Below are 55631 nucleotides of genomic sequence, written 5' to 3' on the forward strand. Positions count from 1 at the left end.
CGCTGCGCAGAATCCAGAAGTTGCCGGAGCTGGTGAGATCGTTTTTCCGCCACCCGGACTGCCGATATACAGCAGCATGACATTACTTTTTAAAAGATTAGTATATCCGTCATTGCGGTTATGGCCGGTCAGGGTGAAACCGCTCTAGCGATGCGCAGGCAGGCTGCGGAAGGTGCATGAAAGAAAAAAGCCGCCTCCCCTGTCGGGAAGCGGCTTCGTGGCCCGGGCGTCAGCGCGATTTAGCGCGCAGCGGCGCGTCTCACAGCGGCTTGCCGCGGTTGCCGTGCTGACTGATGAAATCCTGCACTGCCTTCAGATCGTTCGGCAGCACGGTGCAACGTTCCTCGCGCTGGAACAGGTCGGTCAGGTGCACCGGTAGTTGCGGGGCCTGGTCGATGCCGGCCTTTTCCACCGCCTCCGGAAACTTGACCGGATGCGCGGTACCGAGGATCACCATCGGCAGGGCCAGACTACGGCGACATTCGCGGGCGGCCTTGACGCCGATCGCGGTGTGAGGATCGAGCAGGTAGCCGGTCTCGCCATGCACCTCGGCGATAGTCGAGCAGGTACCCTCGTCGTGCACCGCCAGCGAGTCGAACAGGCGACGTGCCTCGGTCCAACGATCATCCTCCACCGTCAACTTGCCAGTGGCCTTGAAGCTGTCCATCAGCGCGGCGACGACGGGACCATTGCGGCCGTGCAGGTCGAACAGCAGGCGCTCGAAATTGGAGGAAACCATGATATCCATCGACGGTGACAGCGACGAATGCAGGGTGTCCTTGTCGTAGCGGTTGCCGGACATGAAACGGTGCAGGATATCGTTGCGGTTGGTAGCGACGATCAACTGGTTGACCGGCAGGCCCATGTTGCGCGCCAGGTAGCCGGCGAAGATGTCGCCGAAGTTGCCGGTCGGCACCGAGAAGGCCACCGAGCGGTGTGGCGCGCCGAGCTGCAAGGCGGCGTGGAAGTAGTAGACAATCTGGGCCATGATCCGCGCCCAGTTGATCGAGTTGACCGCGACCAGACGGGTACCCTTGAGGAAGCCCTGGTCGGCGAAGCTGGCCTTGACCATCTCCTGGCAATCGTCGAAGTTGCCTTCAATGGCGATGTTATGGATGTTGTCGCCGAGGATGGTGGTCATCTGCCGCCGCTGCACCTCGGACACCCGGTTGTGCGGGTGCATGATGAAGATGTCGACGTTGTCGCAGGCCTTGCAGCCTTCGATGGCGGCCGAGCCGGTATCGCCGGAGGTGGCGCCCATGATCACCACGCGCTCGTTGCGCTTGGCCAGCACGTGGTCGAGCAGGCGGCCGAGCAGTTGCAGGGCGAAGTCCTTGAACGCCAGGGTCGGGCCCTGGAACAGCTCGAGTACCCACTCGTTGGCGTCCAGCTGGGTCAGCGGCGCCACCGCCTTGTGGGCGAACACGCCGTAGGTTTCTTCGAGGATCTTCTTGAAGTCGGCATCGGCGATGCTGCCGGCGACGAACGGACGCATCACACGGAAGGCCAGCTCGTGATAGGGGAGACCGGCCCAGGAGGCGATTTCTTCCACGGTAAAGCGCGGCAGGTTCTCCGGTACGTAGAGGCCGCCGTCGCTAGCGAGGCCCGCCAGCAGCACGTCTTCGAAATTCAGGGCCGGCGCCTGGCCGCGGGTGCTGATGTAGCGCATGTGTGCAAACCTTCGGTTCGGGCCGCAGGCCCCGGGCCGCAGCGACTCGGACACTGGCGGCAGGCGGCAGGCGGCTTGTAGCGGATTAGTTGAGCTGTTCGACGCGGATGCGGACGACCTTGCTGGCCACGCCCTCGAGAGCCTCCATGGCGGCAATGGCCTCGTCGATGCAGCGCTCCCGAACCCTGTGGGTGACCAGAATCATTGGCACCAGACCGTCCTGCTCCTCGGCTTCCTTCTGCATGATGGATTCGATGTTGATGCCGCGCTCGGAAAGGATACTCGCCACCTGGGCCAGCACTCCCGGATGGTCCTGGGCCTGGATGCGCAGGTAGTAGGCGCTCTCGCACTGGCTGATCGCCAGGATCGGATGGGCGGACAGCGCGTCGGGCTGGAAGGCCAGGTGCGGCACGCGGTTCTCCGGATCGGAGGTCATGGCACGGACCACGTCCACCAGGTCGGCCACCACCGCCGAGGCGGTCGGCTCCATGCCGGCGCCGGCACCGCAGAACAGGGTCGAACCCACCGCATCGCCATTGACCATCACCGCGTTCATTACGCCATTGACGTTGGCGATCAGCCGGTCGGCAGGAATCAGCGCCGGATGCACGCGCAGCTCGAAGCCCTCGGCGGTACGCCGCGCGATGCCCAGATGCTTGATGCGGTAGCCCAGCGCCTCAGCATAGTTGACGTCAGCGCTGGTCAGCCTGGAGATGCCTTCGGTATAGGCCTTGTCGAACTGCAGCGGAATGCCGAAGGCGATGGAAGCGAGGATGGTCAGCTTGTGGGCGGCATCGATGCCTTCCACGTCGAAGGTCGGGTCAGCCTCGGCATAGCCTAGCGCTTGGGCCTCCTTGAGGACATCGGCGAAGGCACGGCCCTTCTCGCGCATTTCGCTGAGGATGAAGTTGCCGGTGCCGTTGATGATGCCGGCCACCCAGTTGATGCGGTTGCCGGCCAGCCCCTCGCGGATCGCCTTGATCACTGGGATGCCGCCGGCCACCGCCGCCTCGAAGGCGACGATCACGCCCTTCTCGCGGGCCTTGGCAAAGATCTCGTCGCCATGCACGGCGATCAGCGCCTTGTTCGCGGTGACTACGTGCTTGCCGTTGTCAATGGCCTTGAGCACCAGCTCGCGGGCAAGAGTGCAGCCACCGATCAACTCGACGATGACTTCGATCTCCGGATTGTCGACCAATTCGAAAACGTCGGCGGCGATGGGGATGCCGGCGATATCGCATTTCGGGTTGGAGCTGCGCATGGCGATCAGGGCGACCTCGATTTCACGCCCGGCGCGGCGAGCGATTTCCTCGGCGTTGCGTTTGAGCACATTGAAGGTGCCGCCACCGACGGTACCCAGTCCACAGAGGCCTACTTTGACCGGTTTCACGCTGAAACTCCCCATCTTCACCGCAGAGAACGGCCGGGCATGCCCCGGCCGCAGAGAAAAGAGCCGCACATTACGAAGCACTCGGACTTTAGTCAATTGGCGCGACGCCCGCAGATCGCTGGCGGCTGCCCGGTCAGTTGGTCGCCTGGGCGGCCAGTGCCTGCTTGGCCAGCTGCGACGCCGGCTGGTAGCCGGGGATCATCTGCCCGTTGGCCAGCACCACAGCGGGGGTACCCTGCACGCCGATCATCTGGCCCAGCTCGAACTGCCTGGCCACCGGGTTGTCGCAGGTGGCCGCCGGCACCCTCTCGCGCGCCTTGGCCTTGTTCATCGCCGTCTGGCGGTCCTTGGCGCACCAAACGCTGACCAGATCCCCATAACCCTGGGAACTGATGCCCTGGCGTGGGAAGGCCACGTAGCGCACCTCGACGCCGAGCCGGTTCAGCTCGGGCACCTCGCTGTGCAGCTTCTGGCAGTAGCCGCAGTCGGTATCGGTGAAGACGGTGATATGGGTCTTCGGCTCCTTGGCTGCAAAGACCACCATCTCGCTGGCCGGTAAGCCATTGATCGTCTTCGCCACGGCCTGGCTTTCCGCCCGCTCGGTGAGGTTGAGCGGCTTGCCGTCCTTGAGCTGATACAGATAGCCCTGCATGACGAATTGGCCGTCGGCACTGGCATAGAGCATCCGCCCACCCTTCAGCTGGACCTGGTAGAGCCCCGCCAGCGGACTTTCAGCGATGGACTCGATCGGCAGTCCCGACTGCATCTGCTGCAGGGCCTTGCGAATCGCCTGCTCGGGATCGGCAGCCAGGGCCAGGGTGCTTGCCAGGCCGAGCGCCGCAGCAGCGAAAAGGGAGGAAACACGCATGGATACTCCAGAGGGACGGTACATATGGGCAGAGCCTATCATAGGCGGGGCACGCCGAACGGCCCGTCAGCCGCGCGGATGATGCCGCGCATGCAGATCCTGCAGGCGCGCCCGGGCGATATGGGTATAGATCTGGGTGGTCGACAGGTTACTGTGGCCGAGGAGCATCTGCACCACGCGCAGGTCGGCGCCATGGTTGAGCAAGTGGGTGGCGAAGGCATGCCGCAGGGTGTGTGGCGACAGACTCTTGCCGATCCCCGCCACCCGGGCGTGATGCTTGATGCGGTGCCAGAAGGTTTGTCGGGTCATCTGCTCGCCACGCAGGCTGGGAAAGAGCACGTCGCTCGGCCTGTCTCCCAGCAGCAGCGGCCGGGCCTCGGAGAGATGCCGCTCGAGCCAGACGATGGCCTCCTCGCCCAGCGGCACCAGGCGCTCCTTGCTGCCCTTGCCGAGCACGCGCACTACCCCCTGGCGCAGGTTCAACTGCTCCAGGCGCAGGCCGACCAGCTCGCTGACGCGCAGGCCGCAGGCATAGAGAACCTCAAGCATGGCCCGATCGCGCAGTCCGAGCGGATCGCCGCTTTCCGGCGCCGCCAGCAGCGCCTCGACATCGGCTTCGGAGAGGGATTTAGGCAGGGGACGGCCCAGTTGCGGAAGATCCACCTGCAAGGTCGGATCGCTGGCGATCACGCCCTCGCGCAGCAAATAGCGGAAGAAACCGCGCAGGCCAGAGAGAAAGCGCGCCGTGGAGCGGGCCTTGTAGCCGGCATCGACACGCCAGGCCAGGTGATCGAGGATCAGTTCGCGACCCACTCCGGCCAGCTCCAGACTGCGCTCGTGCAGCCAGCCGTTGAAAAGCTCGAGATCGCTGCGATAGGCCGCACGGGTATGCGCCGAAAGGCCCTTCTCCAGCCAGAGGGCTTCGAGGAAACACTCGATTTGCGGATGTTCGACGGCGGGCATGCTGATCCTTGCCAACATGGACGAAGAAGAGCCACCAGGGGCCTGACGGCCCGCTGGCGGCGGCAGCCCGCTCAGGCCGCCTCGCCCCTTTCCACGGGGAAATCGGGCAGTATCGCCCGCGGCCGCTTTTCCTCGTCGACGGCAACGAAGCTGAAGACGCCGGTGATCGCCTTCTCGCGGGTACCGCAGTACATTCCCTCGACGAAAACTTCCACCTCGACCTTACAACTGGTGTTACCGACTTTCATCACCCGGCCGACCAGCTCAACGATCGAACCGCCCGGAATCGGATGCTTGAAATCGACCCGGTCCGAGGAAACCGTGACGGTCGGCAACCGGCAGAAGCGCGTCGCGGTGATGAACGAGATTTCGTCCATCCAGCCCAGTGCGGTGCCGCCGAACAGGGTATTGTGGTGGTTGGTGGTAAACGGAAAGACCGCTTTGGTGATGCGGGTTTCGGACAATTCGATCCGACGCTGGATTTCTTGCTCTCTAGGGGTCATGCCACTACTTCCTGATGAAAAAATAGGTGGCTGCCACTGGCAGGATATTATTGTTGTGCGCTGCAAGGCAGGACTAATGTGTCTGTCGGCGGCGTGCAAACGAAAAAGCAGCCTTTCGGCTGCTTTTTCGGGGGAAAAGCGCTGATCAGGAGAGTTTTTCCTTGATACGAGCCGCCTTGCCGGACAGATCGCGCAGATAATACAGCTTGGCCTTGCGCACGTCACCGCGGCGTTTGACGGAGATGCTTTCGACCAGCGGGCTGTAGGTCTGGAAGGTACGCTCAACGCCCACGCCGCTGGAGATCTTGCGCACGGTGAAGGCGCTGTTCAGGCCGCGGTTGCGCTTGCCGATGACCACACCCTCGAAAGCCTGCAGACGCTGGCGCTCGCCTTCCTTCACCTTAACCTGCACGATCACGGTGTCGCCCGGGGCGAATGCCGGAATCTCTTTGTTCATCTGCTCGGCTTCGAGCTGCTGAATAATCTTGTTGGTCATCTGAGTGCTCCTAAGACAGACCCCTGGCCTGCCATCGATACGTCAACTATCGTCCCGTTGGCGAAGGTATTCCGCCAACAGCTCTTGCTCTTCTCCAGAAAGCGAGCGGCCATCCAGAAGATCAGCGCGGCGCTCCCAGGTCCGCCCAAGGGACTGCTGCAAGCGCCAGCGCCGGATATGCTCATGATTGCCGCTGAGCAGCACCTCAGGAACACCTTTGCCCTCGTACACCTCCGGTCGGGTGTAGTGCGGGCAGTCGAGCAGGCCGTCGCTGAACGAGTCCTCCTCGGCGGAGTCCGCATGCCCGAGCGCACCGGGCAACAAACGCGTCACCGCGTCGATCAGCACCATCGCCGGCAGTTCTCCACCGGAAAGCACGTAGTCCCCAATCGACCATTCCTCATCGACATGAGCCTCGATGAAGCGCTCGTCGATGCCCTCGTAGCGGCCGGCGATGAGGATCAGCGCTTCCTCGCGAGCCAGCTCGCGCACCGCCTGCTGCCTCAGCGGACGCCCCTGGGGCGACAGGTAGATCACCCTCGCCCGCACTCCGGCGGCCTGCCTGGCGGCTGCCAGGGCCCGCTCCAGAGGCTGGACCTTCATCACCATGCCGGGCCCGCCGCCGAACGGACGATCATCCACCGTCTGGTGGCGATCCTCGGTGAAACTGCGCGGATTCCAGCAATTGAGCCCAAGCCGGCCCTGCTTAACCGCCCGACTGGTAATGCCATAATCACGGATGGCAGCGAACATCTCCGGAAAGATGCTGATGACTTCGACTTGCATGGTCAGAAATCCGCATCCCAGTCCACCCGTATCTCGCCAGCGGCCAGATCCACTTGCAGCACGCACTGCTCCGTGTAGGGCAACAGGCGCTCGCGATCATCCAGACTGCCGGTACAGGGCCGGACCACCAGCACGTCGTTGGCACCGGTCTCCAGCAGATGCTCGACCCTGCCGAGCAACTGGTCCGCCTGATCGATTACCCGCAAGCCTTCCAGCTGATGCCAGTAGTACTCGCCATCGTCCAGCCGAGGCAGTTGAGCGATGGGGATGCAGATTTCGAAGTCCGCCAAGGCACGCGCCTCGTCGCGATCATCGACTCCCTTCAGCTTGGCCACCAAGACCCTGCCCTGCAGACGTCCCCGGACCAGCTCCACCTGCCGCAGCTCTTCGCCGCACTTGAGCGTCCAGCGATGATAGTCGAGCAGGTTGTCGATCGGATCGGTGAAGGAATAGACCTTCACTTCTCCGCGAACGCCATGCACCGAAGTGATCTTGCCGAGAACGATCAGCTCGGCGGATGCAGGCGTAGTGTCCATATCAGACTCAGGCAGTCGCCTTGGCGGCTTCCTTGAGCAGTTGGGCAACGCGCTCGGACGGCTGGGCACCCTGGCTCAGCCAGTAGGCGGCGCGCTCCTGATTCACGGACAGTTTCATTTCGGCACCCGAGGCGACGGGGTTGAAGAAGCCGATACGCTCGACGAAACGACCGTCACGGGCGTTGCGGCTGTTGGTCACGGTCAGGTGGTAGAAGGGGCGCTTCTTGGAGCCGCCACGGGCAAGACGGATGGTTACCATGTGAACATCGTTCCTGTAGTCGGTGCTGCAAAACCAGATTGCACATTGGGCTCATGGCCCGAAAGGCCGCGTATTCTAAAGGTTATGCGGCGCTTTGCAAACGGCTTTTCACCTGCCGCTCGACGAACGCCACCCCGAGCCACCTAATGGTCAACGCCGCTGACGGGCCGATCGAAGCGGCCAAAGCGGCCACTAGATCTTCGGTGCCCGCCCCCCCGGGAACATGCCGCTCATGCCGCGCATCATCTTGGCCATGCCACCTTTGGCGGTGAACTTTTTCATCATCTTCTGCATCTGCTTGTGCTGCTTGATCAGCCGTCCGACATCCTGCACCTGGGTGCCGGAGCCGAGGGCGATACGGCGCTTGCGCGAGCCGCTGATTATGTCCGGATCACGGCGCTCGGCCGGGGTCATGGAGTTGATGATCGCCTCCATCTGCATCAGTTGCTTCTCCGCCACGCCCTGGGCGCTGCCCATCTGCGCGAGGTTGATACCGCCAATGGCCGGCAGCTTGTCCATCAGCCCGCCCAGCCCGCCCATGTTCTTCATCTGCTGCAACTGATCGCGGAAGTCCTCCAGATCGAAGCCCTTGCCCTTCTTCAGCTTGCTGGTGAGCTTTTCGGCCTTCTCGCGATCAAGCTTGTGTTCGGCCTCCTCGATCAGACTGAGCACGTCGCCCATGCCGAGAATGCGCGAAGCCATGCGATCCGGATGGAAGGGCTCCAGCGCCTCGCTCTTCTCACCCATGCCGATGAACTTGATCGGCTTGCCGGTGATGTAGCGGACCGACAGGGCCGCGCCGCCGCGGGCATCGCCATCCACCTTGGTCAGCACAACGCCGGTCAGCGGCAGGGCGTCGCCGAAGGCCTTGGCAGTGTTGGCCGCATCCTGGCCGGTCATGGCGTCGACCACGAACAGGGTCTCGACCGGCTTGACGGCGGCATGCAGAAGCTTGATTTCCTCCATCATTTCGGCGTCGATGTGCAGGCGGCCGGCGGTATCCAGCAGCACCACATCGATGAACTTGAGCCGGGCCTCGCGGATCGCCGCCTGGGCGATATCCACAGGCCTCTGGCTGGCATCGGATGGAAAGAAGGTGACGCCGACCTCCCCGGCCAGGGTTTCCAGCTGCTTGATCGCCGCCGGACGGTATATGTCGGCGGAGACCACCAGGACCGACTTCTTCCGGCGCTCCTTGAGGAAACGCGCCAGCTTGCCCACGGTAGTGGTCTTGCCCGCCCCCTGCAGGCCGGCCATCAGCACCACCGCTGGCGGCGCCGCATTCAGTGCCAGATCCTCGTTGGCCGCCCCCATCAGCTCTTCCAGCTCGGCACGGACGATCTTCACGAAGGCCTGCCCCGGGGTCAGGCTTTTCGAAACCTCGGTGCCGACGGCACGCTCCTTGATCCGATTGACGAACTCCTTGACCACCGGCAGCGCGACATCGGCCTCGAGCAGGGCCATGCGCACCTCGCGCAGGGTGTCCTTGATGTTGTCCTCGGTCAGTTTGGCCTTGCCGGTGACATGGCGAAGGGTCTGGGAAAGGCGATCGGTAAGGTTTTCGAACATGCGCGTTCCTTTCAGGCTCTGAAGAGCCCAGGGTGGGCTTGCAGCGGGCCGGCAATTATAAACGAAGGTGCCTGGGGCCGACACCGCTGGCGGTCTTTCGTGAGAAGCTCGTTGTATGCCACACTCCGGGCTTTAGGACCCGCCAGACACGGACTCATGCACCCACTGCTGCCCAGCCTCGCCGCCGCCGGTCTATACGCCTCCGCCACGCTCTACCAGGGCATGCGCCTGGCCAAACGCAGCCTGCCGGACAAGCGCCTGCTGCTCCTGCTGGGTATCCTGGCCCTGATCGCCCACGGCTTCAGCCTGGTCCCGCAACTGCTGGGACCGAGCGGCCTGACCCTGCACTTCTTCAACGCCTCCAGCCTGATCGCCGCTGCAGTGATCGCCCTGACCCTGCTCGCCAGCTGCTACATGCCGGTGGAGAACCTGCTGCTGCTGCTGCTGCCGCTGAGCGCGCTCACCGTCCTACTGGCCCAGTTCATGCCGGTCGGCACCCTGCAGGGAATCGACGAGGAACCCGGGATTCTCGCCCATATCCTGCTGTCGATCCTCGCCTACGGCATGCTCACCATCGCCATGTTCCAGTCCCTGCTGCTGCTGCTGCAGGATTACCAGTTGAAACACAAGCACCCCTCGGGCCTGACCCGCAACTTCCCGCCGCTGCAGACCATGGAGAGCCTGCTGTTCAGCTTTCTCTGGGCCGGCTGGGGGCTGCTCTCGCTGTCGCTGATCTCCGGCTGGCTGTTCCTCGACGACCTGTTCGCCCAGCATCTGGTGCACAAGACCCTGCTCGCCTGCCTGGCCTGGCTGGTCTTCGCCACCCTGCTGATCGGCCGCCACCGGCTCGGCTGGCGCGGGCACACGGCCATCCGCTGGACCCTGAGCGGCTTCTGCCTGCTCATGCTCGCCTACTTCGGCAGCAAGCTGGTCCGCGAATTCATCATCCATGTCTAGCGCCCACTCGGAAGTTCGCTCGGCAATGGACGGACAGCTCCCTTCATCGGGCAAGGCCGCGGAAACGCATGCTCCGCCCATCCTGAACGCACCATAAACCGCCCATGGAAGACCTGCATCCCAGTTACCTGATTAGCCTGCTGATCTTCCTGCTGCTGTGCTCGGCCTTCTTCTCCAGCTCCGAGACAAGCCTGCTCAGCCTAAACCGCTATCGCCTGCGTCACCGCGCCAGGGAGGGGCATCGCGGCGCCCAGCGCGCCAACGCGCTGCTCGAGCGTCCCGACCGCCTGCTCGGCACCATCCTGATCGGCAACAACTTCGTCAACATCCTCGCCTCCGCCATCGCCACCGTACTGGCCACGCGACTGTGGGGCGAGGCCGGCATCGCCATCGCCACCCTCGGCCTGACCCTTGCCCTGTTGATCTTCGGCGAGATCACCCCCAAGACCCTGGCCGCCATACGCCCGGAAATGGTGGCCTACCCCTTCAGCGTGCCGCTGGCACAGCTGCAGAAGATCCTCTACCCGCTGGTGGTCCTGCTCGGCTGGATCAGCAACGGCCTGCTCCGACTGGTCGGCATCACCCCACACAGCCAGGGCAGCGAGAGCCTGACCAGCGAGGAGCTGCGCAGCGTGGTCCACGAGTCCGGCGAAGCGCTGCCGCTGAACCGGCAGGGCATGTTGCTCGGCATCCTCGACCTGGAGAAGGTCAGCGTCAACGACATCATGATCCCGCGCAACGAGGTCATCGGCATCGACCTGGACGAGACGATGGAGGCCATCGTCGACCAGTTGCGCAGCACCTCGCACACACGCCTGCCGGTGTTCCGCGGAGACATCAACCAGATCGAGGGCGTGGTGCACATGCGCCATATCGCCCGCCTGCTGACCCGGGGCCAGCTGACCCGGGAAAATCTGCGCGCAGCCTGCCAGGAACCCTACTTCGTTCCCGAAAACACGCCGCTGGCCACCCAACTGATCCATTTCCAGCAGCAGAAGCGGCGCATCGCCATAGTGGTCGACGAATACGGCGACGTGCAGGGCATCGTCACCCTCGAGGACATCCTGGAAGAGATCGTCGGCGAGTTCACCAATCGCGACAGCCTGCTCGGCCCGGACATCCAGCCGCAGGAGGACGGCACCCAGATCATCGACGGCACCGCCCACATACGCGAAGTGAACAAGGTGCTCGGCTGGCAGCTGCCGAGCGACGGCCCGCGAACCCTCAACGGGCTGATCACCGAGGTCCTGCAAAGCATTCCCGACCGCGGGGTCTGCCTGACCATCGGCCCCTATCGCCTGGAGATCCTCGAGACGATGGAGAACCGGGTGAAGAGCGTGCGCGCCTGGGAGGCCGAGGTGCAGAGCCCACCGGCACCGACGGCCGAATGAATGGCCAGCCCACGGAGCCGGTCGGAGCCGTTACAGTTGCACCTCGACCGCCAGTGCGGCGCGCGTCGCCTTCTGCCGTGCAGTCTCCACCGAGTCGTCCCGTGCCAGGGCCACGCCCATCCGCCGCTGCCCCACCACCTCCGGCTTGCCGAACAGTCTCAGAGCGGTGTCCGGCTCGGAAAGCGCCCCGCCCAGATTGGCGAAGCTCACCTCACGGGATTGCCCCTCGACCAGGATTACCGCCGAAGCGGCCGGACCGAACTGACGGATCGCCGGAATCGGCAGACCGAGAATGGCCCTCGCGTGCAGGGCGAACTCGGAGAGATCCTGGGAAATCAGCGTCACCAGGCCGGTATCGTGGGGACGCGGCGAAACCTCGCTGAACCAGACTTGGTCGCCCTTGACGAACAGCTCGACGCCGAACAACCCACGCCCACCCAACGCCTCGGTGACCGTTCGGGCGATGCGCTCGGATTCGGCCTGCGCCTTGGGACTCATCGCCTGCGGCTGCCAGGACTCCTGATAGTCGCCCCTCTCCTGACGATGGCCGATGGGCGCGCAGAAGATAGTACCGCCCGCATGGCGCACGGTGAGCAGCGTAATTTCGTAGTCGAAGTTGATGAATCCCTCGACGATCACCCGCCCCTTGCCGGCACGCCCACCCTCCTGGGCATAGTCCCAGGCGGTCTGCAACTGCTCCAGCCCTTTCAGCAGACTCTGCCCCTTGCCCGAGGAGCTCATGATCGGCTTGACCACGCAGGGGAAACCCAGCGCCTCCACTGCCGCGCAGTATTCCTCGAAGCTGTCGGCAAACCGGTAGGGTGAGGTCGGCAGCCCCAGCTCCTCCGCCGCCAGGCGGCGGATGCCCTCGCGGTTCATGGTCAGATGGGCGGCACGCGCGCTAGGAATCACCGTGAACCCCTCGCTCTCCAGTTCGACCAGAATCGCGGTGGCGATGGCCTCGATTTCCGGCACTATGTAATGCGGCTGCTCCTGCTCGATCACCGCGCGCAGAGCGGCGCCATCGAGCATGTTGATGATATGGCTGCGGTGGGCGACCTGCATGGCTGGCGCATCGGCATAGCGATCCACGGCAATCACTTCCACGCCGAAGCGCTGCAATTCGATCACCACCTCCTTGCCCAATTCGCCTGAGCCACACAGCAATACACGGATCGCACTCGGCGATAGCGGAGTTCCAATACGGGACATGGGATTTCCTTCAACATGAGGGGGCACCTGCCCGCAGCAGCGGGCGCGAGCAGGCGCAGCCTAGGAGAGCAGGCCCTTGGCGCGGGCCCGCTCGGCGCACAATGCCAGTATCTGGCGGCGTTCGAAATCGTCCAATCGTCGCCAGCGTCTGATTTCGTCTGCTGTGCGCTGGCAGGCAGAGCAGACATCGTCGTCATCCAGAGCGCACAGCTGCACACAGGGCGAAGGGACGGGCCGTTCGTCGTTCATCGGTCTTCCGGCTCGCAATCCCAGGCAGTCGCCATACACCGAGCGCCCGACAGAGGGTGTTTCATCGCGACATCCTCAGCTCAGCTCGACGAAGCTCGCCGGCTGCCGCCCAATCTCAATTCCCGCGTCGAACAGCAGATTCACCAGTTCGACCACCATCAGCGCCGTCAGCCCCCAGATTTTGTACGGCCCATGGCGGTAACAGGGCACATAGTAACAGCGCCCCTCATGGTCGATACGGTGGGTGGTTTCCCGCGGATCCTCGCAGAAGAACGCCAGAGGCACCGAGAAGACCGCGGCTATCTCGCCGTCGTTGGGCCGGTATTCGACGTAGTCGGGCACCAGCGCCACGTAGGGCGTCACCTGGATGCCGTAACGCGACACCACCGGACTGAGCGGGCCGACCACCTCGACCAGCCCCGGCGGCAGGCCGATCTCCTCCTCCGCCTCGCGCAGGGCGGTGCGGACCAAATCGGGATCTTCCGGATCGCGGCGACCGCCGGGAAAGGCCACTTCGCCACCATGGGTGGACAAGCCGCTGGCTCGCAGGGTCAGCACTAGTTCGGGCTCGCCGCTGCGGGTGATCGGCATCAGCACCGCCGCTTCGGGAAAGCCTCCGCCGGCATTCAGGGGCCGGGGCGAAAAGTTGCGCACACGTCGGAGTAGGTCTTCCTGCATCGTCATTCTCTATCTTTACTCCATCAAAATATCATGACACGAACCACGCAGCCCGCCCAACCCCTGCCCGGCCAGCGGCCGTCGGCGGCGACAGACCGGCAACGACACCCGAGAAAACCCATGAAATTCTGCAGCCAATGCGCCAATCCGGTGAAGTGGCAGACGCCCAGCGGCGACCATCGTCCGCGCTTCGTCTGCCCCGCCTGCCACACCGTGCATTACCAGAACCCCAGGATAGTCGCCGGCTGCCTGCCGCTCTGGGACGGGCGGGTCCTGCTGTGCCGGCGCGCCATCGAACCACGCCGCGGCTTCTGGACCCTGCCCGGCGGGTTCATGGAGAACGACGAAACCATGGAACAAGCGGCAGCCCGGGAAACCCAGGAGGAGGCCTGCGCGCAGGTGGAGGGACTCGAACTGTATACCCTGTTCGATCTGCCACATATCCATCAGGTGCATGTATTCTTCCGCGCCCGCATGGTCGACGCGAACTTTGCCGCCAGTGAGGAGAGCCTAGAGGTAGGACTGTTTCACGAGGCCAGGATACCTTGGCCAGAGCTGGCTTTTCCGACCGTAGGTCATACCCTAGAATATTTTTTCAAGGACCGGGTTCGGCAGCTCTACCCGGTGCGCAACGAGCTGCTCGCGCCCTTACGCGCAATCCACCAACGAATCCCCTGGAACAACCCTGACCGCTGATATGGAACTTTCGATACGCTGGTTGCTTGCATCCCTTTGCCTGTCTCTTGCCGGCCTCTCGCAGGCCAGTGTCCTCCTACCCGGCGACGAACGGATCGTCGACAAGGTGCTGGTGGTGAAATCCGAACGCAAGCTGTTGCTGCTCAGCAAGGGACAGCCCCTCAAGTCCTACAAGGTTTCCCTGGGCAAACAGCCCAGAGGACCCAAGCTGCGCGAAGGCGACCAGCGCACCCCGGAAGGCCTCTACTGGATCGACTGGCGCAAGACCAGTGACAAGTTCAACCTGTCCATGCACATTTCCTACCCCAACATCCGCGACCAGGCCCGCGCCCGCGCCGAGGGCGTGCCGCCCGGCAGCATGATCATGCTCCATGGCACACCACTGGATGAGAACTATCCCGAGTGGTACTTTCACGGACTCGACTGGACCGAAGGCTGCATCGCCATGCGCAACGACGACATGCGCGAGGTCTGGAGCCTGGTCAGGGACGGCACCCTGATCGAAATCCGCCCCTAATCTTACTGCGTCATAAATTAAAGACTCAATTTCCCGTTCGTTTTCAGTCCACATCCGCAGCAGGGGCCTCGATCAAGCCGAGTGGTCAGGCGCTGAGCGATCCACCAGCGCAAGGTCGCGATCAAGTTCAGTTGATGGCGTTGAGGACGCTGGACGTCCCCTCGGTACGTACTCTTCGGATAGGGCGGGTTTCGGGCGGAATGGAATTTTTTAGTGCCCGGATGACGAAGACGCTCGGACACGAGAAACCCGTAGGCGGCGATGCACACGCTGGCGTGGTGATGAAAGCCACGCCAGCCCCGCCCCTCGTAGTGGGCCAGTCCTAGCTCCTGCTTCAGTTCCTGGTAATCGCGCTCGATGCGCCGCGCGCACGCGCACGGCCGCAAAGCGGCCCATCAGGGGCCCATTGCGGCCCTCATGCCAGCCGATCGTCCGGTAGGCGCTCGCCGGCAAACCCAGCGCCAATGCTTTCACGCTCACCGGCTGGTGCTCGGCATCCCGGCGCAGCAACCGGGGTTTGCGACCGGTCCCGCTCCAGGGTTTGGGAGGCAAGGGGGCTTGTCCATCAGGCCAGACGCTGGTCGTTCCCTGAATGCCCACTGCATAGCTCAGACTCAATGCGGTGAGTCCGTCCCGAAACACCGTGTCGTTGCCATAGCCAGCCTCGGCCAGCACGACGCCCTCTACCATCCCGGCAGCGCGCGCGGCCGGTATTTGCTCCAGCGCAATCGCCAGCTGGGTCCGGAATTCAATCGAGTCCGGAACGCCGGCCTGTGCGCGGCGCTCCCGGCCGACCGCCCAGTCCTCCGGCAGATACAGCCGCCAGGCCACGGGCAGACTGGCTTGTGCCGTGGCCAGTGTCAGGCTCACGGCAATCTGGCAGTTGTCCTGCTTGCCCAACTGAGCGCAGTACTGGCGCGCCACTCCGACCGAATGCTTGCCCTTCTTCGGAAAGCCCGTGTCGTCGACGACCCAGTAGCACTCGGCGCCGGCTTTCTTGCGCAACAGCGACGGCTCGACCTACGCACGCACCCGTTCGAGCAGTGCCGCATCCGACCAGGCGGACTTGGCGACGAAGTGATGCAACGCCTGGTGGCGAGCCCGTACCGCATGCGGATCGACCCCGGCCGCCAGAGGCTCCACGCTCTTTCGCGCCAGCGGCAACATCAGTCCCTGGCAATATCCCCCCAGGCCTTCGCAGCGGCCCACATGACCCAAGTCCTCATACAGAGGATCGAGGTAGGCTTCGCAACGACCTTCCATCTGTTCCATCGGGTATGTAACCAACCATCGAGAGGGCAATATTCTCTCTGTTTTTTATGACACAGTAGGATTAGACCCAGGGCTTTCAAGATGTCTTCTTGCAACCTATTGATTTTCCTTGCATGGACTCCTTCTGCAACTGAGCTTTACGTATCGAGATCATGCGTAAGTGTTTGATTTACAATGTTGCTTTTGTACACCTTGAAAGGGGTGGGCTTTGGGCCACACTACAATCCACAACAACAAGCGAAACGGTAGTCTTGCAGGGCAATCGCATGAAGGGGCAGATGCAGCCGTTCACTCCCTCTCCCGCGTGCGGGAGAGGGCTGGGGAGAGGGCAAACAAGCCATCGCTGCTCATTTGCCCTCTCCCCCTGGCCCCTTTCCCATGAATGGGAGAGGGGGAGAAAGTCGTCATGCGATTGCCCTGGGTAGTCTTGGCCGATGCTCGGAGCGCATTTCCACCAGCCGCCCGACCAATCACCTTGCGCGAGGATCGCCCCATGTACCTGACGCCCCAGCACATCCTGCTCGCTGGCGCCACCGGCCTGGCCGGCGAGCACCTGCTCGATCGCCTGCTCACCGAACCGACCATCGCCCGGGTACTGGCTCCCACCCGCCAGGCGCTGGCCGAGTATCCGCGCCTGGAAAACCCTCTGGGCTGCCTGGCCGAGCTGCTGCCGCGACTGACCGGGCCGGTCGACACCGCCTTCTGCTGCCTCGGCAGCACCGCCGAACAAGCCGGTACTCAGGAAGCCTTACGCGCCGTCGACCATGACCTGGTCCTGGCCTTCGGCCGCCGCGCCCGCGAGCTGGGCGCCCGCCACCTGCTGGTGATCAGCGCGCAGTGCGCAGACCCGCGCTCGTCGCGCCTCTACTGTCGGGTCAAGGGGGAGATGGAGAAAGGCCTCAAGGCCCAGGACTGGCCGCAGCTGACCATCACCCGGCCGACGCAGCTGCTTGGCCCGCGCAGCGAACTGCGCCTGCTCGACCAGTTGAGCGACCCGCTGCTGCGCCTGACCCCCAGCCACTACCGCGCCATCGACCCCAGCGCGCTGGCTCGCGCCCTCTGGCGCCTGGCCCTGGAGGAGGAGGACGGGGTGCGCATCGTCGAGTCGGAGGACCTGCACCGGCTGGGGCGTTAATGGCCTGTTTGGTTGGTTCGACTAGTAAATACCGCAGCCAACTCGATCAGGCGGTCGTGTCGTTTTTTTACACGCATAGTGTGGGGCCGGGCTGGTAACCCAGATCGTGGCCCGCTTCCAGCCCACGCCTAGCCGTTTCAACGCCTGGCGGATCGACTCGTGGCTCAGCTGCCGTTCGGTCAGCCCCTGCTCGAAGGCCACCTCGGCGGCCAGGCTCAAAGTCCACAGGCTGGTGGGCTTACCGAAGTCGCGGGGACTGCGGTACAGCAAGGGGCGCAAGCGCTCGGCCTGCGTGCCCGTGAGCAAGGGGCGGACACGCTTGGAGCGATGCGACTTCGCCGTCAGGCACGGCGGCAAAGGCCCGCAGGGTGCTGCGCAGCGTTTGCGAGGCACAACCGAACAGGCTGGCGATTTCATGAGCCATGGCATCGCCCAACATGAAATTGCACTAGCTGCCCTCCTTGAGCAGCTCAAGGCGGATCATGCCGATGGCCCCCATGGGGTTGAGTCCCTTGGGGCAGACCCAGGTGCAGTTGCCGATGCTGCGACAGCGGAACAGGCTGAATGGGTCTTCCAGCCCCCCGAGCCGTTCCGTGCGGGCCTGGTCGCGGCTGTCGACGATAAAACGCCAGGCCTGCAACAGCCCGGCCGGGCCGATGTATTTTTCCGGATTCCACCACCAGGAAGGGCACTGGGATGTACAGCAGCCGCAGAGGATGCACTCGTACAGCCCGTCGAGCCGGGCACGCTCTTCAGGGGACTGCAGACGCTCGATGGCCGGCGCCGGCTCATGATTCACCAACCACGGCTCGATACGCGCGTACTGCCTGAAGAACAGGCTCTGGTCCACCACTAGATCGCGTATCACCGGCATGCCGGGAAGGGGCCGGATCACCAGTGTACCGGCTGTGCCCAGCGCCTCGGAAACAGGTGTGATGCAGGCCAGCCGGTTCTTGCCGTTGATGTTCATACCATCCGAGCCGCACACGCCCTCACGACAGGAGCGCCGGTACACCAGCGTCGGGTCTTCTTCATGCAGATACTCCAGCACATCCAGCACCATCCGCTTGCGAAAGTGCTCGGGCACTTGTAGCGACTGCATGTAAGGTGCCCGATCCCGTTCCGAGTTGTAGCGATAGACCTGTATTTCGATCATTGGCTCGATCTCCACGTAACAGCCGTGGCATCAGCGGATTCCCGAGCTATAAAATCCGATGCAGGACCAAGCCCGCTCGCTCGAAAGAAGCAATGCCTGAATCCAAGAGTAGGTTATGGGGGCTCGCTTGGTTGGTGCGGAAATAGTGGGAAGTGCGGGCCAGGGGTCCCCTGGCGATCAAAAACGTAAGGTCACTAAAAATTAAAGACAAAAACCGTTATCGATAATTTGTTGCGCCGTCGGCTCGGGCCTGATCGCCTAGGGGGTGCTCCTTCGAAGCCCAGCAATGGACGGCCGAGCTGTCGACGAGCCGCCCTACCCGGGCGGCTCATGTGCCTGGCGGGCCTGCCACTCGGCCAGCACCCGGGCATACTCGGCACGGGCCTCGTTGTACGTCTCCCAGACACAGGCCTCGCCGCAGCCGCCCTCGCAGCACTCGCCCTCGAGGGGCGGCTCGGGGGGCAGCGGAACAGGTTCGTTGCGGTCTTGCCAGTCACTCATTGTGGCATCACTCCAGGTAATTCAGCGGGGCCATCCTGCGCTGTCCCAACCAGCTCGGCCAGCTGCTCGGCGTCAAGGGTCTCCTCCTCCAGCAGGCGCCGAGCGCTGCGCTCGAGCAGCGCGCGGCGCTCCTCGAGCAGGGCCACGGTGCGCTGAAAGGCCCGTTCGACGATCGCCTGCACCTCGGCGTCGATGGCGGTCGCCGTGGTTTCGCCGTATTCGTGGCGGGCCGGCAGGCCGTACATCTGCTCGACACCCAGGTAGCTGTGCTGCTCGCGCTCCAGGGTGACGTGGCCGAGGCGTTCCGACATCCCGTAGCGGGTGACCATGGCGCGGGCGATGTCGGTAACCTTGGCCAGGTCGTCGGCGGCGCCGGTGGAGAAGTGGGAAAACACGATCCACTCCGCCGCGCGGCCGCCGAGCAGCACCGCCATCTTGTTCTCCAGCTCCTCGCGGGTCATCAGGAAGCGGTCCTCGGTGGGTCGCTGGATGGTGTAGCCGAGCGCGCCCATGCCGCGCGGGATGATCGATACCTTGTGCACCATGTCCATCCCCGGCAGGGCCATGGCCACCAGCGCGTGGCCCATCTCGTGATGGGCGACGATCTCCCGCTCCTTCGGGTTGAGGAGGCGGTTGCGTTTTTCCAGGCCGGCGACGATGCGCTCGACGGCTGCGGTGAAATCGTCCATCGTCACCGCCTCGGCACGCCGGCGGGTGGCGAGCAGGGCCGCCTCGTTGACCAGGTTGGCCAAGTCGGCGCCGGTGAAGCCGGGGGTCAGCGCGGCGATCTGCTGCGGATCGACGTTGGCCGCCAGCCGCGCTTTCTTCAGATGCACCTCAAGGATCTGCACGCGCCCGGCCTTGTCCGGCCGGTCGACGAGCACCTGGCGGTCGAAGCGGCCGGCGCGCAGCAGCGCCGGGTCGAGGATTTCCGGGCGGTTGGTAGCAGCCAGCAGAACCAGCCCGGAGGAGGTATCGAAGCCATCCAGCTCCACCAGCAGCTGGTTGAGGGTCTGCTCCTTCTCGTCGTGGCCGCCGCCCAGCGGGCCGACGCCGCGGGCGCGGCCGAGGGCGTCCAGCTCATCGATGAAGATGATCGCCGGCGCCTGCGCCCGCGCCTGCTCGAACAGGTCGCGGACCCGCGCCGCGCCGACACCGACGAACATCTCAACGAACTCGGAGCCGGAGATGGAGAAGAACGGCACCTTCGCCTCGCCGGCCACCGCCCGCGCCAGCAGGGTCTTGCCGGTGCCCGGCGGGCCGATCAGCAGCACGCCCTTGGGCATGCGCCCACCGAGGCGGCCGTAGGTCTGCGGGTCCTTGAGGAAGTCGACGATCTCCTTGAGTTCGTCCTTGGCCTCATCGACCCCGGCCACGTCGGCGAAGGTCACCTTCATATCGGTCTCGACGTAGATCTTCGCCTTGCTCTTGCCGATCTGCATCATGCCACCACCGAGGCTGCCGCCGATGCGCTTGAGCAGAAACAGCCAGAGGCTGAAGAAGATCAGCGCCGGCAGGGTCCAGGACAGCAGGTCGCGCAGCAGGGTGCTCTCGATCTTGCCGGCGTAGCGCACCGGGTACTGCTGCAGGTGCTCGGCCAGCTGCGGCTCGATGCGGGTGGCGACGAAGCGGGTCTGGCCGCCGGGCAGCGGCTCCTTGAGCGTGCCCTCGATCTGCCGGTCGGTGACCGCCAGCTCCTCCACACGGCCCTCCTTCAGGTACTGCTCGAACTCGCTGTAGGGGATCTGCGTTACCTGCTGCTGCTCGGTCAGCAGGTTCTGGATGAGCACGAACCCCAGCACGGCGATGAACCAGTAGCCGACATGAAACTGCGCCTGTTGCTTCACTATGCCTCCCATGAATATCCGCCCGCCTCCTGCGAGCCTTGGCCGCGCATTATTTGCGCAGCGGACGGAAAGCAGGCAAGCCGGACGACGACTCTGACCTTTGCATTATCGGCCCGAACCGATAATGGCCATATGCTATTTTACCGACGGCATGGCATGCCCCCCCCCAGCGCCCCTCCCCTACAGGAATCGATGCCAGCCCCGCAAGGAAGGGGAACAGCCTGCCATTGCCAGACATGCCTATGCACAGCCGCAACCGAATCGATCTCCGCCGACTGACTCTCCTGCTCATCTGATGGTCGCCACCAATTTCCATGTCAGCTACCAGACCCAGCGCGAGCGGCTGATCCACCATACTCTGGAGTCCAATCGCGTCTATGCCGCCAAGCTCTGCCTGAGCACTGAACAGCTGCTCGGCACGATACGCCATGAAGGACTGGATGGATCAGCCGAAACGCCTGGCCAGCGAAACCGAGCGCCTGCCCATCAGAGCCGCCACTTCAACTCTACCTTCTTCGTTATCCGCCATGCTGGCCAGGTGCCGGCCTCCTCTCCCGAAAGCCTCAGCATGCTTAGCCAGATGATCGGCAACGCAGGCGCACGAGAGGCCCAGGAAAAGCGCCGCTCGCTGATCAGCGACTCCTATGTCGGTGCCAGGAACAAACTGGTGGTATTCGTCTCTCAGCCGATCTTCGCCGCCGACGACACCTACCTCGGCCATGTCGGCGGCAGCCTCCACCTGCAGCACGAGAACGTCTGCACACCCTGCTCGGCGAGCATTTCTACCAGGACGGCTCCTCTCTCTATGTGGTCGACCGCAATTGCCGACTGTTCTTCCACCAGGACCTGCAACGGGTCAGCCAGATCCTCACCGGCAATCCGGTGGTCGAGCCGGTGATCCGCGGCGAGGCGGGCAGCCAGGCGCTGAGCGACTCCCGGGGCGTCGGGATGCTCGCCAGTTTCGCCCCGGTGGCGCACACCGGCTGGGGCATCGTCGCCCAGCGTCCAGCGGACGCTCAGCCTGCAGGAGCTGGATGGCCTGATGCTGAACATCCTGCGTCTGCCCCTGCCGATGTTGCTGTCGCTGGCCGGCTCTGGTGGCTGTCGCAACTGATCTCGCGGCCGCCCTGGCAACTGGCCAAAAGCGCCGAGCAGTAGGGCACCGAGGATTCGCCGGTACAGGTACGGCGCATCCAGCCCAGGTACTTCGAGGCTGACCAGCTCAAGCGCGCGACTCAGCGGCCTGGCGCTACTCCATCAGCGCCTCGGCAAGCTCAGCCAGGAAAGCCTCACCGACCCGCTGACCGGGCTGAGCAACCGCCGCGGCATGCAGGCGCAGCTGGAGCAATGGCAGCTGCAGCGCCAACCCTTCGCGGTCATCGCCTTCGACATCGACCATTTCAAGCGGGTCAACGACAACCACGGGCACAAAGTTCGTGCGACCGCGTGCTGCAGTACCTCACCCGGCAGATGAGCGACTGCTCGCGTGCCACCGACCTGCTCTGCCGCAGCGGCGGCGAGGAACTCATCATGCTCCTGCCGGGCGCCAGCCCGGAGGCCGCCAGACGGGCCGTCGAGCGGGTCCGAGCCCGGATGGGCAGCTCGTGCTGTGCCGACTGCCCGAGCATCACCGTCTCGGCCGGAGTGGCGCACTGGCCGGATACTGCCGCCAGCGTCGACGAGGTACTGAAGCGAGCCGGTGCGGCCCTCTACCAGGCCAAGCACGAGGGGCGCAACCGGGTGGTGGCGGACTGAACGGCAGCCTTGTGTTCAGAGGCCACCGGACACATTCAGCGCCACCCCCAGCTCGGCCGCCAGAGTGAAGGGCAGGAATAGGGTATCCAGCAGAGCGCTGGCGGGCAGGTCCAGGGCGGGACACCGGGGCGGCTCGGCGCCGAAGCGGTCCAGCGGGCAGCAGCCGCCGTGGATCGCGTACCAGTCCAGGCGGGTGCCGGAGTAGATCAGCGGAGCGTCGGGCTTGCCGGCATTCAGGGTGCGTAGGCTGGCGCAGCCGGCGAGCAGACTCAGCGAAATCAGCAGCACTCCTGCAGCGCTTCGACGGAGCATGCCCGGGTGAGTTGTCGAAGCCAATGGCGATTGCTCCAAGTGGATGGCTACCATGCAGGGTGCTCCACCTGCGGCCACATGGATTGGCACGGCTCCGCCACCTATGGGCGAATGCTCATTTTCGGCCAAACAGTCTGAGAATATGCTGCTTCCAGATGTACTGCATCACTTTCAACCACTTGCGCCCCCTCATTATCTTGAGCTCTTTCTGGGTGAGCGGCTGGTTCAATAGCTTCTTCTTGATCTTGAGAGCGCTGGCAAGATCGAGACAGCGCAGCCGCGTCTTGAGAAAGCGCAACGGCCTTGGAATGATGATGGCCGAGGCGAAGTCGACGATGAAAATCCTGCCCTGCCGGTCCACAAGGATATTTGCTCCGCGGATATCGTTGTGAATGATATCGTTGCGATGCAGCATGTTTATTGCCTTCAGCATGTCATGAAACTTTACCCGAGCTCCGTGCCTGACTGATTCCCTGATGTTCTCCCCGTCTATGTATTCCATCGTGAAGCTGAACTTGTCGTCCGCACTGACAAGACGCGGACAACATGGGATATCTCTGACCCGTTGCAGAAGCTTCGTCTCTCTCTTGATGATGAAACTGGCCATGGGCGCGAGCAGGGTATTCTTGTATTTGCTGTAGTCCTTTCTAACCACCATCCGGTCTTGAAAGGGGATAACGACAACATCTGCCTTGAATAAACCTTTACCCTTTTGAATCGATGTCTCTTCGATATATATATTGGTCATCAGGGGGCACTTTGGTTGAGATTCGCGGCAAGATTCCTTGCCTTCCTGAAATCTTAACAAAATTTTCACATTTACTGGCAAGCCAATGGCTAGTTGCGCCACCCTGAAAGCCAGGGCGGCGCGACAGGAACTACGTGAAAACAGCCCCTGAGAGGGCGGCTTCAACCCACGGTAAATTGAGCCGCCCCGAGCATCCACGACCAAGGCCTTCCCGCAAGGCGGCACGCCATCAAGCCTGTCGGGGGCGTTATCGATATGGCGCGGTCATCCCGGGGGTACGGCGGGCTCGCCAACCTGCGCTCGGCTGGCCGAGCCATGAGCAGATGCAGTGATAGCTACGGGCGGAAGCTTGTGCGGCAGGGGCGCATTCATTCGTCTGCTCGCGCTTCGCTTGGCGCAGCGGGTTGTCCGGCAAAAACTTCTCGAAATGCAGCAAGAGAGGCCTCGCAAGGGCTTGCACCATGCATGCCTCCTTGCACGAACAGTATTGCGGCCCGGCTGGACCACTGCAGAAGGTGCCAGTCTACAGGCCAGCGGCCTGAGGCATGGCCACAGGCTATTCCTCGCCGCTGGCCTGATGGTGCTCGCCCCAGCGCGGCAGCATGTCCTGGGGGATCTCCAGCAGGTTGAGGATGCGCGCCACCACGAAATCCACCAGATCATCGAGGCTCTGCGGCTGGTGGTAGAAGCCCGGCGAGGCCGGCAGGATGATCGCGCCCTGGTTCGACAGCCTGAGCATGTTCTCCAGGTGGATGCTCGAGTACGGCGCCTCGCGTGGCACCAGGATCAGTTGGCGGCGCTCCTTCAGCGCCACGTCGGCGGCACGCTCGATCAGGTTGTTGCAGGCACCGCTGGCAATCGCCGACAGGCTGCCGGTGGAGCAGGGCACCACCACCATGGCGCTCGGCGCGCCGGAGCCGGAGGCCGGCGGCGCCAGCCAGTCCTCCTGGCCGAACACGCGGATCTGCCCGGGCGCGGCGCCGGTGTATTCGCTGAGGAAGGCCTGCATCGCCTGCGGCTTGGTCGGCAAGGTGACGTCAGTTTCGGTGGCAATCACCAGCTGCGCGGCCTTGGAGATCAGGAAATGCACCTCGCGCTCCTCCTGCACCAGGCAGTCGAGCAGGCGCAGGCCGTACTGGGCGCCGGATGCGCCAGTCATCGCCAGGGTGATGCGTTGCGGTCCAGCCATACTCAGTCCTCCAAGGCCTTGGCCAGCTTGCCATGCAGGCCGCCGAAATCACCGTTGCTCATGATCACCACCTGGGTGCCGGGCGCCGCCTGGCTGCCGACCCGCGCGATGATCGCCTCCAGCGAGTCGCAGACCACTGCTGGCACAGGGCAGGCGGCTGCGGTGGCGGCCAGGTCCCAGCCGAGATTCAGCGGCGCGTACCAGACCACCTGGTCAGCCTGGGCCACCGACGACGGCAGGTCGTCGCGGTGGGCACCGAGCTTCATGGAATTGGAGCGCGGCTCGATCACCGCAATGATCGGCGCCTCGCCGACCCGTTTGCGCAGGCCGTCAAGGGTAGCGGCGATGGCCGTCGGGTGGTGGGCGAAGTCGTCGTAGATGGTCACGCCGTTCACCTCGGCGACCTTCTCCATGCGCCGCTTGACGCTGCGGAACGCACCCAGCGCGGCAACGCTCTGCTCCGCCAGCACACCCACGTGGCGCGCCGCGGCCAGGGCGGCCAGGGCGTTGGCGACGTTGTGCCGGCCGCTCAGCTCCCAGTCCACCACGCCCTGTGCCACGCCGTCGAAGAGCACCTCGAAGCGCGAGCCGTCCTCGGCCAGCAGGCGCGCCTGCCACTGCCCGCCTTCGCCGGTGGTCTGCACGGACGTCCAGCAACCCATGGTGAGCACCCGCTCGATGGCCTGTTCGGTGGTCGGGTGAATGATCAGCCCCTGGCTGGGGATGGTCCGCACCAGATGGTGGAACTGCCGCTCGATGGCCGCCAGGTCCGGGAAGATGTCCCCATGGTCGAATTCCAGATTATTCAGGACGGCGGTCCGCGGGCGGTAGTGGACGAACTTCGAGCGTTTGTCGAAGAAGGCGCTGTCGTACTCGTCGGCCTCGACTACGAAGAACGGCGTGCCGCCCAGGCGCGCCGAGATGCCGAAGTTCTGCGGCACCCCACCGATCAGAAAGCCCGGACTCATCCCGGCATGCTCCAGCACCCAGGCCAGCATGCTGCTGGCGGTGGTCTTGCCGTGGGTACCGGCCACTGCCAGCACCCAGCGGCCCTGCAGCACATGGTCGGCCAGCCACTGCGGGCCGGAAACATAGGGCAGGCCCTGGTTCAGCACATGCTCCACCGCCGGGTTGCCACGCGACAGGGCGTTGCCGATCACCACCAGATCCGGCGCGGGCTCCAGATGCTCGGGAGAATAGCCCTGCAGAAGTTCGATGCCCTGTGCCTCCAACTGGGTGCTCATGGGCGGGTAGACGTTGGCGTCGGAGCCGGTGACGCGGTGGCCCAGCTCCTTCGCCAGGACCGCCAGCGAGCCCATGAAAGTGCCGCAGATGCCGAGTATGTGGATGTGCATGAATGAATCCTGGCCGGTGGAAAGCGATGCGCGGCAGGTTAGCACAGCACCCGCCGCCACAGCAGGCGCCCGGACGCGGCCCCCCTCAGTCGGTCGCGCGGCGGATGCCGTGGCGCTGCAGCTTGCGGTAGAGGGTGTTGCGGCTGATGCCGAGCTGCGCGGCGGTACGGCTCACGTGCCAGTGGTGCGCCTCGAGGGCGGCCAGCAGGGCGTCGTGCTCGGCCTGCTCCAACGGGCCGCTGGCCTCCACCGGCGCTGGCGCCGATAGCGCCGGGGGCTGGCGCAGCTCCGCCGGCAGGTCGGCCAGGCGGATCAGGCCGTCCTCGCAGAGCGCCGTCTGGGCGCGCAGCACGCTGCGCAGCTGGCGCACGTTGCCCGGCCAGGCATAGGCGAGCAGCGCCTGACGCGCTGCCGGTTCGAGGCGAATCGCCTCGCCACGCGCCTCGCGGGCGAGCAGGTGGTCGATCAGTTCGCCCTTGTCGGCCCGCTCGCGCAGTGGCGGCAGGGTCACCGCCAGACCGTCCAGGCGGTAGAAGAGGTCCTCGCGGAACAGCCCGGCGGCGACCCGCTCGCGCAGGTCGCGGTGGGTGGCGCTGATCACCCGCACATCCACCAGCTCCGACTCGCCGCCGATGGGCACCACCTGGCGCTCGTCGAGCACGCGCAGCAGGCGGGTCTGCAGCGCCAGCGGCATGTCGCCGATCTCGTCGAGGAACAGGGTGCCACCGTCGGCCTGCTGCAGCTTGCCGCGCATGCCTTCCTTGCGCGCGCCGGTGAAGCTGCCGCCACGGTAGCCGAACAGTTCGCTCTCGATCAGGTTCTCCGGAATCGCCGCGCAGTTCAGCGCGACGAATGCCCGTTCGGCACGGCTGCCAGCCTGGTGCACGGCCTTGGCGAAGGCCTCCTTGCCGGAACCGGTCTCGCCGTGCAGCAGCAGCGGCACGTCGCGTTCGACCACCCGCAGCGCGCGGCGGAAGGCCTGCTGCAGCCCGGCATCGCCCATGCAGATCCTCGCCACCGGGGACACGGCGACACCCTCCACCGGCACCGCGCTCACCGGACGGCGCGGTCGCCCGCGCAGCAGGGCGAAGAGCATCCGGCCGCCCTGGGTACGCAGCGGCCAACTGGCGCTCGGCTGCTCGCTGGCCAGCGTCAGCAGGTCGTCCAGGCGGCTCGCGAAGAGGGCTTCGACCGACTGGCCGAGCAGTTCGCCGCGGCTGCCGCCGAGCAGGTTGATGGCGGTCTGGTTGACCGCCAGCACCCGTCCCTCGCCATCGAAGGCCAGCAGCCCCTCGCTGAACAGCCCGACATATTCGGCCTGCAGATGGAAGCGCAGCAGCCACTCGCCCTCGAAGCGGCGCAGGAAATAGCAACTTTCGATCACCTTCGCCGAGAGGTTGACCAGCGCCATGGTGTGGAACTGGCTCTGCCGCGACACGTTGCCCTGCAGCGAGGACACATCGAGCACCGCAAGCAGCTCGCCGTGGGGATCGAACACCGGACTGGCCGAGCAGGTCAGTCCGGTATGGCAACTGCGGAAGTGCTCCTCCTGCTGGATGGTCAGCGGCTGGCGCTCGACCAGGCAGGTGCCGATGCCGTTGGTGCCCTCGCAGGCCTCGCTCCAGTCGGCGCCCAGCCACAGCCCGGCGTGCTCGAAGGTCGACTGTTCGGCGGCGGCGCTGACGCGGTTGAGGATCACCCCGCGGGCGTCGGTCAGCAGCACCGCATGGGCGCTGCCGGCCAGCTGCAGGTGAAGGCTGTTCATCTCGCCGCTGGCGATCTCCAGCACCTGCTGCAGGCGTTCGCGGCGCTCCAGCAGATGGGCGTGCTCCAGCACGCTGGTCGTCAGCGGCAGCGACGGGTCCAGCCGGTGCTGCTCCAGGCAGCGCAGCCAGGAACGGGCGATGGAGGGATCGTTGGCCGGTCCGATGGCCCTTCCCTCGGCCAGGGTCCGCACCTGTTGGGCGTGGCGCAGCATGCGGTTCGCTTGCATTGTCATTGTTATCTCCGCGTTGATCGGCGGGCAGCTCCCGTAGGGGGGTGTTGACCGCACAGCATCGTCCAGCCGTGGCGGCTTTGCAATGGCGTCACGTCCGGACTCGAGTGTCACTGTCAAGCTTGCGGGACAAAATGTCACACCTCTGTTCCAGCCATGCCACAGAACATCCCGGCGCAGGCCCGGCAAAGCGCGGCAAATCCGCGCAGGAACTGGGCTTCAGGCAGTTTGGCCCAGTCCTTGCTGTATCTCTCTGCAGATGTGCTCTTGCGCACTCCCCAGAAAATCCAAGAACCACAAGAATCAGGAGACTCTCCATGCGGTACGCCCATCCCGGCAGTGAAGGCGCCATCGTTTCCTACAAGGTCCGCTACGGCAACTATATCGGCGGCCAGTTCGTACCCCCGGTGAAAGGTCAGTACTTCACCAACAGCTCGCCGGTCACCGGCGAGGAATTCGCCGAATTCCCCCGCTCCACCGCCGAGGACATCGAGAAGGCACTGGATGCCGCCCACGCCGCCGCCGACGCCTGGGGCCGCACTTCAGTGCAGGAGCGCGCTGCCGTCCTGCTGAAAATCGCCGATCGCATCGAGCAGAACCTGGAAGTGCTGGCCGTCACCGAAACCTGGGACAACGGCAAGCCGGTACGCGAGACCCTCAACGCCGACGTGCCGCTGTCCGCCGACCACTTCCGCTACTACGCCGGCTGCATCCGCGCCCAGGAAGGCAGCGCCGGCGAGATCAACGAGAATACCGTCGCCTATCACTTCCACGAGCCGCTGGGCGTGGTCGGTCAGATCATCCCGTGGAACTTCCCGCTGCTGATGGCCGCCTGGAAGCTGGCCCCGGCCCTGGCTGCCGGCAACTGCATCGTGCTCAAGCCGGCCGAGCAGACTCCGCTGTCGATCACCGTGCTGGTCGAATTGATCGGCGACCTGCTGCCGCCGGGCGTGCTGAACATCGTCCAGGGCTTCGGCCGCGAGGCCGGCGAGGCGCTGGCCACCAGCAAGCGCATCGCCAAGATTGCCTTCACCGGCTCCACCCCGGTGGGCGCGCACATCCTCAAGTGCGCCGCCGAAAACATCATCCCGAGCACCGTCGAGCTGGGCGGCAAGTCGCCGAACATCTTCTTCGAAGACATCATGCAGGCCGAGCCGGCCTTCATCGAGAAGGCCGCCGAAGGCCTGGTGCTGGCCTTCTTCAACCAGGGCGAGGTGTGCACCTGCCCGTCGCGCGCACTGATCCAGGAATCCATCTACGACGACTTCATGAAGGTCGTGATGAAGAAGGTCGGCCAGATCAAGCGCGGCCATCCGCTGGACACCGAGACCATGGTCGGCGCCCAGGCCTCCAGCCAGCAGTTCGAGAAGATCCTCTCCTACCTGGAAATCGCCCGCAGCGAGGGCGCCGAAGTGCTGACCGGCGGCAGCGCCGAGCGTCTGGAAGGCAGCCTGGCCAACGGCTACTACATCCAGCCGACCCTGCTCAAGGGCCACAACCAGATGCGCGTGTTCCAGGAGGAGATCTTCGGCCCGGTGGTCGGCGTCACCACCTTCAAGAACGAAGCCGAAGCCCTGGCCATCGCCAACGACACCGAGTTCGGCCTGGGCGCTGGCGTCTGGACCCGCGACATCAACCGCGCCTACCGCATGGGCCGCGGGATCCAGGCCGGCCGCGTGTGGACCAACTGCTACCACCTGTACCCGGCGCACGCCGCCTTCGGTGGCTACAAGAAGTCCGGCGTCGGCCGCGAAACCCACAAGATGATGCTCGACCACTACCAGCAGACCAAGAACCTGCTGGTCAGCTATGACATCAATCCGCTGGGCTTCTTCTGATGCCCCCCCGGCTCCTGCGACAGGAGCCGGAGTTCAAGCGAGACGGTCAGGGCGAAACCTCGCCCGAATCACGGTAAAGCCTGGCCGACGGACGTGCCTCCCCGCCAGTGCCTGCGTGCGCGACCTGCGCGGGCACAGGGAAGGTTCACCGCGGCCACCTGGTGTGCACAAGGTCGCCTTAAAACAAGACAACAACCGAGAGGAAATCTTCATGAGCAGCACCTTCTTCATCCCTGCAGTGAACATGATGGGCATCGGCAGCCTCGACGAGGCGATGGGCGCGATCAAGAACCACGGCTTTCGCAAGGCGCTGATCGTCACCGATGCCGGCCTGGCGAAAGCCGGCGTGGCCGACCGGGTTTCCCAATTGCTGGCCCAGCAGGACATCGAAGCGGTCCTCTACGACGGCGCCAAGCCGAACCCCACCGTCAGCAACGTGGAAAACGGTCTGGCCATGCTCAAGGGCAGCGGCTGCGACTTCGTCATCTCCCTGGGCGGCGGCTCGCCCCACGACTGCGCCAAGGGCATCGCCCTGTGCGCCGCCAACGGCGGGCACATCAGCGAATACGAAGGCGTCGATCGCTCGGCCCGCCCGCAGCTGCCGCTGGTCGCCATCAACACCACCGCCGGCACCGCCAGCGAGATGACCCGCTTCTGCATCATCACCGACGAGACCCGCCACGTGAAAATGGCCATCGTCGACCGCAACGTCACTCCGCTGCTCTCGGTCAACGACCCCTCGCTGATGGCCGCCATGCCCAAGGGCCTGACCGCCGCCACCGGCATGGACGCCCTGACCCACGCGGTCGAGGCCTATGTCTCCACCGCCGCCACCCCGATCACCGACGCCTGCGCCCTGAAGGCCGTCGAGCTGATCTCCGCCAACCTGCGCAACGCAGTGGCCAACGGTAGCGACATGACCGCCCGGGAAAACATGGCCTATGCCCAGTTCCTCGCCGGCATGGCCTTCAACAACGCCTCGCTCGGCTACGTGCACGCCATGGCCCACCAACTGGGCGGCTTCTACGACCTGCCCCACGGCGTCTGCAACGCGGTCCTGCTGCCCCATGTGGAAAGCTTCAACGCCAGCGTCTGTCCGGATCGCCTACGCGACGTCGCCAAGTCCATGGGCGTCGACGTCCAGGGCATGAGCGCCGAGCAGGGTGCCCAGGCCGCCCTCGCGGCGATCCGCACCCTGTCCAAGGACATCGGCATCCCGGGCGGCCTCGGCGAGCTGGGTGCCAAGGCCGACGACATCCCGGTCCTGGCGGCCAACGCCCTGAAGGACGCCTGCGGCCTGACCAACCCGCGCCCGGCCGACCAGCAGCAGATCGAGGAAATCTTCCGCAACGCCTTCTAGCAAGGTAGCGGATCGCCCGGGCCGGCCGCCCCGCTTCGGCCGGCCCGGGCTCCCGCCCCCACGAGCGCTCCCTGCCATGGTCCTACCCCTCCCATGGCGGGGAGCAATCGTTTCGCCCTCATCCGCATTCCATCCCCCCATCCTGGCCAGCCGGCCGAAACCGGCATTTACTGAATGGATCACTCATCCGCTCCACGAGGGCCACCATCATGGCCAAGACGATGAAAGCAGCCGTTGTCGTCGCGTTCGGCAAACCGCTGGAGATCCGCGAAGTACCGGTGCCCAGCCCCGGCCCCGGGCAACTGCTGGTGAAGATCGCCGCCTGCGGCGTCTGCCACACCGACCTGCACGCCGCCGAAGGCGACTGGCCGGTCAAGCCCAATCCCCCCTTCATTCCCGGCCACGAAGGCGTCGGCCAGGTGGTCGCCGTGGGCGCCGGCGTCAGCCACATCAAAGAAGGCGACCGGGTCGGCATTCCCTGGCTGCACTCCGCCTGCGGCCACTGCGAGCATTGCCTGGGCGGCTGGGAAACCCTCTGCCACGCGCAGAGCAACACCGGCTACTCGGTGAACGGCGGCTTCGCCGAATACGCCCTGGCCGAGGCCGAGTACGCCGGCCGCCTGCCGGACAACGCCGACTTCATCGAGATCGCCCCCATCCTCTGCGCCGGGGTGACCGTCTACAAGGGCCTGAAGATGACCGACACCCGTCCCGGCCAGTGGGTGGCGATCTCCGGCGTCGGCGGCCTCGGCCACATGGCCGTGCAGTACGCCCGGGCCATGGGCCTGAACGTCGCCGCCGTGGACGTCGACGACGCCAAGCTGGAGTTCGCCCGGCGGCTCGGCGCCAGCCTCACCGTCAATGCCCGCCACCAGGACCCGGCGGCCTTCCTGCAGCAGGAAATCGGCGGCATGCACGGCGTGCTGGTCACCGCCGTCTCGCCGAAGGCCTTCGAGCAGGCCCTGGGCATGACCCGCCGCGGCGGCACCGTCGCCCTCAACGGCCTGCCGCCCGGCGAGTTCAGCCTGTCGATCTTCGACATGGTGCTCAACGGCACCACGGTGCGCGGCTCCATCGTCGGCACCCGCCTGGACCTGCAGGAAGCGCTGGACTTCGCCGGCCAGGGCAAGGTGCGGGCCACGGTCGCCAGCGAACCACTGGAAAACATCAACGATATCTTCGCCCGCATGCACAGGGGACAGATCGAAGGACGTATCGTGCTCGACCTCGCGGCCTGAGCCCCCGGCCTGCGCCCGCCGGCGCAGGCCTTGCTCCTGGATCACGGCGCCCTTAAGGTGAGCCCTCCGTGCTCTGGAGCCTTTGCCGATGTGGTCATTCCGCGCCTGGCGCCGCCGGCGCATCCTCGCCCGCCGGGCGGTCGATCCCCAACTCTGGCGCGAGGTGCTGGACAGCCTGCCGATCCTCGACGGCCTGAGCGCCGAGGAAACCGAACGGCTGCGCGAGCGCTGCGTGCTCTTCCTGCACGCCAAGCGGCTCACCGCACTGCCCGGTGTCGAGCTGGACAGCTTCGCCCGCCTGCGCCTAGCCGCGCAGGCCGAGCTGCCGCTGCTCAACCTGCCGGAGTTCGACTGGTATCGGGGCTTCCACGAGCTGGTGCTGTATCCCGACGACTTCCTCAGCCCGCAGAAGCACCGCGATGCCAGCGGGGTGGTCCACGAGTGGGACGCCGAGCGCAGCGGCGAGGCCTGGCACCAGGGGCCGGTGATCCTCGCCTGGCCGGGGATCGCGGCCAGCGGCGAGTGGGACGGCTACAACCTGGCGATCCACGAGCTGGCGCACAAGCTGGACATGCTCAACGGCGAGGCCAACGGCCTGCCGCCGCTGCACGCCGACATGCGCGTCCAGGACTGGGCCGCCGCCCTGCAGGCGGCCTACGACGACCTCGGCGCCCGCCTGGAGGCCGACGAGGACGCCGCGACGCCCATCGACCCCTATGCCGCCGAGGACCCGGCGGAATTCTTTGCAGTGACCAGCGAGTACTTCTTCAGCGCCCCGGACCTGCTCGTCGAGGCCTACCCAGCGGTCTACGAGCAGCTTGCGACCTTCTATCGACAGGATCCGCTGGCACGATTGCGCCGCCTGCAGGTCGAAGATCCGCAGTACTGCGCGGAGGCCCAATCTGCGACCAAGGGCTGACCCCGCCCACATGGCAACCGTGCAGGAATCTACCTATAATTCCGCCACTTTTTGGCCTTCCCTGAGAGTCAGTCCATGAGCTACAGCAAGATCCCTGCGGGCAAAGACCTGCCGAACGATATCTACGTCGCGATCGAGATCCCGGCCAACCACGCGCCGATCAAATACGAAATTGACAAAGACAGCGACTGCCTGTTCGTCGACCGCTTCATGGCGACCCCGATGTTCTACCCGGCCAACTACGGCTACATCCCCAACACCCTGGCCGACGACGGCGACCCGCTGGACGTGCTGGTGGTGACCCCCTATCCGGTCGCTCCCGGCTCGGTGATCCGTGCCCGCCCGGTCGGCGTGCTACACATGACCGACGAAGGCGGCGGCGATGCCAAGCTGATCGCCGTACCGCACGACAAGCTGACCGTCCTCTACCAGGACATCAAGGAATACACCGACCTGCCGGCGCTGCTGCTGGAGCAGATCAAGCACTTCTTCGAGAACTACAAGGACCTCGAGAAGGGCAAGTGGGTGAAGGTCGAGAGCTGGGGCAACGCCGAAGCGGCTCGCGCCGAGATTCTCAAGGCGGTAGCGGCTTACCAGAAGTAAGCCAACTTCCCCTGAAAGGGCCGGCCACAAGCCGGCTTTTTTTATTTTCATTGCCGCGAGCCGTGCGGATTCCGACTACGCCCTACCCCCTGCTTGCCGGCCATTTCTTGAATCGAGGCAACTTTTTGAAGCTCCGCGATTCACCCCGCCATGCATTTTTCGCTAACGTGTCGCTTCCCTAGTTGGAGTGACAGGATGCGCATTCTCCTGCTGGCGCTGATATCCCTGAGCCTGCTGGCCTGCAAGATGGAGCCCGATACGGTCCGCATTGGAAGCAACCACTGGCTCGGCCATGCCCCGCTATACCTGGCCGACGAACTGCAGTGGACGGAGTCGGCTGGCCTGCGGCTGGTCGAACACCCCAACGCCAGCGGCATGCTGCGCGGTTTCCGCAACGACCTGCTGGATTCTGCTCTGCTCCCCCTGGACGAAGCTCTGACGCTGCAGAGCAGCGGCCTGGACCTGGATATATCGCTGATCACCGACCTTTCGGCCGGTGCCAACGCGCTCTATGCCCATCCGCCGCTTCTGCAGCCCGACGAGCCGAACGTCATCGATCTGCCGATACACGCACAGGTGGCCGCCCAGGGCAAGAAGCGCGTCGATGCCGAACAGCGCAAGCTTCTGAAGTGGCTGTGGTACGAGGCCCTGCACCTCTGGCAGGCTCCCCCCGATTGCGCCGGTGTAGAGCTGCAGCAGCGCCTGGGGCTGGCCGCGCGGACCATGCAGGATACCCTCGCCAGGTTGGTGCCGGGCGATCCTGCCCTCAACCGGCAGATGCTGGAGGACGGCCGCCTGCTGCCCAGCATCGAACGACTCAGCCGCTACATGGTCGAACACCACCTGCCGCCCCGCCCAGCCAGGCCACGGGAACTACTCACCAGCTGCGGGGACCACGGATGCTGACCCAACTCGCCCAACTGTCCCTGCGCAAATCCCTGCCGCTGCTGCTCGGCCTCTTCGCACTGCTCTTCACCCTCCTGCTGACCACCCTGTACCTGCCGCGCAGCATTGACAAGGAGCTGCATGCCTGGCGCAGCCACACCAACCAGCTCCTCGTGCTGCTGCAGAGCACCTTGAGCGACCACCTGCGCCACGGCCGCCAGGCGGAACTGGAAACCACGCTGGCCGATTTCGCCAGTCTGCAGGGGATCCGCTCGGCCATGGTGATCGACCCGCAACTCCGGGTGCTGGCGACCACCCGCCTGGGCGTCGGCCCCCAGCAGCTCGGCATCGCCGTCGACCGGGTGCTGGCGCAGCTGGCGCAGCTGGCCAGCGGGCATCCTGCCTGGCTGAAGCACGAGGGGCAGCGCTATCTGGCCATCCTCCCGCTCGGCCAGACGCGCCAGCACAGCGGTGGGAGCGGCGAGGCGCTGCTAGTCGATCTGGACTTCAGTCCGCTGCTCAACCAGACCCGCTTCGAGGCCTGGCTCTACCTCGGCCAGATCCTGGTGCTGCTGTTGCTGCTCGGGCTGTTCCTCAACCGCCTCTACCACCGCCTGATCACCCGGCGCCTGGCACGCATCGAACGGGCCGCCCGGCGCTTCGCCGCCGACCAGCAGCCGCAGCCGGCAGCGGTCGGCGGCCATGACGAGATCGGCCAGTTGGCCGAGACCTTCAGCCAGATGATGGGCCAGTTGCACAAGCGCCAACTGGCCCTGCAGGATAGCGAGCAGCTGATGCGCGACCTGTTCGACAGCTCGCCGGTCGGCATGCTGGTGGTCGGCGGCGGCGGGCTGTGCGTGGAGCAGGTCAACCCGGCGGCGGCGGCACTGTTCGGCTGCGCCCCGGAGGATTTGTCGGGCAGGCACCCGCGGAATCGCCTGCTGAAAGGCGACTCGCTGAAGCGTCTGCTGCGCACACCGGCCAATACCCCAGTGGAGCTGACCAGCCTGCGCGAGGGCCGAGAGCTGCCGCTGGAGATCACCTGGACCCCTTTCATGCGCAACGGCACCCAGCACTACCTGCTCCTGCTGCGCGACATCAGCGAACGCCTGCAGGCCGAGCAGCGCCTGCGCTTCCTCGCCCATTTCGACCCACTGACCAACCTGGCCAACCGCCACTGCCTGGTCCAACACCTGGAGCAGCTGCTGGCCGCGAACGCCCCTCTGAGCCTGATGTTTCTCGATATCGACCACTTCAAGCGGATCAACGACACCCTCGGCCACGAGGTCGGCGACTGCCTGCTGGTGGAGATCGCCCAGCGCCTGACCCGGCTGGTCCCCGAGCAGGCCCTGGTGGCACGCTCCGGCGGCGATGAATTTCTCCTGCTCCTGGAGGAGCAGACCGCGGAGCAGGCCCGAGAGCTGGCCGAAACCCTGCTGCACGGCTTCAAGACACCCTTGCAGATCGGCCAGTACGAATGCTTCGTCACCTCCAGCATCGGCATCGCCGACTTCGATGGCCAGGGCGACGCCACCGAACTGCTCAAGCAGGCCGACCTGGCGCTCTACGCCGCCAAGGATGCCGGACGCAACCGCCTGGCCATCTATAGCCGCCCGCTCGGCGAGGCCGCCGAGCACCGCCTTCAGCTGGAACAGGAACTGCGCCGCGCCCTGGACCAGCAGGAGTTCGTCCTGCACTACCAGGCCCAGATCGACGACCTGGGCCACCCGCAGGTCATGGAGGCCCTGCTGCGCTGGAGTTCGCCGAGACGCGGCCTGGTGCTGCCAGGCGAATTCATCCCGGTGCTGGAGGAAAGCGGGATGATCATCGAGGCCACCCGCTGGGTGTTCCGCGAAGCCTGCCGCCAGGCCCGCCGCTGGGCCGAGCAGGGCTACTCCCTGCGCATCGCGGTCAACCTGTCGCCGCTGGATTTCCGCCAGGCCGACCTGGCCGGCAGCCTGCTGGCCATCCTCGAAGAGGAGCGGACTCCACCCGGACTGCTGGAGCTGGAAATCACCGAAAGCGCCCTGCTGGATGCCGGCGAGGAAGTCCAGCGGACCCTGGCCCGCCTCAAGGCCGCCGGCATGCCGCTGCTGCTGGATGACTTCGGCACCGGCTACGCCTCGCTGACCTACCTGCAACAGTTCCCCTTCGACGGCATCAAGATCGACCGCCAGTTCGTCGCCGGTCTGCCGGAAAGCGAGCATTCGGTGGCGCTGGTGCGCGGCATCCTGACCATGGCCAAGCACCTCGGCCTGCACGTGGTGGCCGAAGGGGTGAGCAACGAGCACCAGGCAACCTTCCTGCGTCTCAACGGCTGCCCCAGCCTGCAGGGCTATCACTATTGCCGCCCGCAGCCGGCCGCCGCTATCGAGCACGGCTGGAACAAGGACTCATCGCGCAGCCTGCAGCCACAGGGACACTGAACCGGCTTTAGCGTTTGCTGCCCTGCCCCGGCTCTGCTAGTGTCGCGGCGATTTTCAGAAGTGCCGCCGACACAGGTTCCCATCCATGGCCCGCAAGAAAGCCGCCGTCGATTTCGAAAAATCCCTCGCCGAACTGCAGCAACTGGTCGAGCGCCTGGAGGGCGGCGAACTGTCGCTGGAGGACTCCCTGACCTGCTTCGAGCAAGGCATCCGTCTGACCCGCGACTGCCAGGCTGCGCTGAGCCAGGCCGAGCAGAAGGTGCAGATCCTCCTGGAGCGCGGCGGCACCCTCGAGCAGGCCCCCTTCGACGTGGACACCCAAGCATGATCGCGACCTACCAGAAGCAGTGCCAGGCCCGCGTCGACGCCGCCTTGGAAAACCTTCTGCAACCCCCATGCGCCGAACTGCAGCGGCTCTACCAGGCAATGCGCTACAGCGTCGTCAACGGCGGCAAGCGGGTCCGCCCACTCTTGGTCTACGCCGCCTGCGAAGCCCTCGGCGGCACGCGGGAGCAGGCTGAGGGCGCTGCCTGCGCGGTGGAGCTGATCCACGCCTATTCGCTGGTCCACGATGACCTCCCGGCAATGGACGACGACGACCTGCGCCGCGGCCAGCCGACCACTCACAAGGCCTTCGACGAGGCCTGTGCAATCCTCGCTGGCGACGGCCTGCAGGCGCTGGCCTTCGAGGTGCTCGCCGATGCCCGACGCAACCCCCAGGATGCCGAGCTGCGCCTGGAAATGTCCCGCACCCTGGCCTGGGCTGCCGGTCCCGCCGGCATGGTCGGCGGCCAGGCCATCGACCTCGAGGCGGTCGGCCGCCAGCCCGACCAGAACGCCCTGGAAACCATGCACCGGCACAAGACCGGTGCGCTGATCGAGGCCAGCGTACGCCTCGGCGCCCTGGCCAGCGGCCGGGCCGATGCCCGCGCCCTGGCCGCGCTCGCCGACTATGCCCGGGCCATCGGCCTGGCCTTCCAGGTACAGGACGACATCCTCGACGTGGAAAGCGACACCGCGACCCTCGGCAAGCGCCAGGGCGCCGATATCGCCCGCGACAAGCCCACCTACCCCGCGCTGCTCGGCCTCGACGCGGCCAAGGCCTACGCACTGGCCCTGCACGACCAGGCCCTCGCCGCCCTTGGCCCCTTCGACGCCGGCGCCGAACCGCTGCGTGCCCTGGCCCGCTATATCGTCGAGCGGCGCCACTGAACGCCGCCGGCGGTCCCTGCGATCATCGGCGGAGCCCGAGCGGTGCCGACGAATTTCTAGACGTCGCCGCGATCGGGTAAAATGCTGCCTCTTTTTTATCTCCCGTAACGATCCCCCGATGCCCAAGACGTTCCACGAGATTCCCCACGAGCACCCCGCCACCCCCCTGCTGGACCGCGCCGAGACGCCGGACCGGCTGCGCCAGCTCGGCGAGGCGGAGCTGAAAGTACTGGCCAACGAACTGCGCCAGGAGCTGCTCTATACCGTCGGACAGACTGGCGGGCACTTCGGTGCCGGGCTCGGTGTGATCGAGCTGACCATTGCCCTGCACTACGTCTTCAATACCCCCGAAGACCGCCTGGTGTGGGACGTAGGCCACCAGGCCTACCCCCACAAGATACTCACCGGACGCCGCGCGCGCATGCTCAGCCTGCGCCAGAAGGACGGCATCGCCGCCTTCCCTCGCCGCTCGGAAAGCCCCTACGACACCTTCGGTGTCGGCCATTCCAGTACCTCCATCGGCGCGGCGCTGGGCATGGCCATCGCCGCGCGGATGAAGGGCGAGCAGCGCAAGTGCATCGCGGTGATCGGCGACGGCGCGCTGACCGCCGGGATGGCCTTCGAGGCGCTCAACCACGCCTCGGACGTGCAGGCCGACATGCTGGTGGTCCTCAACGACAACGACATGTCGATTTCCAAGAACGTCGGCGGGCTGTCCAACTACCTGGCCAAGATTCTCTCCAGCCGCACCTACGCCAGCATGCGCGAGGGCAGCAAGAACATCCTCTCGCGCTTGCCCGGCGCCTGGGAGATCGCCCGGCGCACCGAGGAGTACGCCAAGGGCATGCTGGTGCCTGGCACCCTCTTCGAGGAGCTCGGCTGGAACTACATCGGCCCGATCGACGGCCACGACCTGCCGATCCTGCTCGCCACCCTGCGCAACATGCGCGACCTCAAGGGACCGCAGTTTCTCCACGTGGTCACCAAGAAGGGCAAGGGCTTCGCCCCGGCCGAGGCCGACCCCATCGGCTACCACGCGATCACCAAACTGGAGCCGGAAGGCACCGGGCCAAAGAAGCCCAAGGGCCCCAAGTACTCCAGCATCTTCGGCCGCTGGCTGTGCGACATGGCCGCCGCCGACCCGCGGCTGGCCGGCATCACCCCGGCGATGAGGGAAGGCTCGGACCTGGTAGCCTTCAGCCAGCGCTTCCCGGAGCGCTACTTCGATGTCGCCATCGCCGAGCAGCATGCCGTGACCCTGGCTGCCGGCATGGCCTGCGACGGCATCAAGCCGGTGGTGGCGATCTACTCGACCTTCCTGCAGCGCGCCTACGACCAGCTGATCCATGATGTCGCGGTGCAGAACCTCGACGTGCTGTTCGCCATCGATCGCGCCGGCCTGGTCGGTGAGGATGGCCCGACCCACGCCGGCAGTTTCGACCTCTCTTACTTGCGCTGCATCCCCGGCATGCTGGTGATGACCCCCAGCGACGAGAACGAGATGCGCCGCCTGCTCACCACCGGCTATCGGTTCGAGGGACCGGCGGCGGTACGTTACCCGCGCGGCAGCGGACCGAATGCGACCATCGAGCCGGGCCTGGAGCCGCTGCCGATCGGCAAGGGCGTGCTGCGCCGCCAGGGCAGCAAGGGCAGCGGCCCACGGATCGCCCTGCTGGTGTTCGGCGTGCAGCTGGCCGAGGCGCTGCAGGTAGCCGGGACGCTGGATGCGACAGTGGCCGACATGCGCTTCGTCAAGCCGCTGGACGAGACCCTGGTTCGCGAGCTGGCGGCCAGCCACGAGCTGCTGGTGACCGTCGAGGAGAACAGCATCATGGGCGGCGCTGGCAGCGCGGTGGCCGAATTCCTCGCCGGCGCGAACATCGTCAAGCCGATCCTTCATCTGGGCTTGCCGGACTACTACGTGGAGCATGCCAAACCCACCGAGATGCTCGCCGAATGCGGCCTCGACGCCGCCGGCATCGAAGCGGCGGTGCGCCGGCGCATGGCCCTGCTGGGCTGATCTGACAGGAGGCGACGGACCGCCCCAGCAGTCATGCGAGTCTGCCGAACAGACGAGCGCCGCGCGGCCTGTCTGCCTGATCCGCCTGGCCAATTCCGGTGATTCGGCGTTGCCGGCCCTCGCCTTGGCCTTGCCATGATGCGTCGAGCGCCTTGTCTCGAGACCCCGGTCATGGCCACTGGCTGCGGCCGGCCGGCAAATTCTCGCGACCTTGTCGAGCTGGTATCATCCGCAGCCCTTTTGCGCCGCGCGGCACATCCTGCCCCGCTCCGCGGATAGCGACGGAGGTCCGCATGCTGGAGAAGCTGTTCCGACTGGAAGCGCACGGTACCACGGCACGCACCGAACTGCTGGCCGGCCTGACCACCTTCCTGACCATGGCCTACATCCTCTTCGTCAACCCGAGCATCCTCGGTGAGACGGGCATGGACAAGGGCGCGGTGTTCGTCGCCACTGCCCTGGCCGCAGCGATCGGTTCGGCGCTGATGGGGCTGATCGCAAACTACCCCATCGCCCTCGCCCCCGGCATGGGCCTCAACGCCTTCTTCACCTACACAGTGGTGCTGCAGATGGGCCACAGCTGGCAGGTGGCCCTCGGTGCAGTGTTCCTCTCGGCCTGCCTGTTCTTCCTGATCTCGGTGCTGCGCATCCGCGAGTGGATCATCGACAGCATCCCGCTGGAGCTGCGCCTCGCCATCGGCGCCGGCATCGGCCTGTTCCTCGCGCTGATCGCCCTGCAGAACGCCGGCATCGTCGTCGACCATCCGGTGACCCTGCTGACCCTCGGCGACCTGACCCAGGCCCCGCCGACCCTCGCCGCGCTGGGCTTCCTGCTGATCGTCACCCTGGAGGCGCGGCGGGTCCCCGGCGCAGTGATGCTCGGCATCCTCGCCGTGACCCTCGCCGCCATCGGCCTCGGCGTCAGCCCCTTCGCCGGAGTGCTGGCGCTACCGCCGGCGCTGGCGCCGACCCTGCTCCAGCTGGACATCGCCGGCGCCCTGGAGATCGGCCTGCTCAGCGTGGTCTTCGCCTTCCTCTTCGTCGATGTGTTCGACAACACCGGCACCCTGATCGCCGTGGCCCGCCGCGCCGGGCTGATGGCGCCGGACGGACGCCTGCCGAAGATGGGCCGCGCGCTGCTCGCCGACAGCGCCGCCGCCATGGGGGGGTCGCTGCTCGGCACCTCGACCACCACCAGCTACATCGAGTCCGCCACCGGGGTGAGCGCCGGCGGGCGCACCGGCCTGACCGCCTGCACGGTCGCCGTGCTGTTCCTGCTCAGCCTGTTCTTCGCCCCGCTGGCCGCCAGCATTCCCACCTTCGCCACCGCGCCGGCGCTGCTGTTCGTCGCTGTACTGATGATCTCCGGCCTCGCCGAACTCGACTGGAGCGACCTGACCAGCGCCGCGCCGGTGCTGGTCACTGCCCTGGCCATGCCGCTGACCTACTCGATCGCCAACGGCATCGCCTTCGGCTTCATCGCCTGGAGTGCGATCAAGCTGCTCGCCGGCCGCCGCCACGAGCTGAACCCTGCACTATTGATCCTCGCCGGGCTGTTCGTGATCAAGCTGGGCTGGTTCAACGCATGAGTCATACTCCGAACGAATTGGCCCCACCCGTCGAGTCAATACCGGACCCCATAGGGTGGGAAACGGCCGCAGGCCTTTCCCATCACCGGCAGAGAGCTGAGTGGAAGATCGCTGCGTGAGTTTTCCCCCTACGGCAAGCCCCTCATAATCAGCAGGTGCAATCAAGCTCCTATCTGCCCCCCGCAATCTACGAGTGACTACATGAGTCTTCCGCAATTCGACCCCTCGCAATACGACGCCCAGTTGGCCGGAAAGAAGGCGCGCCTGGCCGAATTGCTGGCGCCCTTCGCCGCCCCCGAGCCGGAGGTGTTCGACTCGCCCCGCGAGCACTACCGCCTGCGTGCCGAATTCCGCCTGTGGCGCGAGGGCGAGGAGCGCCACTATGCGATGTTCGATCCTGGCGACAAGCGCACGCCGATCCTCCTCGACAACTTCCCCATCGCCAGCGAACGCATCAACCGGCTGATGCCGCGCCTGAAGGCCGCCTGGCAGAACAGCGCACTGGGCTTCAAGCTGTTCCAGGTGGAATTTCTCACTACCCTGGCCGACGACGCGCTGATCACCCTGTGCTACCATCGCCCTCTGGACGCTCTCTGGCAGAGCGCCGCCGAACAGCTGACCGGAGAGCTGGGGGCGAGCATCGTCGGTCGCTCGCGAGGCCAGCGGATCGTCGTCGGCCGCGACTACGTGGAGGAGGAGCTGGAAGTGGCCGGGCGCGGCTTCCGCTACCGCCAGCCGGAAGGTGCCTTCACCCAGCCCAACGGCGTGGTCTGTCAGAAGATGTTGAACTGGGCCTTCGATGCCCTGGGCGAGCGCGACGACGACCTGCTGGAGCTGTACTGCGGCAACGGCAACTTCACCCTGCCGCTGGCGACCCGCGTGCGCCGGGTGCTGGCCACCGAGATCAGCAAGTCCTCGGTGAACGCCGCGCTGGCCAACCTGGCCGATAACGGCGTGGACAACGTCGCGCTGGTGCGCCTGTCCGCCGAGGAACTGACCCAGGCGCTCAACGAAGTGCGGCCGTTCCGCCGCCTGGCCGGAATCGACCTGAAGGGTTACGACTTCGGCAGCGTGTTCGTCGACCCGCCGCGCGCCGGCATGGACCCGGACACCTGCGAGCTGACCCGGCGCTTTCCGCGCATTATCTACATCTCCTGCAATCCGCAGACCCTGGCCGGCAATATCGCTCAGCTCCACGACACCCACCGCATCGTGCACTGCGCGCTGTTCGACCAGTTCCCCTACACCACGCACATGGAGTCCGGGGTGCTGCTAGAGCGGCGCTGACGCGGGGGGGGGTCAGTCCTGCCGCGCCTTATCGCGCCGGCCGAGCGACGGCTCCTGGCGGCGCTGCAGGCGACCGAAGTCGTCGTCGAATTCGCCTGGGAGCGGGCCGGCAGGCATGGGCGGCTCCACCGCCGCGGGCTCGGGCTTCAGCCAATACAGGGCGAGCAGCGCCAGCAGCGCGCTGACCAGCTTGTAGGCCAGCGCGCCGAGGTCCAGGCTGCGCAGGGTGCCGCCATCCAGCCACAGCGAGCCCAGGCGCGCCAGCACCAGCGCCGTCTGCATCGTGATCAGCAGCACCAGGGCGCTGCGTACCCGCTCCGGGCGCCGGGCCGACCACAGCAGGAACAGCGCCAGGCCCAACTGCAGCCCGCCGTAGTAGACTCGGGTATTGCTCGCCGAGACCGCCTCCATCAGCAGCATACCGTTCAGATTGGCCATTTCGTAGGGGCGTAGCCAGTAGGCCAGGCCCACCCCGCCCATGACCACGACCTGGATCAGCAGGACGATTCGGGCGAAAAGCATATCGATTCTCTCCATCAGAGGATGAGCCGCCGCCCGGACCGGGCAGCATTTGGCCATCTATGCGTCAATCCACAAAAGACCCGCAACGGGGCCATTCGTTCGCCATACCGGACGTCCGGACCAGGGTTGGGCGGCCGGGATGGGAGGATTATCCCGCATGCCTTCCCCAGCCAGAGACTCCCATGCGCCGCCTCGCACTGCTCGCCCTCGCCCTCGTCGCTGCCGTCCAGGCCGCCGAGCCCGTCGCCATCGATGTGTACCGCGACCCTAACTGCGACTGCTGCCTGGCCTGGGTCAGCCACTTGCAGGCCAACGGCTTCGCTGTCACCGACCACCCCGAGAGCGATCTGGGTGCGCTCAAGAGGCGCCTGGGCGTGCCCTACAGCCTGGGCTCCAGGCCATACAGCGGTGATCGACGGCAAGTTCGTCGAGGGCCATGTGCCGACCGCCGACACCCTCAAGCTGCGGCGCCAGCCGGAGCTGATCGGCGCCGCCGTGCCGGGCATGCCGGTAGGTTCGCCGGGCATGGAAATGGGCGACCGCCAGGATGCCTACCAGGTGATCGGCGTCACCCGGAACGGCGAGTGGCGCGTGCTCGCCGACTACCCGGCCCGCTGATATCCCCTATCGCGCAGTCCCGGAAGTTGCCGCCTAGACTGAGGCTTATCGCTCAAGCCAAGGGGATACCACCATGCGCTGGAAACGGGCACGACGCAGCGACAACGTGGTGGACGCGCGTGGTGGCGGTCTGCACTTCGGCGGCAAGGGCCTCGGCCTGGGCGGCATCGCGCTGGTGGTGATCGTCGGCCTGCTGATGGGCCAGGACCCCTTGCAGATCCTCGGTCAGCTGACCACCCAGAGTTCGCTCGATGCGCGGCAGGCCGGCGCGCCGCCAGCCAGCGACGAGCAGGCCGCATTCGTCCGCGCCGTGCTCGGCGACACCGAGGACACCTGGCGCCAGCTGTTCGAGCAGGCTGGGCGTCAGTACCAAGACCCGACCCTGGTGCTGTTCAGCCAGGGAGTGAACTCCGCCTGCGGCTTCGCCAGCCAGGCGGTCGGCCCCTTCTACTGCCCCGCCGACCAGCGGGTCTACCTGGACCTGGCGTTCTTCGACGATCTGGCCCAGCGCTTTGCTGCCGCCGGCGACTTCGCTCAGGCCTATGTGATCGCCCACGAGGTCGGCCATCATGTGCAGACCCTGCTCGGGGTCTCGGCCCGGGTGAATGCCGCCCGGCAACGCGGCGAGCGTCTGGAGGGCGCGAACGGCCTGCAGGTGCGCCAGGAACTGCAGGCCGACTGCCTGGCCGGCGTCTGGGCACATCATGCCCAGCGGCGCCTGGACTGGCTGGAGCCCGGCGATCTGGAGGAGGCCCTGAACGCCGCCAATGCCATCGGCGATGACCGCCTGCAGCGGCACGGCCGTGGTCAGGTGGTCCCCGACTCCTTCACCCATGGTACTTCGGCACAGCGGGTGCGCTGGTTCAGGATCGGCTTCGAGGGGGGCGAAGTCGGGCGTTGCAATACCTTCCAGGCCAGAGCGTTATGATGCCGCAACACATGCGACCGGCGACTTTGACGTCTCGTAACCCGGCCTACAGCTGCGCGAGCAACTCGAAGCAGTCGCGCACCTGCCAGTCGGTCAGCTCGGGCCAGGGGTTTTTCGCCGGGCAGATCAGTACGGCGTGTGCCCCCGCGCCGCGCGCGCATTCCAGATCGTTGCGGTAGTCGCCGACCATCACCAGTTGCGCGGGCGCCACGCCCCAGGCCGCGGCCAGCTGCAGCAGGCCGCCGGGATGAGGCTTGGGCGGCGCCTCGTCGCGACCGAGGATATCCACGCTGGCGAAGCAGTCGGCCAGACCGATCGCCTGCAGGGTGAGCAGGGCCAGCTCGTGGGCGTTGCGGGTCAGCAGGCCGAGGCGGCAGCCACGCCCGCGCAGCACGCGTACCAGCTCCACTGCGCCGGTGGCCGGACGAGCGCCCAGGGCCAGCCCGCGCTCGTGCTCGAGCAGCCAGGCGTGCTTCGCCGCGGCCTGCGCCGCCGGCAGAGCGGCCAGATGGTGGAGGATGTCGTCCTCTGGAGGGATCTCCAGGGCGCGGCGGATGGCGGTGAAATCGTGGATGGCGACGGTCAGGGTGCCATCCATGTCGAACACCCAGTGGCGGGCCGCGGCGAACCTCACTGCCAATCCTCACGCAGGCGGATCAGGCCCTCCTGGGCCATGGAGGCGACCAGCCGGCCGCTGCGCTCGAACACATGGCCGCGGGCGAAGCCCCGGGCATTGCCGGCCCAGGGGCTCTCCACCGCGAAGAGCAGCCAGTCGTCCAGGCGCAGATCGCCGTGGAACCACAGGGCATGGTCGAGGCTGGCCACCTGCATGAACCGCTGGAACACCGATACCCCGTGCGGCTGCAGCGCCGTGTTCAGCAGGGAGAAGTCCGAGGCGTAGGCGAGCAGGTAGCGGTGCAACTGCGGCTCGTCCGGCAGGCGCCCGTCGGCGCGGAACCAGGCGTAGCGGATCGGCGCACAGGGCTCGGGCGAGAAGGGATTGACCTGGGTCACCGGGCGGATCTCGATCGGCTTGGCGCTGATCGCCCAGTCGTGGATGCGCTCCGGCAGCCGGTCGGCGACCTGCCGCGCCAGCTCGGTTTCCGAAACCAGCCCTTCCGGCCCCGGCACCTCGGGCATGACCGGCTGCTGGTGGTCGAGACCTTCCTCGCCGGTCTGGAAGGAGGCGCAGCAGGTGAAGATCGGCCGGCCCTTCTGGATCGCGGTGACCCACCGGGCGCTGAAGCTCTTGCCATCGCGCAGCGGATCGACCTCGTAGAGCACCGGCAGGCTGGCATCGCCGGGGCGCAGGAAGTAGCCGTGCAACGAATGCACCTGGCGGCCGGGCTCGACCGTCTGGCTGGCTGCCGACAGCGACTGACCGAGCACCTGACCGCCGAACAGCTGGCGCAGGCCGAGGTCCTCGCTACAGCCGCGGAAGAGGTTTTCCTCGATGGGCTCGAGGCTCAGCAGGGCGACTAGGTTGTCGAGAATCTCCGTCATCGGTTGTGTCCCTCACGCAAGGCTTGCCGGCAGCGGCCCGACGGCCGCCCTGAGGGATACGACTTTGCCAGCGCCGGCCGCCCGGGCCAAGGGGAAACGGCACCCTCCCGCTACCAGTAGTTCTCCACCGCCACCTGGCCCGGCTGGCGGCTCAGGCTGAGCTGCAGGTTGCGCGCCTTCAGCAGTGCCCGGCAGTCCTTGATCATCTGCGGGTTGCCGCAGAGCATGAGCCGCGAGTATGTTGGGTCGAGCGCCAGGCCGGCGGCGCGCTCCAGCTCGCCGCTGTCGAGCAGCGCGGTGATCCGCCCCTGCAGGGTCCCGGGTACCTCCTCGCGGGTCACCAGCGGCAGGTAGCGCAGCTGCTCCCGGGCACCCTGCGGCTGCATGCGTGCGGGTAGTTCGCCAATCTGCTCGCGGTAGGCCAGCTCGCCCGCGGTGCGCACGCTGTGCACCAGCAGGATGTGCTCGAAGCGCTGCCAGACTTCGGGGTCGCGGAGGATCGACAGGAAGGGCCCGAGCCCGGTACCGGTGGCCAGCAGCCAGAGGTCTCGGCCGCCGGGGAAGCGCTCGAGGGTGAGAAAGCCATAGGGCTGGCGCTCCACAAGCAGCGTATCACCAGGCCTGAGGTGGCACAGCTCGCTGGTGAACTCGCCGCCCGGCACCACCACGGAGACGAATTCCAGCTGCTCCTCGGCCGGCGCCGAGACCATCGAATAGGCGCGCCAGACGGTGCTGCCGTCGGCCTTGCACAAGCCGAGGCGGGCGAACTGGCCGGCGCGGAAACGGAACTCCGGCGGGCGGCTGCAGCGCAGGCTGAACAGGGTATCCGTCCAGGGCCAGACCTCGAGCAGCGCCTGCCGGGTGAACTTATCTTCGCTGGCGGTCATACTTCGCTCCTCGTTCGCCGCGGTCTCCCGGGCGAAAACCATGACTGTGTCCGGGCCGGCGCTCGCGGCAAATGCGAATCCCCCGTCTTGCAGAAAAACGCCGGCTTCTCTTTTGGTATAGACAAACGTCGCCCCCCGCCATGTCCATTCTCGATACTCCGTTCGCCCGTCTCGAGCTGCAGCGCCAGCCGCTGCGACGCGACGATCCCCTGCAGGCCTTCGATGCCGCCGACGAATACCTGCTGCAGCACCTGCACGAGCAGGGCTTGCCCGCGCAGTCGCGGCTGCTGCTGCTCAACGACGCCTTCGGCGCGCTGGCCTCCGCCCTGGCGGGTCATGCCCGGGTGGCCAGCAGCGGCGACTCCCATCTGGGCTGCCTGGCCCTGCAGGACAACCTGCGGCGCAACGGCCTGGCGGCGGAGGCAGTGAACTTCGTGCCGGCCAGCGAGACCGCTGAAGGCCCCTTCGACCGGGTGCTGATCCGCGTGCCCAAGACCCTGGCATTGCTCGAGGAACAGCTGATCCGCCTGCACGGCCGGCTGGCGCCGGGCGCCCAGGTGATCGCCGCGGCCATGGTCAAGCACCTGCCGCGCGCCGCCGGCGAGCTGCTGGAGCGTCATGTCGGCCCGGTTCAGGCCTCGCTGGCAGTGAAGAAGGCGCGCCTGCTGTTCGCCACGCCGCAGGACAGGCCCTCACCGCGCTCGCCCTACCCGACCCGCTACCGCCTCGACCAGCCACCCGTCGAGCTGCTCAACCATGCCAATGTATTCTGCCGCGACGGGCTGGACATCGGCACCCGCGCTTTCCTCCCGCACCTGCCGCAGGGACTCGGCGCGGCGAGGGTCGCCGACCTCGGCTGCGGCAACGGGGTGCTCGCCATCGTCTGCGCGCTGGCCAACCCCAAGGCGCGACTGACCCTGATCGACGAGTCCTACATGGCTGTGCAGTCGGCGCGGGAGAACTGGCGCGCGGCGCTCGGTGAGCGGCCGGTGGAGATCCGCGCCGCCGATGGCCTGGCCGGCCAGGCGGAGCGCTCCCTGGACGCAGTGCTGTGCAACCCGCCGTTCCACCAGCAGCAGGTAGTCGGCGACTTCCTCGCCTGGCGCATGTTCCAGCAGGCCCGGACGGCGCTGGTGTCGGGCGGCGCGCTGTGGATCGTCGGCAACCGCCACCTGGGCTATCACGTCAAGCTCAGGAAGCTGTTCTCCCGGGTCGAGCAGGTGGCGGCGACGCCCAAGTTCGTCATCCTCAAGGCGAGCCGCTGAGCAAGAAACGAGCAAGGCCGCACAAGGCCCGCCGCTGGCGGGTCCGCGCCATTCGTGCGCAGCTTATCCACAGGCTGCTCCACAGTTTCGCTGGACAAGCAGACGGCGCCTCTGGCTGAGCCGAGCCCGAGCGTTATCCTTCCCTGACGTCAGGAAAACCGCCTGTTCCAAGCCGCTTTCGGGATTTGCCGCTCACTTTTCGCTCAACCACGCTGCAAGCCGCGTCCAGTCTCGAGCGAGGGATTTGTTCCCAGGTTTATCCACAGGCCTTTCCACAGAGTTTGAGGGAAATCTCCCATGGTGATTGGGTTCTTTCCCGACGTTCGCCGCCACTTCCCAAAGCTGGAACACGCCCGCAGCCGCGCCGCCGGAGTACCTGGGGCGCCCCCGTTTCTCAAGGACCTCCCCATGCGCCCTCTCGTCGTCACGCTCGATCTGGCCGCCCTCCGTCACAACCATGCCCTGCGCGCCGGGCCTTCGTGGTGGTCAAGGCGAACGTCTATGGCCACGATGGGCGCGAGGTGATGACGGCGCTGCGTGCGCCGCTGGCCGGGCGGGTGTCCATGGACGTGCTGACGGTGGATCTGGGCGAGCTGCCCGAGGCGCGGGTCGGCGATGCGGTGGAGCTGTGGGGCGCCGGGCTGCCGGTCGACGAGGTTGCCCGCGCCTGCGGCACCATCGGCTACGAGCTGCTGACCCGGATGACCGCGCGGGTGCCGCGGCGCTACCGATTCCAGACACTTCCAGCAGGGCTGAGCCCTGCCTATAACCGACTATTCCACTCGGCCTTCTGCTCATTTTTTGTGCTATATTGCGCGCCCTTCGCAATCCCCCGCCGGTCACCGCCATGCACGCAGCCAAGCCGCTCTTCGACTATCCCAAGTACTGGGCCGAATGCTTCGGACCGGCACCCTTCCTGCCGATGAGCCGGGAGGAGATGGAGCAGCTCGGCTGGGATTCCTGCGACGTGATCATCGTCACCGGCGACGCCTACGTGGACCATCCCTCCTTCGGCATGGCGATCATCGGCCGCCTGCTGGAGGCCCAGGGCTTCCGGGTCGGCATCATCAGCCAGCCGGATTGGCGCTCGAAGGACGACTTCATGAGGCTCGGCAAGCCGAACCTGTTCTTCGGCGTCGCCGCCGGCAACATGGACTCGATGATCAACCGCTACACCGCCGACCGGAAGATCCGCTCCGACGACGCTTACACGCCCGGCGGCCTCGCCGGCAGGCGCCCGGACCGCGCCAGCCTGGTCTACAGCCAGCGCTGCAAGGAGGCCTGGAGCCAGGTGCCGGTGGTGCTCGGCGGCATCGAGGCCTCGCTGCGCCGCATCGCCCACTACGACTACTGGCAGGACAAGGTGCGCCGCTCGATCCTCATGGACGCCACCGCCGACTTGCTGCTGTTCGGCAACGCCGAGCGCGCCGTGGTGGAGGTGGCCCACCGCCTGGCCGCCGGCGAACGCATCGAGTCGATCACCGGCATCCGCGGCAGCGCCTTCGTCCGCCGCGACACGCCGGAGGGCTGGTTCGAGATCGACTCCACGCGCATCGACCGCCCCGGCAAGGTCGACAAGATCATCAACCCGTACATCAATACCCAGGATCTCGAGGCCTGCGCCCTCGAACAGGCAAGGGGCGAACCGGACGATCCGGCCGCGGCGCAGCCGGTCGAGCTGCTGCCGCACCCGAAGCTGAGCCGCGAGCGCACGGTGGTCCGCCTGCCGTCCTTCGAGAAGCTGCGCAACGACCCGGTGCTCTATGCCCACGCCAGCCGCGTGCTGCATCAGGAGACCAACCCGGGCAATGCCCGCGCCCTGGTGCAGCGCCACGCCGAGCTGGACGTCTGGCTCAATCCGCCGCCAATCCCCCTCTCCACCGAGGAGATGGACTATGTGTTCGGCCTGCCCTATGCCCGCGTACCGCATCCGGCCTACGGCGGCGAACGCATCCCGGCCTACGAGATGATCCGCTTCTCGGTGAACATCATGCGTGGCTGCTTCGGCGGCTGCACCTTCTGCTCGATCACCGAGCACGAGGGCCGGATCATCCAGAACCGCTCGGAGGAGTCGATCCTGCACGAGATCGAGGAGATCCGCGACCGGGTGCCGGGCTTCACCGGGGTGATCTCCGACCTCGGCGGGCCGACCGCCAACATGTACCGCATCGCCTGCAAGAGCCGCACGATCGAGGCCGCCTGCCGCAAGCCGTCCTGCGTCTACCCCGGCATCTGCGACAACCTGAACACCGACCATTCGGCGCTGATCCACCTTTACCGTTCGGCCCGCGACCTGCCGGGAGTGAAGAAGATCCTGATCGCCTCGGGCCTGCGCTATGACCTCGCCGTGGAGTCGCCGGAATACGTCAGGGAGCTGGTCACCCACCATGTCGGCGGCTATCTGAAGATCGCCCCGGAGCACACCGAGCAGGGCCCGCTCTCCAGGATGATGAAGCCGGGCATCGGCACCTATGATCGCTTCAAGAAGATGTTCGACAAGTTCTCCAAGGAAGCGGGCAAGGAGCAGTACCTGATCCCCTACTTCATCGCCGCGCACCCCGGCACCAGCGACGAGGACATGATGAGCCTTGCCCTGTGGCTCAAACGCAACAATTTCCGCGCCGATCAGGTGCAGGCCTTCTACCCTTCGCCCATGGCCACCGCCACCGCCATGTACCACTCGGGGCGTGACCCGCTGCGCAAGGTGACCTACAAGAGCGACGGGGTGACCATCGTCAAGAGCGAGCGGCAGCGCCGCCTGCACAAGGCCTTCCTGCGCTACCACGATCCGCAGAACTGGCCGCTGCTGCGCGAGGCGCTGAAGGAGATGGGCCGCGCCGATCTGATCGGCAACGGCAAGCACCAGCTGATTCCGGCCTACCAGCCGGAAACCGATAGCTATCACAGCGCGCGGCGCAAGAACTCTACGCCGACCGGCAGCAAGAAGCTCGGCAAACCGCTGCTCACCCAGCACAGCGGCCTGCCGCCCCGCAGCCACGACGGCACCCCCTGGAACAAGCGCGAACAGGCCAAGGCCGCCGCCGAGGCGCGGCGCAAGGCCGGCAACGGCAAGCCGGCGAAGGGTGGCAAGCCCGGCAAGCGCCCGCCTGCGCCGCGCTAGTTCGGATCCTCCCTGGCCACACCGCGCCAGGCCAGCAGCCCCAGGGCGGCCAGCGCGGCGAAGGCGGCGCCGGCGAGGAAGGTGGCGGCGGCGCCGAAGCGCTGCCACAGGGCGCCGGCAACCATGCTGGCTGCCAGCAGCGCCACCCCGCCGAGCAGATTGAAGAAGCCGAAGGCGGTGCCGCGCAGCGCCAGCGGCGCACTGTCGGCCACCAGCTTGGCCAAGAGGCCCTGGCTGAAGGCCATGTGCAATCCCCACAGGGCGGCGCCGGCGAAGGCCAGCCAGGGACCGCCGGCGCTGGCCAGCAGCAGGTCGGCGAGGACCAGCAGCAGCAGGCTGAACAGCAGCAGCCGGCGCGCATCGAAACGGTCGGCGGCCTGTCCCGCCGGATAGGCGCAGAGGGCATAGAACAGGCTCATCACCACCAGGGCCAGCGGCACCAGGCCGAGGGGCACGCCCACGTCCTCGGCGCGCAGGATCAGGAAAGCCTCGCTGAAGCGGGCCAGGGTGAACACCGCGCCGATGCCCACCACCCACCAGTAGGTTCCGCCCAGTTGACGCACGTCGCTCAGGCGCAGCGGCAGCCGGGCGCCCTCCCCGGCCCCGGCGCGCACCGGCTCCTGCACGTAACGCAGCAGCAAGGCTACGGTGAGGAAGGCCGGGATCACCGCCACCCACATCACCGCCTTGATGTCGTTGGCGAACCAGAACATGAACAGCAGCGCCAGCAGCGGCCCGATCACCGCGCCGAGCGAGTCCAGCGCCTGACGCAAGCCATAGGCCGCACCGCGCAGCGGCGGTTGCACCAAGTCGGCGATCAGCGCATCCCGCGGCGCACCGCGGATGCCCTTGCCGACGCGGTCGGCGAAGCGCGCGGCGAAAACCCAGTCGATGCTCGCAGCCAGGGGAAACAACGGCTTGCTGAAAGCCGCCAGGGCATAGCCGAACACCATCAGTTGCTTGCGCCGCCCCAGGTAGTCGCTGAGCGCGCCGGAGAACACCTTGGCGAATGCCGCGGCGGCCTCGGCCATGCCCTCGATGATACCCACCGTCACCAGAGAAGTGCCGAGCACGCCGACCATGAACAGCGGCAACAGGCTGTGGATCAGCTCGGAGGAGATATCCATGAGCATCGAGCCGAAGCCCAGCGCCCAGATGCCCTTTGGCAGAGCGCGCAGGCCGGCGGTGAAGGCGGAAGGACGCGCCGGAGCAGCCATGTCGGCCTCCCTGTGCGGAATGTGGCTCCCCGTTTGACGCTAATCCGCGCGGGCAGGACTGTCCAGTGGGTCACTCGTCGAACTGGTAACTGCCCGGAGCCAGGTTCTCGAAGCGCGAGTACTTGCCGAGGAAGGCCAGCCGGGTGGTGCCGATCGGACCGTTGCGCTGCTTGCCGATGATGATCTCGGCGACACCCTTGAATTCGGTTTCTGGATGATAGACCTCATCGCGGTAGACGAACATGATGACGTCGGCGTCCTGCTCGATGGCACCGGATTCGCGCAGGTCGGAGTTCACCGGGCGCTTGTTGGGACGCTGCTCCAGCGAGCGGTTGAGCTGCGAAAGGGCGATCACCGGGCAACTGAACTCCTTGGCCAGCGCCTTCAGCGAGCGGGAGATCTCGGAAATCTCGTTCACCCGGTTGTCGCCGCTGGAACCGGGGATCTGCATCAGTTGCAGGTAATCGACCATGATCATGGCGATCTCGCCATGCTCGCGGGCCAGGCGCCGGGTGCGAGCGCGCATTTCCGCCGGGCTGATGCCGGCGGTATCATCGATGAACAGCTTGCGCTCGTTGAGCAGGTTGACCGCCGAGGTCAGCCGCGGCCAGTCGTCGTCATCCAGGCGGCCGGCGCGCACCTTGGTCTGGTCGATGCGCCCGAGCGAAGCGAGCATCCGGATCACGATGGATTCGGCAGGCATCTCCAGGGAATACACCAGCACTGCCTTGTCGCTACGCAGCACGGCGTTCTCCACCAGGTTCATGGCGAAAGTGGTCTTGCCCATGGACGGACGCCCGGCGACGATGACCAGGTCGGCCGGCTGCAGGCCGCTGGTCTGCTCGTCCAGATCGGTGAAGCCGGTGGACAGGCCGGTGATGGCGTCGCCGGAGTTGAACAGCGAATCGATGCGATCGATAGCCTTGACCAGGATGTCGTTGATCGCCATCGGGCCGCCGGTCTTCGGCCGTGCCTCGGCGATCTGGAAGATCATACGCTCGGCCTCGTCGAGGATCTCGTCGCCACTGCGGCCTTGAGGTGCATAGGCGCTGTCGGCGATCCGGTTGCTGATGCCGATCAGCTGGCGCAGGGTGGCGCGCTCGCGGACGATCTGCGCATAGGCCTTGATGTTGGCCACCGAGGGGATGTTCTTGGCCAGCTCGCCTAGGTAGGCCAGGCCGCCGACCTGCTCCAGGTGGCCTTCCTTGTCCAACTGCTCGGACAGGGTGACCACGTCGAATGGCATGTTGCGCTCGGCCAGCACCGTGATGGCGCGAAAGATCATGCGGTGGTCATGGCGGTAGAAGTCGCCGTCGGAAACCTGGTCCAGCACCCGCTCCCAGGTGTTGTTGTCCAGCATCAAGCCGCCCAGCACGGCCTGCTCGGCCTCGATGGAATGCGGCGGCACCTTGAGGGCAGCGGTTTCCAGGTCGTATTGTTCGGGAGGACTGATGTCATTCATGGCTGGCGAGGATTCCGATTCCGGGACGGCAGAAAGACAACGGGCACGCTCCGCGACTGCGGAGAGTGCCCGATGTTAGGCGTCTGGCAGCAAGGCTGCCAGACGAAATGGCGACCGCTTAGCCGCCGACCACGACCAGACGGATGCTGGCCTCGACGTCGGAGTGCAGGTGCAGGGCCACGTCGTATTCGCCGGTCTGGCGAATGGTGCCGTTGGGGAGACGCACTTCGCTCTTCGCCACTTCCAGACCGGCGGCGGTCAGGGCGTCGGCGATGTCTGCGGTGCCGATGGAGCCGAACAGCTTGCCTTCATCCCCGGCAGTGGCGGTGATGGTGATTTCCAGCTCGTTCAGATGGGCCGCGCGCTCTTCGGCGGAGGACTTCTTCTCGGCAGCCAGACGCTCCAGCTCGGCGCGACGGGCTTCGAATGCCGCAACATTCTCGGCGGTGGCCGCGGTGGCCTTGCCCTGCGGCAGCAGGAAGTTACGTGCGTAACCGCCCTTTACATTCACCTTGTCGCCCAGGTTGCCCAGATTGGCGATCTTTTCCAGCAGGATGACTTCCATTTGAGTCTTACCTCTTAACTTTTAACCTTCACCGTTCGCAGCTCCGGAGCCACCCTTGGGTGTCTGGCGACCGCGAAAATCAATCAGACTGTCGACGATGGCCAAGACCATCAGCAACGGATAGGTCAGCTGCATGAACAGCAACAGCGTCACATACAGCC

At 66.0% G+C, this 55631-nt stretch carries 53 protein-coding genes and 3 pseudogenes (1 of these 56 running past the window's edge); 25 read left to right on the forward strand and 31 right to left on the reverse strand.

Annotated features, from left to right (window positions below):
• Positions 1-259: 259 nt before the first annotated feature.
• The 10 genes from thrC to ffh form a co-directional block, all read right to left on the reverse strand.
• Positions 260-1669, reverse strand: a complete 1410-nt coding sequence (gene thrC, locus ACYVD0_RS07845; protein WP_460426295.1) for a threonine synthase — start codon at positions 1667-1669, stop codon at positions 260-262.
• A gap of 85 nt (positions 1670-1754) precedes the next feature.
• Positions 1755-3059 (reverse strand): homoserine dehydrogenase, encoded by a 1305-nt coding sequence (locus ACYVD0_RS07850; protein ID WP_460426296.1) that lies wholly within the window; start codon positions 3057-3059, stop codon positions 1755-1757.
• 133 nt (positions 3060-3192) lie between these two features.
• The gene (locus ACYVD0_RS07855; RefSeq protein ID WP_460426297.1) at positions 3193-3927 is read right to left on the reverse strand and encodes a thioredoxin domain-containing protein; all 735 of its coding nucleotides are present in this window, start codon (positions 3925-3927) and stop codon (positions 3193-3195) included.
• 66 nt (positions 3928-3993) lie between these two features.
• Positions 3994-4890, reverse strand: a complete 897-nt coding sequence (xerD, locus tag ACYVD0_RS07860; protein WP_460426298.1) for a site-specific tyrosine recombinase XerD — start codon at positions 4888-4890, stop codon at positions 3994-3996.
• 71 nt (positions 4891-4961) lie between these two features.
• Complete coding sequence (locus ACYVD0_RS07865) at positions 4962-5393, reverse strand: acyl-CoA thioesterase (RefSeq protein ID WP_460426299.1); 432 nt, start codon at positions 5391-5393, stop codon at positions 4962-4964.
• A 145-nt stretch (positions 5394-5538) separates the two neighbouring features.
• Positions 5539-5889 (reverse strand): 50S ribosomal protein L19, encoded by a 351-nt coding sequence (gene rplS / locus ACYVD0_RS07870; protein ID WP_460426300.1) that lies wholly within the window; start codon positions 5887-5889, stop codon positions 5539-5541.
• A gap of 42 nt (positions 5890-5931) precedes the next feature.
• Entirely contained in the window at positions 5932-6675 is a 744-nt protein-coding gene (trmD, locus tag ACYVD0_RS07875; protein WP_460426301.1) for a tRNA (guanine(37)-N(1))-methyltransferase, read from the reverse strand.
• 2 nt (positions 6676-6677) lie between these two features.
• Positions 6678-7211, reverse strand: coding sequence for a ribosome maturation factor RimM (gene rimM / locus ACYVD0_RS07880; protein ID WP_460426302.1), 534 nt, complete (start codon positions 7209-7211; stop codon positions 6678-6680).
• A gap of 7 nt (positions 7212-7218) precedes the next feature.
• A complete protein-coding gene (gene rpsP, locus ACYVD0_RS07885; RefSeq protein WP_460426303.1) occupies positions 7219-7470 on the reverse strand; it encodes a small ribosomal subunit protein bS16 in 252 nt (83 codons plus the stop codon).
• 192 nt (positions 7471-7662) lie between these two features.
• A complete protein-coding gene (gene ffh / locus ACYVD0_RS07890) occupies positions 7663-9039 on the reverse strand; it encodes a signal recognition particle protein (RefSeq protein WP_460426304.1) in 1377 nt (458 codons plus the stop codon).
• 156 nt (positions 9040-9195) lie between these two features.
• Here ffh and ACYVD0_RS07895 point away from each other — a divergent pair, with 156 nt between their 5' ends.
• Positions 9196-9996 carry a cytochrome C assembly family protein gene (locus tag ACYVD0_RS07895; RefSeq protein WP_460426305.1) on the forward strand — a complete coding sequence of 267 codons (801 nt, stop codon included), beginning with the start codon at positions 9196-9198 and terminating at the stop codon, positions 9994-9996.
• A 104-nt stretch (positions 9997-10100) separates the two neighbouring features.
• Positions 10101-11387, forward strand: coding sequence for an HlyC/CorC family transporter (locus tag ACYVD0_RS07900; RefSeq protein ID WP_460426306.1), 1287 nt, complete (start codon positions 10101-10103; stop codon positions 11385-11387).
• 30 nt (positions 11388-11417) lie between these two features.
• On the opposite strand, the gene purT is transcribed toward ACYVD0_RS07900, so the two are convergent.
• From purT to ACYVD0_RS07915, 3 genes are all read right to left on the reverse strand, one after another.
• On the reverse strand, positions 11418-12599 hold the full coding sequence (gene purT / locus ACYVD0_RS07905) for a formate-dependent phosphoribosylglycinamide formyltransferase (RefSeq protein WP_460426307.1): 1182 nt from the start codon (positions 12597-12599) through the stop codon (positions 11418-11420).
• 60 nt (positions 12600-12659) lie between these two features.
• The gene (locus ACYVD0_RS07910) at positions 12660-12848 is read right to left on the reverse strand and encodes a DUF1289 domain-containing protein (RefSeq protein ID WP_460426308.1); all 189 of its coding nucleotides are present in this window, start codon (positions 12846-12848) and stop codon (positions 12660-12662) included.
• A gap of 75 nt (positions 12849-12923) precedes the next feature.
• Entirely contained in the window at positions 12924-13526 is a 603-nt protein-coding gene (locus tag ACYVD0_RS07915; protein ID WP_460426433.1) for a CoA pyrophosphatase, read from the reverse strand.
• A gap of 120 nt (positions 13527-13646) precedes the next feature.
• Between ACYVD0_RS07915 and ACYVD0_RS07920 the strand changes: the two genes are divergently transcribed.
• Entirely contained in the window at positions 13647-14222 is a 576-nt protein-coding gene (locus ACYVD0_RS07920; protein ID WP_460426309.1) for an NUDIX hydrolase, read from the forward strand.
• Positions 14223-14235: 13 nt separating this feature from the next.
• Positions 14236-14739: a L,D-transpeptidase family protein gene (locus tag ACYVD0_RS07925; RefSeq protein ID WP_460426434.1), complete on the forward strand. Its 504-nt coding sequence runs from the start codon at positions 14236-14238 to the stop codon at positions 14737-14739.
• A gap of 72 nt (positions 14740-14811) precedes the next feature.
• On the opposite strand, the pseudogene ACYVD0_RS07930 reads toward ACYVD0_RS07925, so the two are convergent.
• Positions 14812-16011: pseudogene (locus ACYVD0_RS07930) on the reverse strand (IS701 family transposase).
• 493 nt (positions 16012-16504) lie between these two features.
• Between ACYVD0_RS07930 and ACYVD0_RS07935 the strand changes: the two are divergent.
• Complete coding sequence (locus ACYVD0_RS07935) at positions 16505-17146, forward strand: Rossmann-fold NAD(P)-binding domain-containing protein (RefSeq protein ID WP_460426310.1); 642 nt, start codon at positions 16505-16507, stop codon at positions 17144-17146.
• 448 nt (positions 17147-17594) lie between these two features.
• On the opposite strand, the gene ACYVD0_RS07940 is transcribed toward ACYVD0_RS07935, so the two are convergent.
• The 4 genes from ACYVD0_RS07940 to ACYVD0_RS07955 form a co-directional block, all read right to left on the reverse strand.
• The gene (locus tag ACYVD0_RS07940; RefSeq protein WP_460426311.1) at positions 17595-18302 is read right to left on the reverse strand and encodes a succinate dehydrogenase iron-sulfur subunit; all 708 of its coding nucleotides are present in this window, start codon (positions 18300-18302) and stop codon (positions 17595-17597) included.
• Positions 18303-18617: 315 nt separating this feature from the next.
• Complete coding sequence (locus ACYVD0_RS07945; RefSeq protein ID WP_460426312.1) at positions 18618-18803, reverse strand: oxidoreductase-like domain-containing protein; 186 nt, start codon at positions 18801-18803, stop codon at positions 18618-18620.
• Positions 18800-20650 carry an ATP-dependent zinc metalloprotease FtsH gene (gene ftsH / locus ACYVD0_RS07950; RefSeq protein WP_460426435.1) on the reverse strand — a complete coding sequence of 617 codons (1851 nt, stop codon included), beginning with the start codon at positions 20648-20650 and terminating at the stop codon, positions 18800-18802. Before ftsH ends, ACYVD0_RS07945 begins: the two co-directional genes overlap by 4 nt.
• Positions 20651-21095: 445 nt before the next feature.
• Positions 21096-21398, reverse strand: coding sequence for a hypothetical protein (locus ACYVD0_RS07955; protein WP_460426313.1), 303 nt, complete (start codon positions 21396-21398; stop codon positions 21096-21098).
• 59 nt (positions 21399-21457) lie between these two features.
• On the opposite strand from ACYVD0_RS07955, the gene ACYVD0_RS07960 reads away from it, so the two are divergent.
• The 3 genes from ACYVD0_RS07960 (at position 21458) to ACYVD0_RS07970 (ending at position 22405) form a co-directional block, all read left to right on the forward strand.
• Positions 21458-21808 (forward strand): PDC sensor domain-containing protein, encoded by a 351-nt coding sequence (locus ACYVD0_RS07960; protein WP_460426314.1) that lies wholly within the window; start codon positions 21458-21460, stop codon positions 21806-21808.
• Positions 21809-21977: 169 nt separating this feature from the next.
• Positions 21978-22124 carry a diguanylate cyclase domain-containing protein gene (locus tag ACYVD0_RS07965; protein ID WP_460426315.1) on the forward strand — a complete coding sequence of 49 codons (147 nt, stop codon included), beginning with the start codon at positions 21978-21980 and terminating at the stop codon, positions 22122-22124.
• Complete coding sequence (locus tag ACYVD0_RS07970) at positions 22097-22405, forward strand: GGDEF domain-containing protein (RefSeq protein WP_460426316.1); 309 nt, start codon at positions 22097-22099, stop codon at positions 22403-22405. Before ACYVD0_RS07965 ends, ACYVD0_RS07970 begins: the two co-directional genes overlap by 28 nt.
• A 15-nt stretch (positions 22406-22420) precedes the next feature.
• Here the strand turns inward: ACYVD0_RS07970 and ACYVD0_RS07975 are convergent, their stop codons facing one another.
• From ACYVD0_RS07975 to ACYVD0_RS07995, 5 genes are all read right to left on the reverse strand, one after another.
• On the reverse strand, positions 22421-22717 hold the full coding sequence (locus ACYVD0_RS07975) for a YceK/YidQ family lipoprotein (RefSeq protein WP_460426317.1): 297 nt from the start codon (positions 22715-22717) through the stop codon (positions 22421-22423).
• A gap of 115 nt (positions 22718-22832) precedes the next feature.
• Positions 22833-23663, reverse strand: coding sequence for a protein kinase domain-containing protein (locus ACYVD0_RS07980; protein WP_460426318.1), 831 nt, complete (start codon positions 23661-23663; stop codon positions 22833-22835).
• 358 nt (positions 23664-24021) lie between these two features.
• Positions 24022-24654: a flavin prenyltransferase UbiX gene (gene ubiX / locus ACYVD0_RS07985; RefSeq protein ID WP_460426319.1), complete on the reverse strand. Its 633-nt coding sequence runs from the start codon at positions 24652-24654 to the stop codon at positions 24022-24024.
• Positions 24655-24656: 2 nt separating this feature from the next.
• A complete protein-coding gene (mpl, locus tag ACYVD0_RS07990; RefSeq protein ID WP_460426320.1) occupies positions 24657-26009 on the reverse strand; it encodes a UDP-N-acetylmuramate:L-alanyl-gamma-D-glutamyl-meso-diaminopimelate ligase in 1353 nt (450 codons plus the stop codon).
• 85 nt (positions 26010-26094) lie between these two features.
• Positions 26095-28002 (reverse strand): sigma-54-dependent Fis family transcriptional regulator, encoded by a 1908-nt coding sequence (locus ACYVD0_RS07995; protein WP_460426436.1) that lies wholly within the window; start codon positions 28000-28002, stop codon positions 26095-26097.
• A gap of 320 nt (positions 28003-28322) precedes the next feature.
• Between ACYVD0_RS07995 and exaC the strand changes: the two genes are divergently transcribed.
• The 12 genes from exaC (at position 28323) to trmA (ending at position 43382) form a co-directional block, all read left to right on the forward strand.
• Positions 28323-29843, forward strand: a complete 1521-nt coding sequence (exaC, locus tag ACYVD0_RS08000; RefSeq protein ID WP_460426321.1) for an aldehyde dehydrogenase family protein — start codon at positions 28323-28325, stop codon at positions 29841-29843.
• Between the two features lie 211 nt (positions 29844-30054).
• Positions 30055-31203 (forward strand): iron-containing alcohol dehydrogenase, encoded by a 1149-nt coding sequence (gene yiaY / locus ACYVD0_RS08005; protein WP_460426322.1) that lies wholly within the window; start codon positions 30055-30057, stop codon positions 31201-31203.
• 209 nt (positions 31204-31412) lie between these two features.
• Entirely contained in the window at positions 31413-32441 is a 1029-nt protein-coding gene (gene adhP, locus ACYVD0_RS08010) for a zinc-dependent alcohol dehydrogenase (RefSeq protein ID WP_460426323.1), read from the forward strand.
• 88 nt (positions 32442-32529) lie between these two features.
• On the forward strand, positions 32530-33360 hold the full coding sequence (locus ACYVD0_RS08015) for a M90 family metallopeptidase (RefSeq protein ID WP_460426324.1): 831 nt from the start codon (positions 32530-32532) through the stop codon (positions 33358-33360).
• 75 nt (positions 33361-33435) lie between these two features.
• Complete coding sequence (gene ppa / locus ACYVD0_RS08020; RefSeq protein ID WP_460426325.1) at positions 33436-33963, forward strand: inorganic diphosphatase; 528 nt, start codon at positions 33436-33438, stop codon at positions 33961-33963.
• A 195-nt stretch (positions 33964-34158) separates the two neighbouring features.
• A complete protein-coding gene (locus ACYVD0_RS08025; RefSeq protein ID WP_460426326.1) occupies positions 34159-34869 on the forward strand; it encodes a type 2 periplasmic-binding domain-containing protein in 711 nt (236 codons plus the stop codon).
• On the forward strand, positions 34863-37274 hold the full coding sequence (locus ACYVD0_RS08030) for a putative bifunctional diguanylate cyclase/phosphodiesterase (protein WP_460426327.1): 2412 nt from the start codon (positions 34863-34865) through the stop codon (positions 37272-37274). Before ACYVD0_RS08025 ends, ACYVD0_RS08030 begins: the two co-directional genes overlap by 7 nt.
• A gap of 85 nt (positions 37275-37359) precedes the next feature.
• Complete coding sequence (locus tag ACYVD0_RS08035) at positions 37360-37602, forward strand: exodeoxyribonuclease VII small subunit (protein ID WP_460426328.1); 243 nt, start codon at positions 37360-37362, stop codon at positions 37600-37602.
• The gene (gene ispA / locus ACYVD0_RS08040) at positions 37599-38486 is read left to right on the forward strand and encodes a polyprenyl synthetase family protein (protein ID WP_460426329.1); all 888 of its coding nucleotides are present in this window, start codon (positions 37599-37601) and stop codon (positions 38484-38486) included. The genes ACYVD0_RS08035 and ispA overlap by 4 nt, the downstream gene beginning before the upstream one ends.
• 118 nt (positions 38487-38604) lie before the next feature.
• On the forward strand, positions 38605-40506 hold the full coding sequence (gene dxs / locus ACYVD0_RS08045) for a 1-deoxy-D-xylulose-5-phosphate synthase (protein ID WP_460426330.1): 1902 nt from the start codon (positions 38605-38607) through the stop codon (positions 40504-40506).
• Between the two features lie 293 nt (positions 40507-40799).
• Complete coding sequence (locus ACYVD0_RS08050) at positions 40800-42095, forward strand: NCS2 family permease (RefSeq protein ID WP_460426331.1); 1296 nt, start codon at positions 40800-40802, stop codon at positions 42093-42095.
• A 201-nt stretch (positions 42096-42296) separates the two neighbouring features.
• On the forward strand, positions 42297-43382 hold the full coding sequence (gene trmA, locus ACYVD0_RS08055; protein WP_460426332.1) for a tRNA (uridine(54)-C5)-methyltransferase TrmA: 1086 nt from the start codon (positions 42297-42299) through the stop codon (positions 43380-43382).
• A gap of 12 nt (positions 43383-43394) precedes the next feature.
• On the opposite strand, the gene ACYVD0_RS08060 is transcribed toward trmA, so the two are convergent.
• On the reverse strand, positions 43395-43904 hold the full coding sequence (locus tag ACYVD0_RS08060; protein WP_460426333.1) for a DUF4345 family protein: 510 nt from the start codon (positions 43902-43904) through the stop codon (positions 43395-43397).
• A 182-nt stretch (positions 43905-44086) separates the two neighbouring features.
• Here ACYVD0_RS08060 and ACYVD0_RS08065 point away from each other — a divergent pair.
• A pseudogene (locus tag ACYVD0_RS08065) lies at positions 44087-44522 on the forward strand (DUF411 domain-containing protein).
• Between the two features lie 73 nt (positions 44523-44595).
• On the forward strand, positions 44596-45450 hold the full coding sequence (ypfJ, locus tag ACYVD0_RS08070) for a neutral zinc metallopeptidase (RefSeq protein WP_460426334.1): 855 nt from the start codon (positions 44596-44598) through the stop codon (positions 45448-45450).
• A 46-nt stretch (positions 45451-45496) separates the two neighbouring features.
• Here the strand turns inward: ypfJ and ACYVD0_RS08075 are convergent, their stop codons facing one another.
• The 3 genes from ACYVD0_RS08075 to ACYVD0_RS08085 all read right to left on the reverse strand — a co-directional run bounded on the left by ACYVD0_RS08075 (position 45497) and on the right by ACYVD0_RS08085 (position 47840).
• Positions 45497-46084 carry an HAD family hydrolase gene (locus ACYVD0_RS08075; RefSeq protein WP_460426335.1) on the reverse strand — a complete coding sequence of 196 codons (588 nt, stop codon included), beginning with the start codon at positions 46082-46084 and terminating at the stop codon, positions 45497-45499.
• Positions 46081-46953 carry an acyl-CoA thioesterase domain-containing protein gene (locus tag ACYVD0_RS08080; RefSeq protein ID WP_460426336.1) on the reverse strand — a complete coding sequence of 291 codons (873 nt, stop codon included), beginning with the start codon at positions 46951-46953 and terminating at the stop codon, positions 46081-46083. Before ACYVD0_RS08080 ends, ACYVD0_RS08075 begins: the two co-directional genes overlap by 4 nt.
• Before the next feature lie 110 nt (positions 46954-47063).
• A complete protein-coding gene (locus tag ACYVD0_RS08085; RefSeq protein WP_460426337.1) occupies positions 47064-47840 on the reverse strand; it encodes a ferredoxin--NADP reductase in 777 nt (258 codons plus the stop codon).
• 140 nt (positions 47841-47980) lie between these two features.
• Between ACYVD0_RS08085 and ACYVD0_RS08090 the strand changes: the two genes are divergently transcribed.
• The 3 genes and pseudogenes from ACYVD0_RS08090 to ACYVD0_RS08100 all read left to right on the forward strand — a co-directional run bounded on the left by ACYVD0_RS08090 (position 47981) and on the right by ACYVD0_RS08100 (position 52226).
• Positions 47981-49105 (forward strand): 23S rRNA (guanine(1835)-N(2))-methyltransferase RlmG, encoded by a 1125-nt coding sequence (locus ACYVD0_RS08090; protein ID WP_460426338.1) that lies wholly within the window; start codon positions 47981-47983, stop codon positions 49103-49105.
• Positions 49106-49641: 536 nt separating this feature from the next.
• Positions 49642-49833 (forward strand): annotated as a pseudogene (locus ACYVD0_RS08095) (alanine racemase C-terminal domain-containing protein); the annotation flags it as partial.
• Between the two features lie 119 nt (positions 49834-49952).
• On the forward strand, positions 49953-52226 hold the full coding sequence (locus ACYVD0_RS08100) for a B12-binding domain-containing radical SAM protein (RefSeq protein WP_460426339.1): 2274 nt from the start codon (positions 49953-49955) through the stop codon (positions 52224-52226).
• Here the strand turns inward: ACYVD0_RS08100 and ACYVD0_RS08105 are convergent.
• The 4 genes from ACYVD0_RS08105 to ACYVD0_RS08120 all read right to left on the reverse strand — a co-directional run.
• Positions 52223-53443 carry an MFS transporter gene (locus tag ACYVD0_RS08105; protein ID WP_460426340.1) on the reverse strand — a complete coding sequence of 407 codons (1221 nt, stop codon included), beginning with the start codon at positions 53441-53443 and terminating at the stop codon, positions 52223-52225. The genes ACYVD0_RS08100 and ACYVD0_RS08105 overlap by 4 nt on opposite strands.
• A 70-nt stretch (positions 53444-53513) precedes the next feature.
• On the reverse strand, positions 53514-54905 hold the full coding sequence (dnaB, locus tag ACYVD0_RS08110; RefSeq protein ID WP_460426341.1) for a replicative DNA helicase: 1392 nt from the start codon (positions 54903-54905) through the stop codon (positions 53514-53516).
• Positions 54906-55023: 118 nt separating this feature from the next.
• A complete protein-coding gene (gene rplI, locus ACYVD0_RS08115; RefSeq protein ID WP_460426342.1) occupies positions 55024-55470 on the reverse strand; it encodes a bL9 family ribosomal protein in 447 nt (148 codons plus the stop codon).
• A gap of 21 nt (positions 55471-55491) precedes the next feature.
• Positions 55492-55631: the final stretch of a hypothetical protein gene (locus ACYVD0_RS08120; RefSeq protein ID WP_460426343.1), read on the reverse strand. Its footprint extends 751 nt past the window's final position; 140 of the gene's 891 nt are visible here — the last part of the coding sequence; its start codon lies off the right edge, out of view; it ends in the stop codon at positions 55492-55494.

The sequence above is a fragment of the Azotobacter armeniacus genome (assembly GCF_054779355.1).

Bases quoted from the DNA above. Each gene is read 5' to 3' on its own strand.
- thrC (WP_460426295.1), bottom strand. From the start codon at position 1,669: ATGCGCTACATCAGCACCCGCGGCCAGGCGCCGGCCCTGAATTTCGAA.
- ACYVD0_RS07855 (WP_460426297.1), bottom strand. From the start codon at position 3,927: ATGCGTGTTTCCTCCCTTTTCGCTGCTGCGGCGCTCGGCCTGGCAAGC.
- xerD (WP_460426298.1), bottom strand. From the start codon at position 4,890: ATGCCCGCCGTCGAACATCCGCAAATCGAGTGTTTCCTCGAAGCCCTC.
- ACYVD0_RS07865 (WP_460426299.1), bottom strand. From the start codon at position 5,393: ATGACCCCTAGAGAGCAAGAAATCCAGCGTCGGATCGAATTGTCCGAA.
- rplS (WP_460426300.1), bottom strand. From the start codon at position 5,889: ATGACCAACAAGATTATTCAGCAGCTCGAAGCCGAGCAGATGAACAAA.
- trmD (WP_460426301.1), bottom strand. From the start codon at position 6,675: ATGCAAGTCGAAGTCATCAGCATCTTTCCGGAGATGTTCGCTGCCATC.
- rimM (WP_460426302.1), bottom strand. From the start codon at position 7,211: ATGGACACTACGCCTGCATCCGCCGAGCTGATCGTTCTCGGCAAGATC.
- rpsP (WP_460426303.1), bottom strand. From the start codon at position 7,470: ATGGTAACCATCCGTCTTGCCCGTGGCGGCTCCAAGAAGCGCCCCTTC.
- ffh (WP_460426304.1), bottom strand. From the start codon at position 9,039: ATGTTCGAAAACCTTACCGATCGCCTTTCCCAGACCCTTCGCCATGTC.
- ACYVD0_RS07895 (WP_460426305.1), top strand. From the start codon at position 9,196: ATGCACCCACTGCTGCCCAGCCTCGCCGCCGCCGGTCTATACGCCTCC.
- ACYVD0_RS07900 (WP_460426306.1), top strand. From the start codon at position 10,101: ATGGAAGACCTGCATCCCAGTTACCTGATTAGCCTGCTGATCTTCCTG.
- purT (WP_460426307.1), bottom strand. From the start codon at position 12,599: ATGTCCCGTATTGGAACTCCGCTATCGCCGAGTGCGATCCGTGTATTG.
- ACYVD0_RS07910 (WP_460426308.1), bottom strand. From the start codon at position 12,848: ATGAACGACGAACGGCCCGTCCCTTCGCCCTGTGTGCAGCTGTGCGCT.
- ACYVD0_RS07915 (WP_460426433.1), bottom strand. From the start codon at position 13,526: ATGCAGGAAGACCTACTCCGACGTGTGCGCAACTTTTCGCCCCGGCCC.
- ACYVD0_RS07920 (WP_460426309.1), top strand. From the start codon at position 13,647: ATGAAATTCTGCAGCCAATGCGCCAATCCGGTGAAGTGGCAGACGCCC.
- ACYVD0_RS07935 (WP_460426310.1), top strand. From the start codon at position 16,505: ATGTACCTGACGCCCCAGCACATCCTGCTCGCTGGCGCCACCGGCCTG.
- ACYVD0_RS07940 (WP_460426311.1), bottom strand. From the start codon at position 18,302: ATGATCGAAATACAGGTCTATCGCTACAACTCGGAACGGGATCGGGCA.
- ACYVD0_RS07945 (WP_460426312.1), bottom strand. From the start codon at position 18,803: ATGAGTGACTGGCAAGACCGCAACGAACCTGTTCCGCTGCCCCCCGAG.
- ACYVD0_RS07965 (WP_460426315.1), top strand. From the start codon at position 21,978: ATGCAGGCGCAGCTGGAGCAATGGCAGCTGCAGCGCCAACCCTTCGCG.
- ACYVD0_RS07975 (WP_460426317.1), bottom strand. From the start codon at position 22,717: ATGCTCCGTCGAAGCGCTGCAGGAGTGCTGCTGATTTCGCTGAGTCTG.
- ubiX (WP_460426319.1), bottom strand. From the start codon at position 24,654: ATGGCTGGACCGCAACGCATCACCCTGGCGATGACTGGCGCATCCGGC.
- mpl (WP_460426320.1), bottom strand. From the start codon at position 26,009: ATGCACATCCACATACTCGGCATCTGCGGCACTTTCATGGGCTCGCTG.
- ACYVD0_RS07995 (WP_460426436.1), bottom strand. From the start codon at position 28,002: ATGCAAGCGAACCGCATGCTGCGCCACGCCCAACAGGTGCGGACCCTG.
- exaC (WP_460426321.1), top strand. From the start codon at position 28,323: ATGCGGTACGCCCATCCCGGCAGTGAAGGCGCCATCGTTTCCTACAAG.
- yiaY (WP_460426322.1), top strand. From the start codon at position 30,055: ATGAGCAGCACCTTCTTCATCCCTGCAGTGAACATGATGGGCATCGGC.
- adhP (WP_460426323.1), top strand. From the start codon at position 31,413: ATGGCCAAGACGATGAAAGCAGCCGTTGTCGTCGCGTTCGGCAAACCG.
- ACYVD0_RS08015 (WP_460426324.1), top strand. From the start codon at position 32,530: ATGTGGTCATTCCGCGCCTGGCGCCGCCGGCGCATCCTCGCCCGCCGG.
- ppa (WP_460426325.1), top strand. From the start codon at position 33,436: ATGAGCTACAGCAAGATCCCTGCGGGCAAAGACCTGCCGAACGATATC.
- ACYVD0_RS08025 (WP_460426326.1), top strand. From the start codon at position 34,159: ATGCGCATTCTCCTGCTGGCGCTGATATCCCTGAGCCTGCTGGCCTGC.
- ACYVD0_RS08030 (WP_460426327.1), top strand. From the start codon at position 34,863: ATGCTGACCCAACTCGCCCAACTGTCCCTGCGCAAATCCCTGCCGCTG.
- ACYVD0_RS08035 (WP_460426328.1), top strand. From the start codon at position 37,360: ATGGCCCGCAAGAAAGCCGCCGTCGATTTCGAAAAATCCCTCGCCGAA.
- ispA (WP_460426329.1), top strand. From the start codon at position 37,599: ATGATCGCGACCTACCAGAAGCAGTGCCAGGCCCGCGTCGACGCCGCC.
- dxs (WP_460426330.1), top strand. From the start codon at position 38,605: ATGCCCAAGACGTTCCACGAGATTCCCCACGAGCACCCCGCCACCCCC.
- ACYVD0_RS08050 (WP_460426331.1), top strand. From the start codon at position 40,800: ATGCTGGAGAAGCTGTTCCGACTGGAAGCGCACGGTACCACGGCACGC.
- trmA (WP_460426332.1), top strand. From the start codon at position 42,297: ATGAGTCTTCCGCAATTCGACCCCTCGCAATACGACGCCCAGTTGGCC.
- ACYVD0_RS08060 (WP_460426333.1), bottom strand. From the start codon at position 43,904: ATGCTTTTCGCCCGAATCGTCCTGCTGATCCAGGTCGTGGTCATGGGC.
- ypfJ (WP_460426334.1), top strand. From the start codon at position 44,596: ATGCGCTGGAAACGGGCACGACGCAGCGACAACGTGGTGGACGCGCGT.
- ACYVD0_RS08080 (WP_460426336.1), bottom strand. From the start codon at position 46,953: ATGACGGAGATTCTCGACAACCTAGTCGCCCTGCTGAGCCTCGAGCCC.
- ACYVD0_RS08085 (WP_460426337.1), bottom strand. From the start codon at position 47,840: ATGACCGCCAGCGAAGATAAGTTCACCCGGCAGGCGCTGCTCGAGGTC.
- ACYVD0_RS08090 (WP_460426338.1), top strand. From the start codon at position 47,981: ATGTCCATTCTCGATACTCCGTTCGCCCGTCTCGAGCTGCAGCGCCAG.
- ACYVD0_RS08100 (WP_460426339.1), top strand. From the start codon at position 49,953: ATGCACGCAGCCAAGCCGCTCTTCGACTATCCCAAGTACTGGGCCGAA.
- ACYVD0_RS08105 (WP_460426340.1), bottom strand. From the start codon at position 53,443: ATGGCTGCTCCGGCGCGTCCTTCCGCCTTCACCGCCGGCCTGCGCGCT.
- dnaB (WP_460426341.1), bottom strand. From the start codon at position 54,905: ATGAATGACATCAGTCCTCCCGAACAATACGACCTGGAAACCGCTGCC.
- rplI (WP_460426342.1), bottom strand. From the start codon at position 55,470: ATGGAAGTCATCCTGCTGGAAAAGATCGCCAATCTGGGCAACCTGGGC.